Source organism: Streptomyces sp. NPDC021115, from assembly GCF_044333065.1.
Classification (GTDB): Bacteria; Actinomycetota; Actinomycetes; order Streptomycetales; family Streptomycetaceae; genus Streptomyces.
The window spans coordinates 105,995-146,571 of the sequence record NZ_JBIRQF010000022.1 but is presented as its reverse complement, the minus strand read 5'-3'; the positions used below and the strand labels follow the sequence as shown (position 1 = coordinate 146,571).

38 protein-coding genes and 1 tRNA gene (1 of these 39 cut by a window edge) are annotated in these 40,577 nt (G+C 71.8%); 24 read left to right on the top strand and 15 right to left on the bottom strand.

Translation table 11 applies throughout. From position 1 onward, the window contains the following. Both ACH4TL_RS39780 and ACH4TL_RS39775 read left to right on the top strand, forming a co-directional pair. Nucleotides 1–873: NADP-dependent malic enzyme (locus tag ACH4TL_RS39780; RefSeq protein ID WP_398328125.1), on the top strand; the 873-nt coding region annotated here is incomplete at its 5' end. Nucleotides 874–1,127: 254 nt separating this feature from the next. Then, entirely contained in the window at nucleotides 1,128–1,409 is a 282-nt protein-coding gene (locus tag ACH4TL_RS39775; protein ID WP_009717479.1) for an HU family DNA-binding protein, read from the top strand. Between the two features lie 400 nt (nucleotides 1,410–1,809). Here ACH4TL_RS39775 and murA read toward each other — a convergent pair whose 3' ends face one another. After that, nucleotides 1,810–3,153, bottom strand: coding sequence for a UDP-N-acetylglucosamine 1-carboxyvinyltransferase (gene murA, locus ACH4TL_RS39770; RefSeq protein WP_398328128.1), 1,344 nt, complete (start codon nucleotides 3,151–3,153; stop codon nucleotides 1,810–1,812). Nucleotides 3,154–3,393: 240 nt separating this feature from the next. On the opposite strand from murA, the gene ACH4TL_RS39765 reads away from it, so the two are divergent. Then, a complete protein-coding gene (locus tag ACH4TL_RS39765) occupies nucleotides 3,394–3,984 on the top strand; it encodes a YqgE/AlgH family protein (protein ID WP_398328131.1) in 591 nt (196 codons plus the stop codon). Between the two features lie 12 nt (nucleotides 3,985–3,996). On the opposite strand, the gene ACH4TL_RS39760 is transcribed toward ACH4TL_RS39765, so the two are convergent. Then, on the bottom strand, nucleotides 3,997–4,896 hold the full coding sequence (locus ACH4TL_RS39760; protein ID WP_398328134.1) for a LysR family transcriptional regulator: 900 nt from the start codon (nucleotides 4,894–4,896) through the stop codon (nucleotides 3,997–3,999). A gap of 99 nt (nucleotides 4,897–4,995) precedes the next feature. On the opposite strand from ACH4TL_RS39760, the gene ACH4TL_RS39755 reads away from it, so the two are divergent. The 11 genes from ACH4TL_RS39755 (at nucleotide 4,996) to ACH4TL_RS39705 (ending at nucleotide 18,159) form a co-directional block, all read left to right on the top strand. Then, the gene (locus ACH4TL_RS39755; protein ID WP_398328138.1) at nucleotides 4,996–6,174 is read left to right on the top strand and encodes an MFS transporter; all 1,179 of its coding nucleotides are present in this window, start codon (nucleotides 4,996–4,998) and stop codon (nucleotides 6,172–6,174) included. Nucleotides 6,175–6,189: 15 nt separating this feature from the next. Continuing rightward, nucleotides 6,190–6,486 (top strand): DUF3039 domain-containing protein, encoded by a 297-nt coding sequence (locus ACH4TL_RS39750; protein WP_079152402.1) that lies wholly within the window; start codon nucleotides 6,190–6,192, stop codon nucleotides 6,484–6,486. A gap of 150 nt (nucleotides 6,487–6,636) precedes the next feature. Continuing rightward, on the top strand, nucleotides 6,637–7,074 hold the full coding sequence (locus ACH4TL_RS39745) for a hypothetical protein (protein WP_398328141.1): 438 nt from the start codon (nucleotides 6,637–6,639) through the stop codon (nucleotides 7,072–7,074). A gap of 135 nt (nucleotides 7,075–7,209) precedes the next feature. Next, the gene (locus ACH4TL_RS39740; protein WP_398328144.1) at nucleotides 7,210–8,538 is read left to right on the top strand and encodes an extracellular solute-binding protein; all 1,329 of its coding nucleotides are present in this window, start codon (nucleotides 7,210–7,212) and stop codon (nucleotides 8,536–8,538) included. After that, a complete protein-coding gene (locus tag ACH4TL_RS39735; RefSeq protein WP_398328147.1) occupies nucleotides 8,535–9,512 on the top strand; it encodes a carbohydrate ABC transporter permease in 978 nt (325 codons plus the stop codon). The genes ACH4TL_RS39740 and ACH4TL_RS39735 overlap by 4 nt, the downstream gene beginning before the upstream one ends. Beyond that, nucleotides 9,509–10,405, top strand: coding sequence for a carbohydrate ABC transporter permease (locus ACH4TL_RS39730; protein ID WP_398328150.1), 897 nt, complete (start codon nucleotides 9,509–9,511; stop codon nucleotides 10,403–10,405). The genes ACH4TL_RS39735 and ACH4TL_RS39730 overlap by 4 nt, the downstream gene beginning before the upstream one ends. 4 nt (nucleotides 10,406–10,409) lie before the next feature. Beyond that, the gene (locus ACH4TL_RS39725) at nucleotides 10,410–12,077 is read left to right on the top strand and encodes a beta-N-acetylhexosaminidase (RefSeq protein ID WP_398328153.1); all 1,668 of its coding nucleotides are present in this window, start codon (nucleotides 10,410–10,412) and stop codon (nucleotides 12,075–12,077) included. A gap of 275 nt (nucleotides 12,078–12,352) precedes the next feature. Next, nucleotides 12,353–13,252 carry an FAD binding domain-containing protein gene (locus tag ACH4TL_RS39720; protein ID WP_398328156.1) on the top strand — a complete coding sequence of 300 codons (900 nt, stop codon included), beginning with the start codon at nucleotides 12,353–12,355 and terminating at the stop codon, nucleotides 13,250–13,252. Continuing rightward, nucleotides 13,249–15,360, top strand: coding sequence for a 2Fe-2S iron-sulfur cluster-binding protein (locus ACH4TL_RS39715; protein ID WP_398328159.1), 2,112 nt, complete (start codon nucleotides 13,249–13,251; stop codon nucleotides 15,358–15,360). The genes ACH4TL_RS39720 and ACH4TL_RS39715 overlap by 4 nt, the downstream gene beginning before the upstream one ends. Continuing rightward, the gene (locus tag ACH4TL_RS39710) at nucleotides 15,357–17,678 is read left to right on the top strand and encodes a xanthine dehydrogenase family protein molybdopterin-binding subunit (RefSeq protein WP_398328162.1); all 2,322 of its coding nucleotides are present in this window, start codon (nucleotides 15,357–15,359) and stop codon (nucleotides 17,676–17,678) included. Before ACH4TL_RS39715 ends, ACH4TL_RS39710 begins: the two co-directional genes overlap by 4 nt. A gap of 91 nt (nucleotides 17,679–17,769) precedes the next feature. Beyond that, a complete protein-coding gene (locus tag ACH4TL_RS39705) occupies nucleotides 17,770–18,159 on the top strand; it encodes a DUF3592 domain-containing protein (RefSeq protein WP_398328165.1) in 390 nt (129 codons plus the stop codon). A 16-nt stretch (nucleotides 18,160–18,175) separates the two neighbouring features. Here ACH4TL_RS39705 and ACH4TL_RS39700 read toward each other — a convergent pair whose 3' ends face one another. After that, a complete protein-coding gene (locus ACH4TL_RS39700; protein ID WP_398328168.1) occupies nucleotides 18,176–18,832 on the bottom strand; it encodes a DUF4232 domain-containing protein in 657 nt (218 codons plus the stop codon). 170 nt (nucleotides 18,833–19,002) lie between these two features. Between ACH4TL_RS39700 and ACH4TL_RS39695 the strand changes: the two genes are divergently transcribed. After that, entirely contained in the window at nucleotides 19,003–19,764 is a 762-nt protein-coding gene (locus ACH4TL_RS39695; RefSeq protein WP_398328171.1) for an SDR family NAD(P)-dependent oxidoreductase, read from the top strand. A gap of 1 nt (nucleotide 19,765) precedes the next feature. On the opposite strand, the gene ACH4TL_RS39690 is transcribed toward ACH4TL_RS39695, so the two are convergent. The 4 genes from ACH4TL_RS39690 to ACH4TL_RS39675 all read right to left on the bottom strand — a co-directional run bounded on the left by ACH4TL_RS39690 (nucleotide 19,766) and on the right by ACH4TL_RS39675 (nucleotide 26,037). Beyond that, complete coding sequence (locus ACH4TL_RS39690; protein ID WP_398328174.1) at nucleotides 19,766–20,533, bottom strand: sulfite exporter TauE/SafE family protein; 768 nt, start codon at nucleotides 20,531–20,533, stop codon at nucleotides 19,766–19,768. A gap of 121 nt (nucleotides 20,534–20,654) precedes the next feature. Next, the gene (locus tag ACH4TL_RS39685; RefSeq protein WP_398328177.1) at nucleotides 20,655–24,653 is read right to left on the bottom strand and encodes an amino acid adenylation domain-containing protein; all 3,999 of its coding nucleotides are present in this window, start codon (nucleotides 24,651–24,653) and stop codon (nucleotides 20,655–20,657) included. Nucleotides 24,654–24,972: 319 nt separating this feature from the next. Then, a tRNA-Cys gene (locus tag ACH4TL_RS39680) sits at nucleotides 24,973–25,047 on the bottom strand. Between the two features lie 105 nt (nucleotides 25,048–25,152). Next, entirely contained in the window at nucleotides 25,153–26,037 is an 885-nt protein-coding gene (locus ACH4TL_RS39675) for an alpha/beta fold hydrolase (RefSeq protein ID WP_398328180.1), read from the bottom strand. A 157-nt stretch (nucleotides 26,038–26,194) separates the two neighbouring features. On the opposite strand from ACH4TL_RS39675, the gene ACH4TL_RS39670 reads away from it, so the two are divergent. The 6 genes from ACH4TL_RS39670 to ACH4TL_RS39645 all read left to right on the top strand — a co-directional run bounded on the left by ACH4TL_RS39670 (nucleotide 26,195) and on the right by ACH4TL_RS39645 (nucleotide 32,641). Further along, a complete protein-coding gene (locus tag ACH4TL_RS39670; protein WP_398328183.1) occupies nucleotides 26,195–27,100 on the top strand; it encodes a LysR family transcriptional regulator in 906 nt (301 codons plus the stop codon). 116 nt (nucleotides 27,101–27,216) lie between these two features. Then, nucleotides 27,217–27,777 carry a cysteine dioxygenase gene (locus ACH4TL_RS39665; protein WP_398328186.1) on the top strand — a complete coding sequence of 187 codons (561 nt, stop codon included), beginning with the start codon at nucleotides 27,217–27,219 and terminating at the stop codon, nucleotides 27,775–27,777. Between the two features lie 34 nt (nucleotides 27,778–27,811). After that, nucleotides 27,812–28,903: a YeiH family protein gene (locus ACH4TL_RS39660; RefSeq protein WP_398328189.1), complete on the top strand. Its 1,092-nt coding sequence runs from the start codon at nucleotides 27,812–27,814 to the stop codon at nucleotides 28,901–28,903. A 142-nt stretch (nucleotides 28,904–29,045) separates the two neighbouring features. Next, nucleotides 29,046–30,842: a DEAD/DEAH box helicase gene (locus ACH4TL_RS39655; RefSeq protein WP_398328192.1), complete on the top strand. Its 1,797-nt coding sequence runs from the start codon at nucleotides 29,046–29,048 to the stop codon at nucleotides 30,840–30,842. Between the two features lie 255 nt (nucleotides 30,843–31,097). Next, nucleotides 31,098–31,739, top strand: coding sequence for a helix-turn-helix domain-containing protein (locus ACH4TL_RS39650; RefSeq protein WP_361487424.1), 642 nt, complete (start codon nucleotides 31,098–31,100; stop codon nucleotides 31,737–31,739). Nucleotides 31,740–31,840: 101 nt separating this feature from the next. After that, nucleotides 31,841–32,641: a S16 family serine protease gene (locus ACH4TL_RS39645; RefSeq protein WP_398328196.1), complete on the top strand. Its 801-nt coding sequence runs from the start codon at nucleotides 31,841–31,843 to the stop codon at nucleotides 32,639–32,641. A 31-nt stretch (nucleotides 32,642–32,672) separates the two neighbouring features. On the opposite strand, the gene ACH4TL_RS39640 is transcribed toward ACH4TL_RS39645, so the two are convergent. From ACH4TL_RS39640 to ACH4TL_RS39630, 3 genes are read right to left on the bottom strand one after another with little or no spacing between them, the layout of a single operon-like run. After that, nucleotides 32,673–33,821 (bottom strand): methyltransferase domain-containing protein, encoded by a 1,149-nt coding sequence (locus ACH4TL_RS39640; RefSeq protein ID WP_398328199.1) that lies wholly within the window; start codon nucleotides 33,819–33,821, stop codon nucleotides 32,673–32,675. A gap of 27 nt (nucleotides 33,822–33,848) precedes the next feature. Further along, nucleotides 33,849–34,253, bottom strand: a complete 405-nt coding sequence (locus ACH4TL_RS39635) for a hypothetical protein (protein WP_398328202.1) — start codon at nucleotides 34,251–34,253, stop codon at nucleotides 33,849–33,851. Then, nucleotides 34,250–34,486 carry a hypothetical protein gene (locus tag ACH4TL_RS39630; protein ID WP_358633160.1) on the bottom strand — a complete coding sequence of 79 codons (237 nt, stop codon included), beginning with the start codon at nucleotides 34,484–34,486 and terminating at the stop codon, nucleotides 34,250–34,252. The genes ACH4TL_RS39635 and ACH4TL_RS39630 overlap by 4 nt, the downstream gene beginning before the upstream one ends. 114 nt (nucleotides 34,487–34,600) lie before the next feature. Between ACH4TL_RS39630 and ACH4TL_RS39625 the strand changes: the two genes are divergently transcribed. Beyond that, the gene (locus tag ACH4TL_RS39625) at nucleotides 34,601–35,428 is read left to right on the top strand and encodes a helix-turn-helix domain-containing protein (protein WP_398328205.1); all 828 of its coding nucleotides are present in this window, start codon (nucleotides 34,601–34,603) and stop codon (nucleotides 35,426–35,428) included. Continuing rightward, entirely contained in the window at nucleotides 35,425–35,634 is a 210-nt protein-coding gene (locus tag ACH4TL_RS39620; RefSeq protein WP_398328208.1) for a DUF397 domain-containing protein, read from the top strand. The genes ACH4TL_RS39625 and ACH4TL_RS39620 overlap by 4 nt, the downstream gene beginning before the upstream one ends. A gap of 51 nt (nucleotides 35,635–35,685) precedes the next feature. Here ACH4TL_RS39620 and ACH4TL_RS39615 read toward each other — a convergent pair whose 3' ends face one another. The 4 genes from ACH4TL_RS39615 to ACH4TL_RS39600 all read right to left on the bottom strand — a co-directional run bounded on the left by ACH4TL_RS39615 (nucleotide 35,686) and on the right by ACH4TL_RS39600 (nucleotide 39,145). Continuing rightward, a complete protein-coding gene (locus ACH4TL_RS39615) occupies nucleotides 35,686–37,638 on the bottom strand; it encodes a right-handed parallel beta-helix repeat-containing protein (protein ID WP_398328211.1) in 1,953 nt (650 codons plus the stop codon). A gap of 169 nt (nucleotides 37,639–37,807) precedes the next feature. Further along, the gene (locus ACH4TL_RS39610) at nucleotides 37,808–37,987 is read right to left on the bottom strand and encodes a hypothetical protein (RefSeq protein WP_398328214.1); all 180 of its coding nucleotides are present in this window, start codon (nucleotides 37,985–37,987) and stop codon (nucleotides 37,808–37,810) included. A 23-nt stretch (nucleotides 37,988–38,010) separates the two neighbouring features. Then, nucleotides 38,011–38,607, bottom strand: coding sequence for an ArsR/SmtB family transcription factor (locus ACH4TL_RS39605; protein WP_398328217.1), 597 nt, complete (start codon nucleotides 38,605–38,607; stop codon nucleotides 38,011–38,013). 70 nt (nucleotides 38,608–38,677) lie between these two features. Next, on the bottom strand, nucleotides 38,678–39,145 hold the full coding sequence (locus tag ACH4TL_RS39600; protein WP_398328536.1) for an Lrp/AsnC family transcriptional regulator: 468 nt from the start codon (nucleotides 39,143–39,145) through the stop codon (nucleotides 38,678–38,680). A gap of 146 nt (nucleotides 39,146–39,291) precedes the next feature. Between ACH4TL_RS39600 and hppD the strand changes: the two genes are divergently transcribed. Further along, a complete protein-coding gene (gene hppD, locus ACH4TL_RS39595; RefSeq protein WP_398328220.1) occupies nucleotides 39,292–40,437 on the top strand; it encodes a 4-hydroxyphenylpyruvate dioxygenase in 1,146 nt (381 codons plus the stop codon). 35 nt (nucleotides 40,438–40,472) lie between these two features. Here hppD and ACH4TL_RS39590 read toward each other — a convergent pair whose 3' ends face one another. Continuing rightward, a protein-coding gene (locus ACH4TL_RS39590; RefSeq protein ID WP_398328223.1) for a mannosyltransferase family protein crosses the window boundary here: on the bottom strand, nucleotides 40,473–40,577 show its 3' end. Its footprint extends 1,122 nt past the window's final position; only the last 105 of its 1,227 coding nucleotides appear in the window; its start codon lies off the right edge, out of view — the gene reads right to left on this strand; it ends in the stop codon at nucleotides 40,473–40,475.

Sequence of the window (40,577 nt, the reverse complement as noted above, 5' to 3'; positions counted from 1 at the left end):
ATCTGCCTGGACACCCAGGACAGTGACGCGATCGTGGAGATCGTCAAGGCGATCGCGCCGGGGTTCGCGGGCATCAACCTGGAGGACATCTCCGCCCCCCGGTGCTTCGAGATCGAGGCGCGGCTGCGGGAGGCGGTGGACATTCCGGTCTTCCACGACGACCAGCACGGCACGGCGATCGTGGTGCTGGCGGCGCTGACCAATGCGCTGCGGGTGGTGGGTAAGAAGATCGAGGATGTGCGGGTGGTGATGTCCGGTGCGGGTGCCGCCGGTACCGCGATCCTGAAGCTGCTGATGGCGGCGGGTGTGCGGCACGCGGTGGTCGCGGACATTCACGGTGTGGTGCATTCGGGTCGTGAGGACCTGGTGTCCGCGGATCCGGATTCGCCGCTGCGGTGGATCGCGGACAACACCAACCCGGAGGGGGCCACGGGCACCCTGCGCGAGGCTGTGCGGGGCGCGGACGTCTTCATCGGGGTCTCGGCCCCGAACGTCCTGTCCGGGGAGGATGTGGCGGCGATGGCGGACGGCGCGATCGTCTTCGCGCTGGCCAACCCGGACCCCGAGGTGGACCCGGCGATCGCCCGGCAGACCGCCGCGGTGGTGGCCACCGGCCGGTCGGACTTCCCGAACCAGATCAACAACGTACTGGTCTTCCCGGGTGTCTTCCGTGGCCTCCTGGACGCCCAGTCCCGTACGGTGAACACCGACATGATGCTGGCCGCGGCGGGTGCGCTCGCGGATGTCGTCCACGACGACGAACTGAATGCCAACTACATCATTCCGAGCGTCTTCAACGACAAGGTCGCTGGAGCGGTCGCCGGAGCCGTGCGTGAGGCGGCTAAGCCTGTGACCGGGACCACTGCGGTCTGAGTCCGGCACGGCGCGTCGCGGCCCTGGGGCTACCTGGGGCGGCCATAGGGTGGCGGGCAGGAAAACGACCGCCACGGCGCTTTTCGTGTGACTCTCCGGGGTTCCGGATTGGCTTTCCCGCCACAGGTGGGGGCAGGATGCGTTCCGGGCGCGAGGGTCTGAACAGCAGACCCGGGTCCGGGGACTGTCCGAGGGCCCTGGCAGCATCGGCTTCGATCTCACGCCTACTGGCAAGATGAACACGGGAGTACAACATGAACCGCAGTGAGCTGGTGGCCGCTCTGTCCGAGCGCGCCGAGGTGACCCGCAAGGACGCCGACGCCGTTCTGGCGGCCCTGGCCGAGGTGACCGGTGAGGTCGTCGCCAAGGGCGACGAGAAGGTCACCATCCCCGGCTTCCTGACCTTCGAGCGCACCCACCGTGCCGCTCGCACCGCGCGCAACCCGCAGACCGGTGAGCCGATCGAGATCCCGGCCGGCTACAGCGTCAAGGTCTCCGCGGGCTCCAAGCTGAAGGAAGCCGCCAAGGGCAAGTAAGCGCCCGGCGACAATCGCCTGGCGAAAGTAGGGGCGGCCACCCGGTGCGGGTGGCCGCCCTTCGCCGTCCCGGGCCCCGTACGCGGCCGCCGCGGCAGGGCTGGGGCCGGGGAGAAGCCCCCCGGCCCGCCTCGGTTCTGCCGTGGCGGCTATGGCGCCATGGGGTGCCTTGGCGCGGGGGCCTGCGGGGCGTCTTTCCCTGTTCGGGGCCGGGTGCTGCGGTCGGGGCGCCCTGCAGGCCGCCCGCGCGGCGGGGCCTCGGCGCGGGCCTGCGGCGGCGGTGCCGGGGCCCGGGGTACCCCCGGGTTTCGGGAAGGGGCGCGGTGGGGGAGAAGCCCCCGGCCCCGCCCTCGCGGCGGCTGCGGAGCCCAAGGGGCCCGGGGACTGGCGAGAGCGTCCGCTACATCGCTTCCGCGCCGCCGGGGAGCTCCACCTTGGCGCCCAGTTCCACGAGCTTGTGCATGAAGTTCTCGTAGCCACGGTTGATCAGGTCGATGCCGTGGACCCGGGACGTGCCCTGGGCGGCGAGGGCGGCGATCAGGTAGGAGAAGCCGCCGCGCAGGTCGGGGATGACCAGGTCGGAGCCCTGGAGGCGGGTGGGTCCTGACACGACCGCCGAGTGGAGGAAGTTCCGCTGGCCGAAGCGGCACGCGGAGCCGCCCAGGCACTCGCGGTAGAGCTGGATGTGCGCGCCCATCTGGTTCAGCGCGGAGGTGAAGCCCAGCCGGGACTCGTAGACCGTCTCGTGGACGATGGAGAGCCCCGAGGCCTGGGTCAGGGCCACGACCAGCGGCTGCTGCCAGTCGGTCTGGAAGCCGGGGTGGACGTCGGTCTCCAGGGCGATGGCGTTGAGCTTGCCGCCCGGGTGCCAGAACCGTATGCCCTCGTCGCCGATGTCGAAGGCGCCACCGACCTTGCGGAAGGTGTTCAGGAAGGTCATCATCTCGCGCTGGCGGGCGCCGCGTACGTAGACGCTGCCCTCGGTCGCCAGGGCGGCGCTCGCCCAGGAGGCGGCCTCCAGGCGGTCCGGGAGGGCGCGGTGGTTGTAGCCGCCGAGTTTGTCGACACCGGTGATCCGGATGGTCCGGTCGGTGTCCATGGAGATGATGGCGCCCATCTTCTGGAGCACACAGATGAGGTCTTCGATCTCCGGTTCGACGGCCGCGTTGGAGAGTTCCGTCACACCCTCGGCGAGCACGGCCGTGAGCAGCACCTGCTCGGTGGAGCCCACCGACGGGTACGGCAGCCGGATCTTCGTACCGCGCAGCCGGTGCGGAGCCTCCAGGTACTGGCCGTCCGCGCGCTTCTCGATCGTCGCGCCGAACTGCCGCAGCACGTCGAAGTGGAAGTCGATCGGCCGGCCGCCGATGTCGCAGCCGCCGAGGCCGGGGATGAAGGCGTGGCCGAGGCGGTGCAGCAGCGGGCCGCAGAAGAGGATCGGGATGCGCGAGGAGCCGGCGTGCGCGTCGATGTCGGCGACGTTGGCGCTCTCCACATGCGTGGGGTCCATCACCAGCTCACCGGACTCGTCGCCGGGGCGCACCGTCACACCGTGCAGCTGGAGCAGCCCGCGCACCACCCGCACATCGCGGATGTCGGGTACGTTGCGCAGCCGACTCGGCGCACTGCCCAGCAGGGCGGCGACCATGGCCTTCGGCACGAGGTTCTTCGCGCCGCGGACATTGATCTCGCCCTCCAGCGGGGTGCCGCCGTGGACGAGCAGGACATCGTTCGAGCGGGTCATCTGGTCTCGCGTTCCTGGGACGGGCAAGGGGCCAAAGGGCAAGAGTAATGCGCGTGGAGGCCGCCCCCGTAAGGCTGTTGCACCCTCGAAATGGATCGGAATGTGTCGCACCACCCTCCGTTCCGCTCCGGGAACCGACCGTCACGTGCGCCGCTCCTGCTGTCGTACGCCCCGACCTGCTCTCATACGGGTCTGGCCTTCCACTCCCCGTCCGGACCGGATATGCGGGATCATGTGGCCATGACCGAGGTGTCCTCCCTCACAGGACGGTTGCTTGTCGCGACACCGGCGCTTGCCGACCCGAATTTCGACCGCGCGGTGGTGCTGCTCCTCGACCACGACGAGGAGGGCTCCCTCGGCGTGGTCCTGAACCGGCCGACCCCGGTGGGCGTCGGGGACATCCTGGAGTCCTGGGCCGAGCTGGCGGGTGAGCCCGGGGTGGTCTTCCAGGGCGGTCCGGTGTCGCTGGACTCGGCGCTGGGCGTGGCCGTGGTGCCGGGGGAGGCGGGCCGGTCCCCGGCGCGCGGCGAGGACGTCGGGCCACTCGGCTGGCGCAGGGTGCACGGGGCGATCGGCCTGGTGGACCTGGAGGCTCCGCCGGAGCTGCTGGCGGCCGCCGTGGGGTCGCTGCGGATCTTCGCGGGGTACGCGGGCTGGGGCCCGGGGCAGCTGGAGGACGAGCTGTCGGACGGCGCGTGGTACGTGGTGGAGTCGGAGCCGGGGGACGTGTCGTCGCCGTCCCCTGAGCGGCTGTGGCGGGCGGTGCTGCGCCGTCAGCGCAGCGAGCTGGCGATGGTCGCGACGTACCCGGACGATCCCTCGCTCAACTAGTTCCCCCGGGCGTTACGCTGTCGGCGCCATCGCGAGGAAACGCTCCGCCAAGGGGTGCGGGCCGCGGGCCGGGACGGCCAGCCGTACGGTGACCGGCGGCGCGTTCTTCAGCCGCAGGAACCGGATGCCGGGGTGGCTGTGGCGCTGTGCCGCGGCCTCCGAGACGACGCCGATGCCATGGCCCGCCGCGACGGCCTCCAGCCACTCGTCGAAGTTGTCAGCGGTGCACGCCAGTTGCGGCCGGTGGTGCTCTGGCCACAGCTCGGGGCGGGTGGTGCCGCTGACCGTGTTCACCACCAGCGGGAACCGGGCCAGTTCGGCCCAGTCCAGCACCCGCCTGCGGGCTACGGCGCCCAGCGTCCCGTCCGCCGCCGTACGGGCCACCGCGGCGACCCGCGCCTCGCGCAGCAGCACCCGGGCGCGTACCTCGTCGCCGAGCGGTGCCTCGCCCCGTACGACCGCGACGTCGCACGCCCCGGCAGCCAGCCCGGCCAGCGGCGCGTCGCGGCGCACCAGGCGCACCCCGGTGCCGGTGGCGGCCTCGAAGGCGCTGGTGAGCGCGGCGCAGCGGTCGGGCAGCAGCGAGGTGAAGCCGAGCCGCAGCACGGCCCGGCCGCCCACCGCGCGCAGCGCGTCGTCCATCCGGGTGAGCAGCGGGCCGAGGTCCGCGTACAGGGCCCTGCCCTCCTCGGTGAGGGCGACGCGGCGGGTGGTGCGCTCCAGCAGCCGCGCGCCGACGGTCTCCTCCAGCGCCCGGACGGTACGGGTCAGCGCGGGCTGGCCGATGCCGAGGCGGTCGGCGGCGTGGGTGAAGTTGCGCTCCTCGGCGACCGCGAGGAAGGCGCGCAGCTGACGCAGCCGGATGGCGCCGATGTCCCGTTCACCGTCTTGTCCACGGCTCCGCTCACTCATGTCGACCGAGCATAGATCGGTTCCGGACGGCATTTCCCCGGCGATCCGGAGAGTGCCTACGTTTCCGGCGTCAGTGTGGTTGAGCAGGGGAGTTGAGCTGTGCGCAAGGTCTGGCTGCTGGCCCTGGGGTCGTTCACCCTGGGCCTCGACGCCTATGTGATGGCGGGGCTGCTGCCCGTCGTCGCGGACGACATCGGGACGACGGTGTCCCTGGCCGGGCAGATGGTGACCGTCTTCACGCTCGCCTACGCGATCTGCGCGCCCCTGGTCGCGGGGCTGCTGCGCGGCGGTCGGCCGCGGCTGGTGCTGCTGGTGGCGCTCGCCGTCTTCACCGCGGGCAACGCGCTGACCGCCCTCGCGCCGTCGCTGGGCGCGCTGCTGGGCGCGCGGGCGGTCGCGGGCGCCGGGGCGGGGGTGTACTCGGCTATGTCCACCGCCGCCGCCTCCGCGCTGGTCCCCGGTGAGCGGCGGGGCAGGGCGCTGGCCGTGGTGATGGGCGGCATGAGTTCGGGCACGGTCCTCGGGGTGCCGCTGGGCGTCCTGCTGGCCGAGCACACCGGGTGGCGGGCCACGATGTGGCTGGTCACCGGCCTCGGCGCGGTGTCGCTGACCGGGCTCGCGGTGCTGCTGCCCGCCGTCCCGGCCGCGCCCGCGGTGTCGTTGCGGGCACGCCTGGGAGCCGTCACCGACCGGGCGGTGGCGCCCGTCGTCCAGGTGTCGTTCCTCGCGGCGGTCGCGAGCCTGGGCCTGTACACGTATCTCGCCCCGGTGCTGGCGTCGGCGGGCGGAGCGCACGAGGTGGCGCCGTACCTGTGGGTCTGGGGCCTCGGCGGGGTGGCGGGCAGCCTGCTGATCGGGCGGCTCGTCGACGCCGCCGAGAAGGCGGGCCGGGTGGCGGCGCTGGTCGGCGTGATCATGGCCGTCATCGCGGCCGCCGAGGCGGCGCTGCCCGTCCTCGCCCCCGTACCGCAGCTCGCCGCGGTGGCGCTGGTGGTGTGGGGCGCCGCGGGCTGGGCGCTCCAGGTCCCGCAGCAGCACCGGCTGCTGGCGGTGAAGGAGCGCGGCACCGTCGCGCCGGCCCTCAACAACTCGGCGCTGTACCTGGGCAGCGCGGTCGGCTCGGCGCTGGGCGGCGCCGCGCTCTCGGCGGGGCTGTCCGGGGCCGTGCTGCCCTGGGCGGCGGCCGGGGTCGCGGCGCTGGGTCTGGCCAGGCATATGGCGGCGGTCCGGCCCCGGCGGGCCGCCGGGGCGCACACCGGCTGCACGTCGCGGGCATGAGTACCCTAGGGCTGTATGAGCACTCTTGAGCCCGAGCGCGGGGCAGGCACGGGGACCCTCGTTGAGCCGACACCTCAGGTGTCGCACGGTGACGGCGACCACGAGCGCTATGCCCACTATGTACAGAAGGAAAAGATCATGGAGAGCGCGCTCTCCGGATCTCCCGTCGTCGCACTGTGCGGCAAGGTCTGGGTCCCGGGCCGTGACCCGAAGAAGTACCCGGTGTGTCCCATGTGCAAGGAGATCTTCGAGGGCATGGGCGCCGGTGGCGACAAGGACAAGGACGGCAAGGGCGGCGACGGCAAGAAGTAGTCCGCCCGCCTGCCCGGCCGCGCCGGAGCTTCGCGTGGACGGCACGTCCGACCCGCGGCCCGCGATGGGGCCGCGGGTCGGACGTGCCGTGCTGTCCGGCTCCGTTCGGCCCCGTGTCGCGCGGCGGGTGATCCCAGTAGGGTCGCCCCCATGAGCGGGCGTACGGAGAACGGGTTAGGGGACGCGGCCGGGGACGAAGGGGCGCCGCGGGCGGCGTATCTGGTGTTCGGCGCGCGCGAGGTCGACGAGCCGGACGCGGAAGGCGCCGGGCTCTACTGCCAGTTCGAGAAGGACTGGGACGCCCAGCTGGAGCAGTGCGGGCGGTTGGCCGGGGAGCGCGGCTACCGGCCCGCGGGCAGCTGTGTGGTGTCGGCCGCGCAGCCGGGTCTGCCGCGGCTGCTGGAGTGGGCGGACGACCCCGGCTGCGAGATCGTCCTCGCGCCGAGTGCCCGCATTCTGGGGCGTATCGAGAAGACCTGGCCGGACTGGGACCAGGTGGTGGAGCGGTTAGCGGCGGCGGGGGCCCGGGTGGAGGCCGTGCCGTATCCCGAGCCCGCCTATCCGGGTGAGAAGCTGACGCATTCGTAACGGGACCCGGGGCCGGGCCAAAGATTGGTCGAGACCTCTTGTCCGGGCTCGAAACGTTCCTTAGCCTGCCGCATATTGTGCTGTGCGAAACACGCGTTGCATGATGTGCAACGCCCTCCCCAAGGGTGCGTTTCCATGAAGCTCTCCAGTCCCCTCCCTCTCTCCCGTCGCGTCGCCTTCCCCGCCGTAGCGCTCGTACTCGCCGGGCTCACCGCCACCGCCTGCGCCCCCTCCACCTCCGACAACAGCGCCACGGAAGACGACAAGAGCGGTAACTTGCGCGTCTGGCTCTTCCAGGAGGTCGACAACAAGCCGAAGCAGCGGGTCGTCGATGACGTCGTGTCCGCCTTCGAGAAGAAGCACGACGGGGTGAAGGTGGACGTCACCTACATACCCGTCGACACCCGGGCGCAGAAGATCAAGGCGGCCTTCAACGACCCCAAGAGCGCTCCCGACGTCATCGAGTACGGGAACACCGACACGGCGGGCTACGTGGAGGACGGCGGACTCGCCAACATCAGCAAGGAGTTCGGCGCCTGGGACGAGACGGTGAACATCGACTCCACCGCCAAGAACTCGGTGACCGTGGGCGGCAAGGTGTACGGCGTGCCGCTTTTCGTCGGCGTACGGGCGCTGTACTACCGCACCGACGTCTTCAAGGACCTCGACCTCAAGCCGCCCACCACCCAGAAGGAACTCATCGCGACCGCGAAGGAGATCCGCCAGCGGCGCCCCGATCTCTACGGCATCTCGGTCGGCGGCGCCTACACCTACGGCGCGCTGCCCTTCGTCTGGGCCAACGGCGGCGAGCTGGCCACCGAGAAGGGCCAGTTCGGCTCCAACGAGTACGAGGCGGCCATCGACGGCGCCGACGCCAAGAAGGGCATCAAGAGCTACACCTCGCTCATCACCGACGCCAACTGCCCGCCCGCCAAGTGCGCCCAGTGGGGCGGCAACGACAGCGTCGCCGCCTTCGCCGCCGGCAAGGCGGGCATGACGATCGGCGGAGACTTCAACCACCAGGCGATCGAGGCGGGGTCGGTCAAGGGCAAGTACGCGGTCGTGCCGCTGCCCGGCGTCAAGGAGGGCAGCATCGCCCCGGCGTTCGCGGGCGGGAACAACCTCGGCGTCCTCAAGAGCAGCACCCACCGCTCGCTCGCCGTCGGCCTGCTGGAGCAGCTGGGCGGGAAGAAGACCCAGGCGAAGCTCTACGACGCGATGGGCTTCCTGCCCACCTTCACCGATGTGCGCGGGGACATCGCCCGGAAGGACCCGTTCGTCAAGCCGTTCGTGAAGACGCTCGACACCAGCTCCACCTTCGTGCCCACCTCGCCCGGCTGGTCGGCCATCGACTCCCAGATGGTGCTGCCGACCATGTTCCAGCAGGTCATCAGCGGCCGTAAGAGCGTCGACGACGCGGCGTCGGAGGCGGCGAAGAAGATGGACGAGGCATTCGGCAAGTGAGCTCGGGGACCATCACCCAGCAGGCCGGGCCGGAAGCGGCCCGGAAGCAAGACCCCGCGCGCGGGACCCGGCGGCGGGCCGGGCGGGGGAGCCGGACGCCCTGGCTCTACCTCGCCCCGGCCCTCGTCGTCCTCGGCGGGCTGCTGATCTATCCCATCTATCAGCTCGGCCTCATCTCGTTCCTGGAGTACACCCAGGCGCAGGTGAGCGGCGGCAAGCCGACCAGCTTCCAGGGCTTCGCCAACTACGCGGAGCTGTTCCGCGACGCCGAGTTCTGGAGCGTCACCCTCACCACCGTCGTCTTCGCCGCCGTCTGCGTCGTCTCCACCCTCGCGGTGGGCTGCGCGCTCGCGGTGCTGCTCACCCGGGTCCGGGCGGTTCCGCGGCTGGCGCTGATGCTGGCCGCGCTCGGCGCCTGGGCCACCCCGGCGGTCACCGGTTCCACGGTCTGGCTGTTCCTGTTCGACCCCGACTACGGGCCCGTCGACCGGGTCCTGACCTGGGTCGGGCTCTCCGGCTTCGATGACTACTCCTGGACGTACGGGCGCTACAGCGCCTTCGCCCTGGTGCTGTTCGAGATCGTCTGGTGTTCGTTCCCGTTCGTGATGGTCACCGTGTACGCGGGCATCAAGGCCATCCCGGCGGAGGTGCTGGAGGCCGCCGCGCTCGACGGCGCCTCCGCCTGGCGGATCTGGCGCCGGATCATGGCCCCGATGCTGCGGCCGATCCTCGTCGTGGTGACGATCCAGTCCATCATCTGGGACTTCAAGGTCTTCACCCAGATCTACGTCATGACGGGCGGTGGCGGCACCGCGGGCCAGAACATGGTGCTCAACGTCTACGCCTATCAGGAGGCGTTCGCGTCCTCGGAGTACGGCCTCGGCTCGGCGATCGGCGTGGTGATGCTGCTGATCCTGCTCGCCGTCACCCTGGTCTATCTGCGGCTGCTGCGGCGGCAGGGAGAAGAACTGTGACCCACCCCAGCGCCGTCACCAGCGCCGTCGCGCCGCGCCGCGCGCGCCTCATCCGCCGCCCCTGGCGGCTCGCAGCCGAGGTCACCGCCCTGGCGGTCGCCGTCGTCGTCGCCTTCCCGCTCTACTGGATGGTGCTGTCGGCCTTCAAACCGGCCGGGGAGATCCGGTCCGCCCACCCCCGGCCGTGGACCTCCGCGCCCTCGCTGGACTCCTTCCGGCGCGTCTTCGAACAGCACGACTTCGGCCGCTACTTCCTCAACAGCCTGCTGGTAGCCGGGGCGGTGGTGATCGCCTCGGGGGTCATCGCCTTCCTCGCCGCGACCGCCGTCACCCGTTTCCGCTTCAAGTTCCGCACCACGCTGCTGGTGATGTTCCTGATCGCCCAGATGGTCCCCGTCGAGGCGCTGACCATCCCGATGTTCTTCCTGATGCGGGACCTGGGCGACGCCGTGCCGGGGGTCGGGCTCAACACCCTGGGCTCGCTGATCCTTCCGCACATCGCCTTCTCGCTGCCGTTCGCCATCTGGATGCTGCGCGGCTTCGTGAAGGCCGTACCCGAATCGCTGGAGGAGGCGGCCTATCTGGACGGCGCCAGCCGCTCCCGCTTCCTGTGGCAGATCCTGTTCCCGCTGGTCCTCCCCGGGCTCGTCGCCACCAGCGTCTTCTCCTTCATCTCCGCCTGGAACGACTTCCTGTTCGCCAAGTCGTTCATCATCAGCGCGACCGAGAACTCCACCCTCCCGATGGCGCTCCTCGTCTTCTTCAAGGACGAGGGCAACGACTGGGGCGGCATCATGGCGGCGTCCACCGTCATGACCATCCCGGTGCTGATCTTCTTCGTACTCGTACAGCGCCGCCTGGTCTCCGGCCTCGGCGGAGCGGTAAAGGACTGACGCGATGCCACAGCAGCCCGTCACCGGCCTCCTGCCCGCCCCGCTGCGGGCCACCCCGACCCCCGGCGGCGGCGAGGGCTACGTACTGACCGAGGACAGCCGGATCGACGCCCGGCCCGGCACCGAGCGCGTCGCCCGCTGGCTGCGCGCCACCGTCGGGGCCGCCACCGGGCTGCCGCTGGCCCCGGACACCGGCGGCGGCAACCACATCGTGCTGGAGCTGGACCCCGCGCTGGGGGAGCGGCTCGGGCCCGAGGGGTACCGCCTCGTCGTCGACGGCCTCGCGGTGGTCCTGCGGGGCGGCGGCGAGCCGGGGCTGTTCTGGGGCGCCCAGACGCTGCGCCAGCTGCTCGGTCCGGACGCCTTCCGGCGCGCGCCGATCGACCCGGAGCGGCGCGAATGGTCGCTGCCCGCGCTCGACGTCGAGGACGCGCCGCGTTTCGCGTGGCGCGGAATGATGCTGGACGTGGCCCGCCACTTCCTCCCCAAGGACGGCGTCCTCGCCTATGTCGACCTGCTGGCCGCCCACAAGCTCAACGTGCTCCATCTCCATCTGACGGACGACCAGGGCTGGCGCCTGGAGGTCCGCCGCTACCCGGAGCTGACCGCGACCGGCGCCTGGCGGACGCGCACCAAGCTCGGCCACCGCGCCTCCCCGCTGTGGGACGAACGCCCGCACGGCGGCTACTACACCCAGGACGACATCCGCGAGATCGTCGCCTACGCGGCGGAACGGCACATCACCGTCGTCCCGGAGATCGACATCCCCGGGCACAGCCAGGCCGCCATCGCCGCCTACCCGGAACTGGGCAACACGGACGTCATCGACACCGCCTCCCTCGGAGTCTGGACCACCTGGGGCATCAACCCGAACGTACTCTCCCCCACCGACACCACGCTCCGCTTCTTCGAGAACGTGCTGGAAGAAGTGCTGGAGTTGTTCCCCGGGAGGTTCGTCCACCTCGGCGGCGACGAATGCCCCAAGGAGCAGTGGAAGGCGTCCCCGGCCGCCCAGGAGCGCATCCGCGAGCTGGGGCTCGCGGACGAGGACCAGCTCCAGAGCTGGTTCATCCGGCACTTCGGCCACTGGCTCGGCGCCCGCGGACGGCGGCTGATCGGCTGGGACGAGATCCTGGAGGGCGGCGCCCCGCACGCCCCGCTGCCCGAAGGCGCCGCCGTCTCCTCCTGGCGCGGCTACGCGGGCGGCATCACCGCGGCCCGGGCCGGTCACGACGTCGTCATGTGCCCCGAACAGCAGGTCTACTTCGACCATCGGCAGGACCCGGGGGCGGACGAGCCGGTCCCCATCGGCTACGTCCGCACGCTGGAGGACGTCTATCGCTTCGAGCCGGTTCCCCCGCAGCTCGACCGGGCCGAGGCGGAGCGCGTGCTGGGCGCGCAGGCCAACGTCTGGACCGAGGTGATGGAGGACCGGCGGCGGGTCGACTACCAGACCTTCCCCCGTCTCGCCGCCTTCGCCGAAGTCGTATGGTCCGCCCTTCCACCGCCGCCCGAGCGGGACTTCGCGGAATTCGAGGGGCGCATGGAAGCACACTACGCCCGTCTGGACGCGCTGGGCGTGAGCTACCGCCCGCCCTCAGGGCCGCGCCCCTGGCAGCGTCGCCCCGGTCTGCTCGGACGTCCGATCGAGGGGGCGCCCCCGATCGTGTGAGCCCACGGCAAGGTGCCCGCCCCCGCGCCCCGCCCCTGGGACGGTGGACGTCCGGCCGTTACGCAAGTTCGTACAAGGGTCCCTGAAACGTGGCAATCCACACCCGACGGAGACGTCACCAGAAACCCGTACCATCCCCCAGGTCAGGGACGGAACCGCGCTTCCTGGACCCTCGCGACGGCGGGCGTGCGAGATGTGCCAGAGTTGCCACGTCCGGGCTGTGAGCACGTACCGTACGGCGCAACAGCCGGGATACCGGGGAAGGGGCAGCTGGCTTGACCACGCACGCACCGCAGGCGGCGCACACGGTGACGTTGCCGGGCTCGCTCGATGAGGCCGTGGCGGCGCTGGCCGCCATGCCCGCCGCCGTGCCCGTCGCCGGCGGCACCGATCTGATGGCCGCGGTCAACTCCGGCCTGCTGCGGCCCGCCGCGCTCGTCGGGCTCGGCCGGATCAGCGAAATCCGCGGCTGGCGCTACCTGGACGGACACGCCCTGCTCGGCGCCGGACTCACCCACGCCCGGATGGGCCGCCCCGACTTCGCGGCGCTCATCCCGGCCCTGGCCGCCGCCGCGCGCGCCGCAGGACCCCCGCAGATCCGCAACGCCGGAACGCTCGGCGGCAACATCGTCAGCGCCGCCCCCACCGGCGACGCGCTGCCCGTGCTCGCCGCCCTGGAGGCCACCCTCGTCATCGCCGGGCCCGAGGGCGCGCGCCGCGAGATCCCGGTCAGCCATCTGCTCGCCGGGGTCGAGATGCTGAGCCCCGGTGAACTCGTCGGATTCGTCCGGGTTCCGCTGCTGCACGCCCCGCAGGCCTTCCTCAAGGCCACCGGGCGCACCGGCCCCGGCCGGGCCACCGCGTCCGTCGCCATCGTCCTCGACCCGGCGCGCCGCGGGGTGCGCTGCGCGGTGGGGGCGGTCGCGCCGATGCCGCTGCGCCCCCTGGAGGCCGAGCGCTGGGTCGCCTCGCTCATCGACTGGGACGGCGACCGCGGCCATCTCGATCCGCAGGTCACCACGGCCTTCGGCGAGTACGTGGCCGCCGCCTGCATCCCCGACCCGCCGCCGCCGGAGGACGGCTCCGAGGCGGCGGCCCTGCCGCCCGCGGCGATCCATCTGAGGCGTACGGTGGCAGCCCTGGCCCGCCGAGCATTGGGGAGGGCACTCGCGTGAGTGACGAACAGCAGCCGCACCGGCCGGACCCGGGGAGCGGGTGGCAGCCGATGCCGCACGGTCCGGAGTACGACGCCGAGTCGACGGCTTTCGTCCAGCTTCCGCCCGACTTCCAGTTCCCGGAACCGGGCGATCCGGCGGCCACCGGCTGGGACCCGCTCGCCGCGCCCGGCACGGGCTACACCCCGCCGCCGGTGCCCGGCGCTCCGTCGCAGGGCGGGCAGTGGCAGCCCACGCAGCCGGGGGGCCACGGCAGCCCGTACGACCACGCGGGGCACTCGGGTCACTCCGGCACCGGGCACTGGACCATGCCCTCCACGGACACCGACGGCTCCGGCGGCTACGCGTACGGCGGCCACCAGGACCCGCACGGCACCCCCCAGTGGCCCGCGCCCGCCGAGGACGCCTCGGGCCACACCGGACATGTGCCGCACACCGGTCACTGGCCGGTGCGCACCGAGGAGCCGATCGACGACTGGCCGCTGCCCGAGGGGCAGTCCCACGGCGAGGGCACTCCGGTGCACACCAGCCAGTGGACGATCCCGGTTGCGGGCGACGACGGTGTGGACGAGACCGGCGAGTACCGGGTCGACGACCACCCCGGCCCGGCGGCCCCGCCGTACGGTGCCCAGCCGGGCCCCGGCGACCCGGCCGACCTCGGCGATCCGCAGGAGACCGCGCAGCTGCGGCTGCCGTTCGGCCGCAACGGGCAGCGGCAGCAGGCCGCCCCGTACCAGCCGCACGCCGATCAGGTCCATACCGACCAGATGGGACACAGCGGTCAGTGGTCCGTCCCGGCCGCCGACGAGACCGGGGAGGACTCCGGCGAGTACGTGGTCGAGGGCCACCCCGGCCCGGCAGCCAGGCCCGGCGCTCCGGCGCGCCGCCCGCTGCGTATCCCCGACGACGACGCGCCGCGCGAGCACTCCGCCCCGGCGACTCCGCCGCACGGCACGCCGCCGCAGGGCACCCCGGCCCACGGCACGCCCGCCCACGGCACGGACGTCCACGGCACCCCGCCGCACGGCACGGACGGCCACGGCTGGCACGGTGCGGCGGCCGGGGACTCCGGTGCGTTCGTCACGGACCGGGAGCTGGACCGGGAGCCCGGCGCCCGGCCCGAAGAGGCCGCCTGGCAGGGCGGGTTCACCGACTCCGGCGAGTTCGCGGTGGACGCCCCGCACCCCGGCGCGCACACCCCGCCGCACGGCACGCCGCCCCACGGCACCCCGCCGCACGGCACCACGGCCCCCGACGGGCCCGAGGCCGACGCCCCCGGCGCGCCCGAGCCCGAGGCCCCGGCCGACGCGCCCGCCGAGGCCGAACGGCCCGCGGCCGAGGACGGGTTCACAGACGCCCCGGAGCAGTCCGCCCCGCCCCAGGCCCCGGCGGACGCCCCCGAGGCCGCTGACGCCCCCGCCGAGCCCCTTCCCGCCCCCACGGACGAGACGGGGACCGCCGGCCAGGACCTGCTGGACCCGGCGCACAGCGAGCACCCCCAGGCGTCGTACGTGCTGCACGTCAACGGCGCCGACCGGCCCGTCACCGACTCCTGGATCGGCGAGTCGCTGCTGTACGTGCTGCGCGAGCGGCTCGGCCTCGCGGGCGCCAAGGACGGCTGCTCGCAGGGCGAGTGTGGCGCGTGCTCGGTCCAGGTCGACGGGCGGCTCGTCGCCTCCTGCCTGGTGCCCGCCGCGACCGCCGCGGGCTCGGAGGTCCGTACGGTCGAGGGCCTCGGCCAGGACGGCCAGCCCTCCGACGTGCAGCGCGCGCTGGCCGAGTGCGGCGCGGTCCAGTGCGGCTTCTGCGTGCCAGGGCTCGCGATGACCGTCCACGACCTGCTGGAGGGCAACCACGCCCCCACCGAGCGGGAGACCCGCCAGGCGATCTGCGGCAACCTGTGCCGCTGCTCCGGCTACCGCGGAGTCGTCGACGCCGTGCGCGAGGTCGTGGCGGGCCGTGAGGCGGCCGACGAGGCGGCGCAGGCGGCGGAGGCCGCCGAGGACGAGGCGGCGGCGCACGACCCGGCCCGCATCCCGCGCCAGGCGGGCCCGCCCGGCACCGGGAATGGCGGCAACGGCAGCGGTATGGGAAGGGCATCGGCATGACCGGAATCGCGGACGGCGCGGGAGCCGTCACCGCAACCCCCTCCGCCGGAACGCCCGTACCCCCGCCGCCCCACATGGGGCTCGGTGTGTCGCTCCAGCCCGCCGACGTGACGGCCAAGGCGTCCGGCACCTTCCCGTACGCGGCCGACCTGTGGGCCGAGGGGCTGCTGTGGGCCGCCGTGCTGCGCTCGCCGCATCCGCACGCCCGCATCGTCTCCATCGACACCTCCCCGGCGGCCGGGATGCCCGGCGTGCACGCCGTGGTGACCCACGCCGACGTCCCCGGGGACGCCTCGCACGGCCGCCGGGTCGCCGACCGGCCGGTGTTCGCCAAGGACCTGGTGCGCCACCACGGCGAGCCGATCGCCGCGGTCGCCGCCGACCACCCGGACACCGCGCGGCTGGCCGCGGCCGCCATCGCCGTCGAGTACGAGGTGCTGGAGCCGGTCACCGACCCCGAGCAGGCGTTCTCCGCCGAACCGCTGCACCCGGACGGCAACCTGGTCCGGCACATCCCGCTGTCCTTCGGCGACCCGGAGGTCATCGGCGAGGTCATCGTCGAGGGCCTGTACCGGATCGGCCGCCAGGACCCCGCGCCCATCGGCGCCGAGGCGGGCCTCGCCGTCCCGCGCCCGGACGGCGGCGTGGAGATCTACACGGCCTCCACCGACCCGCACGCCGACCGCGATCTGGCCGCCGCCTGCTTCGGCCTCGAACCGGAGCGCGTCAAGGTCGTCGTCACCGGCGTCCCCGGCGCCATGGGCGAGCGCGAGGACCCCGGCATGCAGCTGCCGCTCGGGCTGCTCGCGCTGCGCACCGGCCACCCGGTCAAGCTCGCCGCCACCCGCGAGGAGTCGTTCCTCGGCCACGCCCACCGCCACCCCACCCTGCTGCGCTACCGCCACCACGCGGACGCGCAGGGCAAGCTGGTGAAGGTCGAGGCGCAGATCCTGCTGGACGCGGGCGCCTACGCGGACTCCTCGTACGACACCCTGGCCGCCGCCGTGTCCTTCGCCTGCGGCCCGTACGTCGTCCCGCACGCCTTCATCGAGGGCTGGGCGGTCCGCACCAACAACCCGCCGTCGGGCCATGTCCGCGGCGAGGGCGCGATGCAGGTGTGCGCCGCGTACGAGGGCCAGATGGACAAGCTCGCGGCCAAGCTCGGCCTCGACCCGGTCGACCTCCGCATGCGCAACGCCATGGCCACCGGCGATCTGCTGCCCACCGGGCAGACCGTCACCTGCCCGGCGCCGGTCGCCGAGGTGCTCCAGGCCGTCCGCGACGCACCGCTGCCCGACCTCCCCGCCGACGAACCCGAGGAGGACTGGCTGCTGCCCGGCGGCCCCGAGGGCGCGGGCGACCCCGCCGCGGTGCGGCGCGGCGTCGGCTACGCGCTCGGCATGGTGCACATGCTGGGCGCCGAGGGCGCCGACGAGGTGTCCACCGCAACCGTCAAGGTCACAGGGCCGGTCGCCACCGTCATCTGCGCGGCCGTCGAGACCGGCCAGGGCTTCACCACCCTGGCCCGCCAGATCGTGCAGGACGTCCTCGGCATCGAGGAGGTCCACGTCGCCCCCGTCGACACCGACCAGCCCCCGGCCGGACCCGCCTCGCGCGGCCGCCACACCTGGGTCTCGGGCGGTGCGGTCGAGCGCGCCGCCAAGATGGTCCGCACCCAGCTGCTCCAGCCGCTGGCGCACAAGTTCGGCATGTCCACCGAGCTGCTGACCATCGCCGACGGCAAGATCACCTCGTACGACGGCGTCCTCAGCACCACCGTCGAGGAAGCCCTCGAGGGCAAGGAGCTGTGGGCCACCGCCCAGTGCCGCCCCCACCCCACCGAACCGCTCGACGAGACCGGCCAGGGCGACGCCTTCGTCGGCCTCGCCTTCTGCGCGGTACGGGCCGTGGTGGACGTCGACATCGAGATCGGCGCGGTCCGCGTCGTGGAGATGACCGTCGCCCAGGACGTGGGCCGGGTCCTCAACCCGCGCCAGCTCAAGACCCGCATCGAGTCCGGCATCGCCCAGGGCATCGGCGCCGCCCTCACCGAGAACCTGCGCACCTCCCGCGGCGTCATCCGCCACCCCGACCTGACCGGCTACGCCCTCCCGACCGCCGTGGACGTCCCCGACATCCGCATCGTCAAACTGGTCGAGGAGCGCGACGTGGTGGCCCCCTTCGGCGCGAAGGCCGCCAGCGCGATCCCGGTCGTCACCTCCCCGGCCGCGGTGGCCGCCGCCGTACGGGCCGCCACCGGCCGCCCGGTCAACCGCCTCCCCATCCGCCCCCAGGCGGCGGTGGTCAACCGGGCGTAGCGGTTCGCCTGCGACACGAGCAACTGATGGGCCAAGGGGGCGCGTCCTTCACGGTGATCCCCTTGGCCGCGGTTTCGGAAGGTGTCGGCTCGTGCCCCTCCTGCTCATGTCGATCAGCACGGTCTTCCTCCTGGCCATCGCGCTCTGGACCCCCGCCCGGGCGTACTGGCTGAAGCGGACCGGTCGGCAGGCGGAGGCGCGGGTGACCGGGCGGCGGGTGATCGACCGCGGGGAGGACCACCACACCGAACTGACGCTGTCGTTCACCGACCACGACGGGCGCGACCGCGAGTTCGAGACCCGGATGCTGACCACGCGGGCCGCCCCGCCCGTCGGCGCCAGCGTCCCCGTCGGCTATCCCGCCGACCGTCCGGAGGAGGCGCGGATGCTGGCGTACACGTGGCGCGCGACCCGGTCGTATCTGGCGTTCCTGCTGCTGGGCGTGATGTGGATGACGGCGCTGGTGCCGTACGTCCAGTAGCCGTCCCCTCCCGGGCCTACTCCGGCGAGTTGACCGGGCCGACGGAGGTCCCCGGGCGGCTCGCGCCCGACTGGTCCAGCAGCTCGCCGCCGTACGGCCAGTCCAGCGCGAGGTTCCGCTTCTCGTCCGGCGGGGTGATGAGCACCTGGGTCGGCTTGAACTTCCTGTCGTCCTCGCGGGTCGACGCGAGGAACGTGATGTCGAAGGTGGCCCGACCGCCGTCCGCGTCGAGCCGGATGGTCCCCGACTTGTCGTCGGTGCGCTCCAGGTGCCACGTCTCGCCGGTGGCGGCCTTGAATTCGACGCCCGGGAAACCGGCCATGGTGCAGTCGGCCGAGCCGGTGTTCTTCAGCACCACCCGGGCGGTCTGCTGCTCGTCGTACTCCATGTCCGGGCCGCCCTCGAAGGTCGACCACGCGGCCTTCAACTGATCGCCGGCGCACCTGCTCGCCGATGTGGAGCCGCCGGATGCGCCCGTCCTGGCCTCGACGTCCTGGCCGGAGCCGCCCGCCGAGCCGGAGCCGCCGGACGCGCCCTTCGCGGCGGCCGACGGCGTGCTCGCCCTCGCGCCGGTGCCGTCGCCCTGGCAGGCGGTGAGCGAGAGCGCGGCAGTGGCGACCAGCGAGGTGACGGCGACGGTGCGGGCGCGGCGGAGAGCGGTCGTGCGCGACATGGAATCCCCTGGGGTGGTCGAAGCGTGTCCGGGACGCGGAGCGTTCCGCGTCCCGGACAACAACCCTGTCCACCGCCGCTGTTGATCGACTAACCAACCACTAACACCTCAGCCGGCGCGCTTGATTAATCGGTTCCGTCCCGCGGCGCTCGTTTGCTAGTCCTTTCCGTATGCGGGAGACGTTGCACACGGACCATGTCGCGATCGTGACCGGAGCGAACCACGGCATCGGCGCGGCCACCGCCGGAGCGCTCGCCGCGCGCGGCGTCGCGGTGCTCTGCGCCTACCTCGGGCCGGGTGGCGAGGAGGTGGCGGAGGAGATCCGCCGCGCGGGCGGGCGCGCCGAGGCCGTAGAGGCGGACCTGCGGGACCCCGCCGCGCCCGTAACCCTCTTCGATGTCGCCGAGGAACGCCTCGGCCCGGTCGACATCCTGATCAACAACGCCTCGGGATGGGTCCAGGACACCTTCACCCCGGAGGCGGCCGACCACTTCGGGAGGCCGCTCCAGCCCGTCACCGCGGAGACCTGGTCGCGGCAGTTCGCGGTGGACGCGATGGCCCCGGCCCTGCTGATCGGTGAGCTGGCCCGCCGCCACCGGGCGCGGGGCGCCGGGTGGGGACGGATCGTCGGGCTGACCTCCGGCGGGGACCTCGGCTTCCCCAGTGAGGTCTCGTACGGCGCCGCGAAGGCAGCCCAGGTCAACTACACGATGTCCGCCGCCGTGGAACTGGCCGACCTCGGCATCACGGCCAACGTGGTGCATCCGCCGGTGACCGACACCGGCTGGGTGACGGACGAGGTACGGCAGTTCGTCGCGTCGAGCGGCACCCACTTCCACGTCGCGGAACCGGCCGAGGTCGCGGAGACCATCGTCTTCCTGACGTCCGACGCGGCCGCGCTCGTCACCGGCAACACGATCACCCTGCGGTGATTCACCGCAGCACCAGCTGCACGATCGCCGCCGTCCCGACCGTCACGATCAGGGCCCGCAGCGCGGCCGGGCTGAAGCGGCGCCCCACCGCGGCCCCGGTCATCCCGCCGAGGGCGGAGCCGACCGCGATGAGGACGACGGCCGTCCAGTCGAAGTGCGCGGCGAAGAGGAAGAACAGCGCGGCGACCGAGTTCACCACGGCGGCGAGGACGTTCTTGATGCCGTTGAGGCGCTGCATCGGCTCGTCCAGGAGCATGCCCATGAGCGACATGTAGATGATCCCCTGGGCGGCCGCGAAGTACCCGCCGTAGACGCTGGCGAGCGTCAGCCCGAGCAGCAGCAACGGCCCCACGTCCCGCCGGGCCGAACCCTGCGCCGCTTCACGGCGGGCGCGCATCTTCTTCGAGATCAGCGGCTGGAGCACGACCAGGACGAGCGCCAGCCCCACCAGCGTCGGGACGATCCGCTCGAACGCCGTGCTGGGCAGCGTCAACAGCAGTGTCGCACCCCCGAGCCCCCCGACCAGCGCCCCGGCGCTCAGCTTCAGCACCCGCCGCCCCTGCCCCTGGAGCTCCTTGCGGTAGCCGATGGCCCCGCTGATGGAGCCGGGTATGAGGCCGAGCGCGTTGGACACCGTGGCGGTGACGGGCGGCAGCCCGGTGGCGAGCAGCACGGGGAACGTGATCAGCGTCCCGGACCCGACCACGGAGTTGATCCCCCCGGCCCCCACACCCGCCGCGAAGACGGCCACCATCTCCCACGGCGTCACGCCGCCACCTCCTGCTCGCTGCCTGATGGAAGTCTCATGGGCCCGACGCTAGACGGTGATCGCTTCGGTGTCCGCCGAAGCCGGGCCGGGGCGCCCGCCGGGGGCGCCCCGCCCAGGGCGGTCAGGTGTCGAGGGCCCGGGCCACCGTTGGGCCGATCAGGGTCAGGGCCTCCTCGTGGAGCAGGTGGTAGTGGTGGGCCGGGACGCCGTGGGTCTTGACCTCACCGGTGACGTACGGCTGCCAGGCGGCGGGGATGTGCAGGGCGTCGCGCTGGTAGCCGGGTATCTCCTCGTCGGCGGTGAAGAGGAGCAGGTCGCCCTCGAAGCGCGCGGGGGCGAACTTGCGCATCAGCTCCTGGTCGTTGAGGAAGATGTCGAGCAGCGGGAAGGTGTGCTCGCCCTCCAGGAGCCGCTTCGGGAGGCCGGTTTCGCGGCTGAGGTCGTCGATCAGCTGGTCGCCGTCGTCGAGGCCGTCGGGGTGGGCCTCCAGCCAGCCGGGGGCGAAGATGTCGCCGCCGCCGATGTTGTCCAGCAGGACGCCGAGCCACTGGCGCTTGCCCAGGTCGGGGAGGTCGGGCAGGGCCAGGTCGTTGTCGGGGTAGGCGTCGATGACGGTGAGGGTGGCGACCTCTTCGCCCTCGCTCTGGAGCCGGGTGGCCATGGCGTGCGCGATGAGTCCGCCGAAGGACCAGCCGAGCAGGTGGTACGGGCCGCTGGGCTGGACGGTGCGGATCTGGTCCAGGTAGTCGGCGGCCATCTCCTGGACGTTGGCGGGCAGGATGTCGGGCTCGGTCAGGCCGCGCGCCTGGAGGGCGTAGACGGGCTGGTCGGGCGCGAGGTGGCGCAGCAGGCCGGTGTACGACCAGCCGAGGCCGCCGCCGGGGTGGACGCAGAACAGCGGCGGGCGGCCGCCCTCGCCGCGCAGCGGCAGCAGGGTGTCCAGCGGGTGCAGCTGGGACGCGTCGGCGGAGGCGGTGGTGTCGAGGCGGGCCACCAGGCGGGCGACGGTCGGGGCCTCGAACAGGTCCCGCATCGACAGCTCGGTGTCCAGGGCGGTACGGGCCTGGCTGGCCAGCTTGGAGGCGAGCAGGGAGTGGCCGCCGAGCAGGAAGAAGTCGTCGTCGATGGTGACGTCGGGGACGCCCAGCACCTCGCCGAAGAGCGCGCACAGCGTCTCCTCGCGGGGGGTGCGGGGCGCGCGGCCGCCGCGGGCGGCCTCGTGGGAGGGCACGGGCAGCGCGGCCCGGTCCAGCTTGCCGTTGGGGCTCAGCGGCAGCGCGTCGAGCACCATGAACGCGGTGGGCACCATGTGCTCGGGCAGATCGCGGTGCAGCATCTCGCGGGCAGTGGCGACGCACGGCGCGGTCTCGCCCTCGGCGGTCAGGTAGGCCACCAGGCGCTGGTCGCCCGGCTGGTCCTCGCGGACGATCGCCGCGGCCTCCGCGACGTCCGGCAGGGCGCGCAGGGCGGTCTCGACCTCGCCGGTCTCGATGCGGAAGCCGCGCAGCTTGACCTGGTCGTCGGAGCGGCCGAGGTAGGCGACGCCGCCGTCCGGCAGCCGCCGGGCCAGGTCGCCGGTGCGGTACATGCGGGCGCCGGGCGCGCCGAAGAGGTGGCCGTACGGGTCGGGCACGAAGCGTTCGGCGGTCATCGACGAACGGTCGTGGTAGCCGCGGGCGAGCTGCGGCCCGGCGAGGTAGACCTCGCCGACGGCCCCGGCGGGGGCGTGCCGCAGGGCGGAGTCGAGGACGTACAGCCGGGTGTTCCACACCGGCGTGCCGATCGGGACGGGCCCGGTGGCGCCGGGCTCGCAGGTGTGGGCGCTGATGTCGACGGTGGCCTCGGTGGGCCCGTACACGTTGTGCAGCGGTATGCCGGGCAGCAGGGCGTGGAAGCGGTCGGCGGTCGCGCGCGGCAGCGCCTCGCCGCCGCAGAACACCTGGCGCAGGCTGCCCGCGCACTTCTCGGTGACGTCCGGCTCGGCGAGGAACGCGCGGAGCATCGACGGGACGAACTGGAGCGTGGTGATGCGCTCTTCGCGGACGGTGCGCACGAGGTACGCGGGGTCCTTGTGGCCGCCGGGCTGGGCGAGCACCAGGGTGGCGCCGCTGACCAGCGGCCAGAAGAACTCCGCGACCGAGGCGTCGAATCCGGCCGGGGTCTTCTGGAGCAGCCGGTCCTCGGAGGTGAGGGGGTGGCTGCCCTGCATCCATTCCAGGCAGTTGACGATGGCGCGGTGGGGGACCAGGACACCCTTGGGGCGGCCGGTGGAGCCGGAGGTGTAGATGACGTACGCGGGGTGCTCGGGGTCGAGCGTGACCCGCGGCGCGTCGGTGACCTCATCCGAGGTGTCGTCCAGCAGCAGCCGCTCCACCCCATCCGGCCCCTCCGCCGCGGGCAGCTGGTCGGCGTGCTCGGCACGGGTGACGAGGAGCGCGGGCGCGGCGTCGTCGAGCATGAACGCCAGCCGGTCGGCCGGGTAGTCCAGCTCCAGCGGCAGATACGCGGCGCCCGACTTGAGCACCGCCAGCAGGGCGATCACCAGCTCGGGGGAGCGGGGCAGCGCGACGGCGACGGTGCGCTCGGGCCCCGCGCCCCGCGCGGTCAGGCGGCGGGCCAGCCGGTCGGCGGCGCGGTCCAGTTCGGCGTAGCTCAGCCGGGTGCCGTCGAAGACCACGGCCTCGGCGTCCGGCGTGCGGGCGGCCTGCGCCGCGAACAGCGCGGGCAGGGTGGCGCCCGAGGTGGCGTGCGCGGTGTCGTTCCACTCCTCGGCCGCGCGCCGCCGCTCCTCGGCGGTCAGCAGTTCGAGGGCGCCGACGGTGCGCTCCTTGTCGGAGGTGTCGGCGAGGGTGCGCAGGAGTTCCAGATACCGCGAGCGGTGGGCGGCGAGACCGTCGGCGGTGTAGAGGTTGGAGTTCGCGTTGAGGTCGATGCGGATACCACTGCCGTCGGAGCGGTCGTATCCCATGATCGAGAGGTCTTCGACGGTTCCGTTGGACAGGTTGTGCCCGACGACGCGATGGCCGGCGAAGTCGAAATCGTAGTCGTACGTCATGATGTTGACGTGCGGGCCGAGGAAGCCGTTTCCGCCGTCCGGGAGGTGGAGATCCCTGGCCAGGTCGATATGGCGGTAGCGCTGATGGCGCAGTGCCTGCCGGACTTCCCGTGAGACCTGCCGCACCAGATCCCGTATCCGCATATCCGGACGCACCTGGATGCGCAGCGGCACCACATTGGCGAACATCCCCGGAATCCCGCGCAGTGTGGCATCGGTCCGAGCGGTGACCGGCAGCGTCAGAATGATGTCGGATTTACCGGTCAATCGATGCAGATAGGTGGCGGTCGCCGTGATAATCATCGCCGACCAGTGGGTCGCGTATTTCCGCGCGGCGGCCCGCAGCTCGACCGCTTCTTCCTCGGTGAGGTACGCGGTCTCCCGCAGCACGCTGGACAGCTCGTCGCCGGGGCGGCCAGAAAGCCGGGCCGGTTCCGGGGAATCCGCGAAGTGTTCCGTCCAGTACGCGCGGTCCTTGGTGAAATCCTCCGACGCCCGGTATTCCGCGTCCCGGTCGAGCAGTGTCCGAAGTGAACCGAAGGCGTTTTCCCCGGCCGGGGCGGTGCCCTCGATGAGCGCGGTGTAGAGCTCGGCGGTGCGACGGCCCAGCAGGGCGGCGCTGCCCGCGTCCGACACGATGTGGTGGCTGCCCTGGTACCACAGGAAGCATTCGTCGTTCAGCTTCAGCAGGGCGAACGAGAAGAGCGGGTGGTCGTCCAGCTCCAGCTTGGTGGACAGGTCGTGCTTCATCCAGCGGACCGCGGCGGCGTGCGGGTCGGACTCGCCGCTCAGGTCGAGGAACGGGAAGTCCCAGTCGGTCACCGGGTCGAGGACCTGCCAGGGCACCCCGTCGTCCTCGCCGACCCGGACGTTGTACGGCTCGGCTTCCGCGACCGCCTGACGCACGGCCCGCTCGAATATCGCGGTGTCTATCGGGCCTTGGATCTCAAGGTATTCACCGACCTTGAACGTCGTGCTCTCCGGCGGCTCCAGCTGCTGAATGAACCAGATCTCACTCTGGCCGGTCGACAGCGGCAGACGGGTGGCCGGTACGGCGGGCTGCACATTTCCCCCAGACGGAACACAGGATCGCAGGTCGAAACAAAGGGTGCCTGTTCAGTCACGGCGGGTTCTCCGCCATAGGACTGCAGGCACCACGGTGACTCTATGCGCCGAAAACGCGCTCACTGGGGGGAGTCGGAGACCATTCAGTGGGGAGAATGTGAAAAAGGTCAGGTGACCACTTGTGTGAACGCTGTTCGCGAATCTGAGCATGCGCCTCGTAAGGCCCCTGTGTCCAGAGGGTTTCCGGCAGTTCACCAGGAGGAATATCGGGCAACATGGATGAACGGCCCGTAAGAAGACGCGAGCGCACGGGGCGCTGTGGAGGCCGTGGCGGGATTCGAACCCACGTAACTCGCTTTGCAGGCGAGCCCCTGAACCACTCGGGCACACGGCCAATGTCGTGCTCGTACTGACGACCATACGGAGCGGTTCAGGGGGCATCAACGGTTCGGCGGGCGCTGCCATATGACTGACATACGCCGTTCACAGTCGCCGGTCGTCAGGGGCGGCCTGGGGCGTGGGGGTGCTCCAGGAAGTCCTCCACCACCGGGCGGAACAGCTCCGGTTCGTCCACCCAGGGGTAGTGCCCCACGCCGTGCAGCGGCCGGGCGCGGCCGGCCGGGAACGACTCCGCGACCAGCTCACCGGCCCGCACTCCGGTCACCGCGTCCAGGTCGCCGGTGATCACCAGCACCGGGCACGGCACCTCGCGCAGCCGCGCCAGCACCGCGCGGCGGCCCGCCTCGTCGACGCCCTGCCAGAACCCGGCGCGCGGCACCGGGCCCAGCTGCTCGCCCTCGCTCGCCGCGTGCGCCTGCTGCGGTTCCTCCCAGCGGCCGTACGCCATCGGGGCGGCCCGCAGCAGCAGCTCCCGCACCTCGGCGAGGTCGGTGGTGTCCGGCAGCATCTGGATCGCCACGTACGCCTCCTGCCACCACGGCTCGTCGGCGCGCGACTCGAAGATCTCCCGGGCGTCCTCGGGCAGTTCGCCCTGCATGCGCGCGCCCGGGCAGACGAGGATCAGCTGGGTGAGGCGTTCCGGGTGGGCCGCCGCGTACGCCTGCGCCGTGGCCGCAGCCGCGTCGTGGGCGAGCAGCGCGAAGCGGGTGAGCCCGAGGTGGTGGCGCAGCGCCTCCAGGTCCTCGGCAAGACCCGGGAACGCGTACTGGCTCGGGTCGGCGGCGGGCGGGGAGTCCCCGGTGCCGCGGCTGTCGGGGATGACCAGGGTGCGCTGGGCGTCGAGGCCGCCGAGGTCGCCCAGGTACGCGGCGTTCCGTCCCGGCCCGCCCGCGAGGCAGATGAGCGGCGGCCGCGCGGACCCGTCGCGGGCCTCCAGGACGCGGTAGGCCAGCTCCGTTTGGTCGTACGACGTGTAGTGCGGCATGGGGCCAGCCTGCCTGATCAGAGGCGCGTCGGCGATGTGACCGCGGATATCGCGTGCGGCGGGTGGGCCGGGTGGGTCCTGATGACTCAAAAGCGTCGGGAGGGGTGATGTTCCATTCCCCCAAAACGCGCTTATGTTTTCCGACTATGATGCCCGTGTGTTCGATTCCCGGCACATCAAGACGTTCCACGAGGTGGTGCGCGCCGGTTCCTACTCGGCCGCCGCCCGGGTGCTCGGCTATACGCAGCCCGCCATAACGCAGCAGATGAAGGCGCTCGAACGCGCCGTCGGCAGCCCGCTGTTCATCCGCGTCGGCCGTGGCATGCGGCTCACCGAGGCGGGCGAGACGCTCGCCCGGCACGCCGACACCATCCTCTCCTCCATCTCCACCGCCCAGGCGCAGATGAACGCCATCACCCGGCTGCGCGCCGGGCGGGTGCGGGTGTGCGCCTTCCCCAGCGCCAACGCCACCCTCATCCCCGAGACCATGGCCCGCCTCGCCGCCGCCCACCCCGGGGTGCGGGTCGACCTGCTGGAGGGCGAGCCGCCGGACTCGCTCGACCGCGTCGTACGCGGCGAATGCGACATCACCCTCGCCTTCACCTATCCCGGGCTGCGCGAGGAGACGCCCCCCGAGCTGGTCGAGATCCCGCTGATGGAGGACCAGCTGACCGTGCTGCTGCCGTCCGGGCATCCGCTGGCCAGGCGGCGCGCCGTCAAGCTCGCCGAGCTGAGCGAGGAGCGGTGGATCGCGGGCTGTCTGCGCTGCCGCGCCAACTTCCTGCACGAATGCGCCGAGCAGGGGTTCGCGCCGGACATCGCCTTCACCACCGACGACAACCTGGTGGTGCAGAGCATGGTCGCCTCCGGGCTCGGCGTCGCGATGATGCCGGGCCTTGTGCTGTCCTTCCTGTGCCACCAGAGGGTCACCGGGCGCGCCCTCGACCCGGCGTCGCGGCGCCATGTGTCCGCGTACGTCCTGCGGGAGCACCTGGAGATCCCGGCGACGGCGCGGGTGCTGGAGGAGCTGAAGACGGTGGCGGGGAACCGGGTGGGCTGCTGACGGCGGGGTGCCTCCCCGTGACGGGCGATGCGACGGGCCATATATAAGCGCACGTTGACCCCCGCCCAACAATCTGTCGTTGGACGTGATGGACGGTCCGTCCGCACGCTGCCGATATGACCACCGCGTATCCGTCCTCTCGTGTCACGGCCCCCATCGGCGCCTTCGTCGACGGCGTCCGCGAGGCCGTCGGACGCGGCCTGCCGCCCGATGTGACCGCCTATCTGGTGGGCGAACGCCTCGCCCCCTACCTCGGCGCGCCCGATCTGCTCACCCCCGCCCAGCGCGAGGGCGACCCCGACGGCTACCGGCAGCACGTGCTGCACGCCGAGCCCGACGGCAGCTTCTCCGTCGTCGCCCTCGTGTGGCTGCCCGGTCAGCGCACCGGCGTCCACGACCATGTGTCCTGGTGCGTCACCGGCGTCCACGAGGGCGAGGAGCACGAGCGCCGCTACCGCCTCGTGCCCGACGGCACGGCCTCCCGGCTGGTCGCCGTGGAGGACGTGATCAACCCACGGGGCGCGGTCTGCGGCTTCGCGCCACCCGGAGATATCCACAGGGTGTGGAACGCCTGCGGCACGAAGGCGATCTCGATCCATGTCTACGGCGCGGACATCGTGCGGCTGGGCAGCAGCGTACGGCGGGTGTACGAGGCCCCCGCGGTGGACGACCTGTGACCGGGCCGGGGCGCCGCGCCGCGGAGGTGACGGCATGGCGGTGATCAGCGCGTGGGTGGCGCCGAGCGGGACGACGGTTTCTCCCCGGCGCCGGATTCCGGCCACCGCGTACGGGCTCGGGCTGGCCGCCTGCGGCGTCGTGGCCGCGTGGGCGGTGCACCGGGCGGTGCCCGCCGTACCCCTGCTCACCGCCGCCGTCGTGCTCGGCATCGGCGCCGCGCATCTGCCCGGCGCCCGGGGGCTCGTACGCGGCCGCTGCCGAGCCGGGCTCTCCCTCGCCGGGAAGAGGCTGATGCGGCTCGGCATCGTGCTGCTCGGCCTGAAGCTCAGCCTGGACGATGTCCTCGGCCTCGGCTGGGCCACCGTCGGCATGGTGTTCTGCGTGGTCGCCGCCACCTTCGGCGGCACCTGGTGGCTGGGGCGCCGGATGGGGCTGCGCGGCGACCAGCCGCTGCTGATCGCGACCGGCTACTCGATCTGCGGCGCGTCCGCGATCGGCGCGGTCAGCGAGGTGTCCGACAGCGACGAACGGGACGTGGCCACCTCCGTCGCGCTGGTCACGCTGTGCGGCACGCTCGCCATCGCCGTCCTGCCCCTGCTCCAGCAGCCCCTGGGCCTCGGCGACGCGCAGTTCGGCCGCTGGGTGGGCGCGAGCGTGCACGACGTGGGCCAGGTCGTGGCGGCCGCGCAGACCGCGGGGCCCGCCGCGCTGAAGGAAGCGGTGCTGGTCAAGCTGATGCGGGTGGCGCTGCTGGCCCCGCTCGTCGCCGCGCTCGCCGTCTCCGTACGCGCCCGCGCCACGGCCCGGCGCACCGCCACCGAGGCGGACCCGGAGGCCGAGCCCCAGCCCACCCCCGCGACCCGGCGGCCCCCGCTGGTGCCGCTCTTCGTGGCCGGATTCCTCTGCATGGTCGCGCTGCGCAGCACCGGCCTGCCGTCCGCCGCCGCGCTGGACGCCGCCGCCACCGGCCAGGAACTCCTCCTCGCCGCCGCCCTCTTCGGCCTCGGCAGCGCGGTCCACCTCCCCTCCCTCGCCCGCACCGGCGCCCGGGTCGCGGCGCTGGGCCTGTGCGCCTGGGGAGTGATCGCGGGGGTCTCGTACGCGGGTGTGCTGCTCACGACCTGACGGCGCGCGTGGCTCAGCGGTGAGATGTGAGCCTGATCCCACCCGTGGGTGGGATCGGGACGTACCCCCGGAGCATGAAGCGCGGCACCGGTAGGCTGACGCGGTTCCCGATCGACCCCGCCGAGCCAGCCTGACGGAGACCGTGAGTACTACTGCCGCCTCCACCAGCCATCACCTCTCGCCCGCCTTTCCCGGCCGGGCGCCCTGGGGTACCGCGAGCAAGCTGCGCGCCTGGCAGCAGGGCGCGTTGGACAAGTACATCGAGGAGCAGCCGCGGGACTTCCTCGCTGTGGCGACTCCCGGCGCCGGGAAGACGACGTTCGCGCTGACGCTCGCCTCGTGGCTGATGCATCACCACGTGGTCCAGCAGATCACCGTGGTCGCGCCCACCGAGCATCTGAAGAAGCAGTGGGCCGAGGCCGCGGCCCGTATCGGCATCAAGCTGGACCCGGAGTACAGCGCGGGGCCGCTGAGCCGGGAGTACCACGGCATCGCCATCACCTACGCGGGCGTCGGCGTACGGCCCATGCTGCACCGCAACCGGATCGAGCAGCGCAAGACGCTCGTCATCCTCGACGAGATCCACCACGCCGGTGACTCCCGCTCGTGGGGCGAGGCGTGCCTGGAGGCGTTCGAGCCCGCGACCCGGCGGCTCGCGCTCACCGGTACGCCCTTCCGGTCCGACACCAACCCCATCCCCTTCGTCACCTACGAAGAGGGCAACGACGGCATCCGCCGCTCCTCCGCCGACTACACCTACGGCTACGGCAACGCCCTGAACGACGGCGTCGTGCGGCCGGTCATCTTCCTCTCGTACAGCGGCAACATGCGCTGGCGCACCAAGGCGGGCGACGAGATCGCGGCGCGGCTCGGCGAGCCGATGACCAAGGACGCGGTCTCCCAGGCGTGGCGCACCGCGCTCGACCCGCGCGGCGACTGGATGCCGAACGTGCTGCGCGCCGCCGACAACCGGCTGTCCGAGGTCCGCAAGGCCATCCCGGACGCGGGCGCCCTCGTCATCGCCTCCGACCAGGACTCGGCGCGCGCGTACGCCAAGCTGCTCCGCGAGATCACCGGGACCAAGGCCACCCTGGTGCTGTCCGACGAGGACGCCGCCTCGCAGCGCATCGAGGACTTCAGCCACTCCGACGACCGCTGGATGGTCGCGGTCCGCATGGTGTCGGAGGGCGTGGACGTGCCGCGCCTCGCGGTCGGGGTGTACGCGACGACGATCTCCACGCCGCTGTTCTTCGCCCAGGCCGTGGGCCGCTTCGTACGGTCGCGGCGGCGCGGCGAGACCGCGTCCGTCTTCCTGCCCACCATCCCGATGCTGCTCGGCTTCGCCAACGAGATGGAGGTCGAGCGCGACCACGTGCTCGACAAGCCGAAGAAGGAGGGCGAGGAGGAGAACCCGTACGCGGAGGAGGAGAAGCTCCTCGAAGAGGCCGAGAAGCAGCAGGACGAGGACACCGGCGACCAGGACCAGCTGCCGTTCGAGGCGCTGGAGTCGGACGCGGTCTTCGACCGGGTGCTCTACGACGGCGCCGAGTTCGGCATGCAGGCGCATCCGGGCAGCGACGAGGAGCAGGACTACCTCGGCATCCCCGGGCTCCTCGAACCCGACCAGGTGCAGATGCTGCTCCAGAAGCGGCAGGCCAAGCAGATCGCGCACAGCCGCAAGAAGCCGGACGCGGAGGCGGATCTGCTGGAGATGCCCGCCGAGCGCCGTCCTGTGGTCACCCACAAGGAGCTGCTGGAGCTGCGGAAGGAGCTGAACACGCTGGTGGGGGCGTACGTCCACCAGAGCGGCAAACCGCACGGCGTGATCCACACCGAGCTGCGCCGGGTCTGCGGCGGCCCGCCGAGCGCGGAGGCGACGGCGGGGCAGATCCGCGAGCGCATCAAGAAGGTGCGGGAGTGGGCCACCCGGATGCGGTGACGCGGTGATGCGGTGACGCGGTGACGCGGGATGTGCTGACGCACATCGCGGCAGCGCATGCCGTGTTGTGTGCGGTGAGCGAGGGATCTGCTCGGATTCTGGACAACTACTTCCGCTGAGCGGACCCGCTCGCTACGGTTCGTGCACGCACACGCCCCGTGGCAGCGTCGCCGCGGAGTGCAGCCGGTGCGTACCACCGCGACCGGCGGAGCAACCTTCGCGGGAGCCGCCACTCATCACCGAGGAGGGGGCGTCGTGACCGCGGAGACCTCACAGACGCTCGACCGGGGACTGCGTGTCCTGAAACTGCTCGCCGACACCGACCACGGGCTGACCGTGACCGAGCTGTCCACCAAGCTCGGCGTCAACCGGACCGTCGTCTACCGGCTGCTGGCCACCCTCGAACAGCACTCCCTGGTGCGCCGGGACATCGGCGGGCGGGCCCGGGTCGGGCTCGGGGTGCTCCAGCTCGGCCGCCAGGTGCATCCGCTGGTACGGGAGGCGGCGCTGCCCGCGCTGCGTTCCCTGGCCGAGGACATCGGCGCGACCGCCCATCTCACCCTGGTCGACGGCACCGAGGCGCTGGCCGTCGCGGTCGTCGAGCCGACCTGGACCGACTACCACGTCGCCTACCGGCCCGGTTTCCGGCATCCGCTGGACCGGGGCGCCGCGGGCCGGGCGATCCTCGCCGCCCGCGCTGGCCGCCCCGACGACCCGGGGTACGCGCTCACCCACGGTGAGCTGGAGGCGGGCGCGAGCGGCGCGGCCGCCCCGCTGGTCGGGGTGACCGGGATAGAGGGCAGCGTGGGCGTGGTGATGCTGTGCGACGCGGTGCCGGAGCGGGTCGGCCCGCGGGTGGTGGACGCGGCGCGCGAGGTCGCGGACGCCCTGCGGTGACGGTCAGCCCTGGGGCGGCGCGGTGACGGTCGGCTCACCATCGGCCGGGGTTGACCAGGGCGGCGCGTCATCGGCCGCGCCGGTCAACTAAATTCGCTTCTATGCCTGCCGTCTCCCTCCGCGCTCTGTCCCCCCGCGCCCGCATCCTCACCGTGTGCGCCGCGCTCGTGGTCGCGCTGCTCGCGGTCGCCGCGCTCGCGCCCCTGCCGTTCACCGTGGCCCAGCCGGGTACCACCGTGAACGTGCTCGGTGCGGACGGCGGCAAGCAGGTGATCACCATCTCGGGGAGCGACACCCGTAAGACCAAGGGCCAGCTGCGGATGACGACGATCGCGGCGACCGGACCGGAGGCCACGGTCCGGCTCGCGGACGTGGTCAGCGGCTGGTTCCGCACCGATCGCGCCGTGCTGCCGCGCGAGGCGGTGTACGTGGGCGACACGACGAAGGAGATCGAGCGGCACAACGCCGACCAGATGCGGAAGTCGCAGAACACGGCCACCAGCGCCGCCCTCGGCTACCTGAACAAGTCGCCCGGCGACATCAAGGTGAAGCTGCGCCTCGCGGACGTGGGCGGCCCCAGCGCGGGGCTGCTGTTCTCCCTCGGCATCGTCGACAAGCTGGACGGCGACGGCCGCGGCGGCGACCTCACCGGCGGCCGCACGATCGCGGGCACCGGCACGATCGACGCCCGTGGCAAGGTCGGCGCGGTGGGCGGCGTCCCGCTCAAGACCCAGGCCGCCAAGCGGGACGGCGCGACGGTATTCCTGGTCCCCAAGGCCGAGTGCGGGGACGCCGGGGCCGAGCAGCCGAAGGGGCTGCGGCTGGTGCCCGTCACCACCCTCGACGGCGCGGTGACGGCCCTGCGCAACCTCCAGTCGGGCGGCGCGGTCCCGCACTGCTGAAGCCCGTGAACGGTGCCGCTTCGGGAATCCGTCACGCGCCCATCGACGCGCGCCACTGCCCGCGGAACAGATGGCACACCCCGTCCGGGGTGATCCGGACATGTGCGCCGAGCAGCGGCAGCCCGCCGTCGGCGTTGAGCCGGTCCCGGACGCGCTCCAGGGCGTCCCAGAGGCGCCGCGGGCCGCTCTGGTGGACGGCCGGGCGGCCGGTGCCCTCGGCGGAGGCGCGGGCCCAGGACCCGTCGGGGTGCACCAGGTACGCCGTTCTCGTCCGCCCGTCGGTCCCGTAGTCGGGTGCGACGCCCGGTGTGGTCACCTCCAGCGCGGACCGCACCTCCCAGGCGTTCGTCACGTCCACCACCGGATAGCGCCCGGTGCCGATCGCCTCGCCGTCCGTCTCGCGGGCGAGGGCGAACAGCTCGGCGAGGACAGGCGGGTGGCCGGTGCCGGTGCCGGACCGGGTGGGCATGAAGCTCGCCATGTCCCGCTGCACGTGCCCCACCACGTCCCCGTTGCGGTGCTTCCACCCGGTGACGATCAGGGACGTACGGGCGAGGGTCGTCGCGATCCGCCCGCCGGGCGCGAGCGCGCCGACCACCGCCCGCAGCCCCGGACCGGGGGTGAGCGCGACCGTGGACACGATGCGGTCGTACGAGCCGGGCACGCTCTGCGTGGCGTCGGCCACGAGCATCGTCGGGTGGTGGCCCATGGCCGCGAGCCGTTCCGCCGCCGCGCTGACGACGTACGGGTCCACGTCCAGGCTCGTCACCCGCCGGTCCCCGAGCCGCAGACAGGCGTACGCGGTGAGCCCGCCCGCCCCGGTGCCCAGGTCCAGCAGGGACAGCCCGTCGCCGAGCCGACCGTGCCGCAGCATCCGTACGATGAGGCCGGGCGGGTCGGCGGACGACGTCGGCTGCCCTTCGGGCCGCTCCCCGGGTTCGGCGTGGTCCGCGTGGAGCGCGCCGACTCTCGTGACCAGAGAACGGTCGGCGTACGCGACGTCCGCCCACACCTCCGGGTTGTCCGGGCCGTCGCGGAGCACCCACGCTCCCGCCTCGTCGCGGTCCCACCACCGGGGAACCAGTTCGTGCCGGGGCACCCGCGCCACGGGAGCGAGCCATCGGGAGTCCGGGTCGGCCACCTCGTCGGCGAGCCGTTCCGCGAATCGCACCCAGTCCATGGTGTTCGGCCTTTCTGCCATTGCCGGTTATTCGGGGGATACGGGCGCCCGGAGCGGCCATGCGGAGAGCGTGTACCGGCAGCCGATGTCGGGGACGGTGACCGACAGCGGCTCACCGCCCTCGATCCGCGCCCGCGCGGCGCGCTGTGCGCCGGGCTCCTTGATTTCCTCGGCCCACACGCGGAGTTCGGCGGGACAGTCGGGGACGGGGACGGACACGAGCCGCATCGTCCCGTGCACCCACGTGGAGCGCGCCGGATCGGGATCGAGCCGCTCCGCGATGTGCAGCGCCGCGACGCGGAGCCACCGCAGGGCGAAGTCGGAGGATTCGGTCCGGCAGGTCCCGAGGACGTGCGGCACCTCGCGACCGGTGCCGCACACCAGCCCCACGGCGAGCGCCTGGCACCAGTAGTCCCCGGGCGCCGCCGTCACAACAGCTCACCCCGGCTCCGCGCGTTCCGGCGGGCGTTCTCGGCGCGCAGGCGCTGTTCGGGGTTGGCGGGCCGGGTGTCCCCGGGAACGACGGTCCACTCCGTCCCGCCCGTCACGGGCCGCAGGTACCACAGCCCGAACCACTCGCCCCGGAACTCACCGACCCGGTCCTGTAAGACGTCCACCAAGAGCGTGCCGAGGGCGGGGACGGATGGGGGTTCCTGCCGTTTCACGACCACGTCCACTCCTCTCTGTAGCGATTTCGCTACCAGGGGGAGTCAGCGTGGCCTAGAGTCAGAACGTCCTTCAACGTGTCAGGACAGGACGAAAGGTCGGTGTCGGCCCCTTTGAACATCAAGGAGTTGCACCCGGACAGCTCTCCGCAAGCTGCCTTTGGGGCGCGTCTGCGCAAATTACGTGCTGAGCGCGGCTGGACGCAGGACGAGTTGGGTGACCGGATGGGGTATTCGAGTACGCACATATCGTCGGTGGAAACTGGTCGTAAAATGCCAACCTTGCGTCTCGCGCGGCGCGCGGACCAGGCGCTGGGGAGCGGCGACACGTTCGAACGCGAGTGGCGCGAGATCCGGCACGGTGCACTGCTGGAAGGCTTCCCCGAGTACATCGAGTATGAGAGCTACGCGGCGGAAGTCCGGCTGTACGAAGTCGGCGTGATGCCCGGTCTGCTCCAGACGCCGGAGTATGCGGCGGTCTTGACAGAGAGCACTTTGAGGCGGGGGGCGATCACGCCCGAGCAAGCAGATGAGCGGAACGCGCTCGTGACTGAGCGTCAAACCGCATTAGTCCGGACGCCTCCACCACTGATCTTTGTGGTGCTGGACGAAAGCTGCATCCGTCGGCCAGTTGGCGAGCCTTCCGTGATGGACGCCCAGTTGGAACGACTGATCGATTTCGCCGAACTGCCGCACACCGTGTTCCAGATCGCCCCGTTCGCCATGGGGGCTCGGCGACCGCTCACCTTGCCTATCACCGTGCTCACGCTGCCGGATCGCTCGCTCATGTCGTACGCCGAATCCGCTCAACGGGGGCATCTGGAGCGGGAAAGTACTTCCGTAGTGCCCATACTGGCGGCATACCATCAGCTACAGGCAGAAGCGCTCTCCCAGGCGGAGTCTGTGGCCATGATCAGCCAGTTGCGAAAGGGCACCCCGTGACGACCGAATCCCTCCGTTGGTTCACGTCTTCGTACAGTGAGAACGGCGGCCAGTGTGTCGAGGTTGCCGCCAACCTTGCCGCTTCGCGCGGTGTGGTTCCCGTCCGTGACTCGAAGAACCCGGGCGGTCCGGTGCTGGCGTTTCCGGCCGGGGCGTTCTCGTCGTTCGTGGCGAGCGTCAAGGCCGGAGACCTCGGCACCGTCTGAGCACGCGGCACGCGCTCGGCCGGGGCCGTTCCCCGGCCGAGCGCGTGGATGTCAGACCGGTTGCCAGTCGAGGATCGACTTGTACGACGACTCGATACCGGCCGCCGCGATGAGGGACGGCGGGACCTGGTCCGGGTCGGTGATGTTGTGGTTCTTCTGGATCAGGACGCCCTTGTTGTCGTAGTCGGCCGGGCCGTTCGGCCAGTAGTTGCCCTCGATGTCCGTCGGGTCGTACGTCCCGTCGTTCGCGGTGTAGTTCCCGTGCTTGCTGCCCCACGGTGTGACGTTCACGTTCCACACCGCGTTGCCGAGGATGGACACATACGTGGCGCCGTTGTCGGTGTACAGGACGTGGCCGCCCGAGGTGTTGAGCTGGTCGTGGACGACGTTTCCGGTGACGTGCTCGCCGGTCGCCATCGACGTGCCGGTGATGCCGTTGGTGTAGACGGCGCCGCCGTCGTCGAGCAGGGACATGTGCTGGTAGATCAGGTTGTTCGAGATGGTGTTGTTGTTGGAGTAGTTCGGCTGCGCGGGGAGTTTCACCTTGTCGGGCCAGCCGCCCCAGCCGATGGAGATCGCCGTGTAGGGCACGTGGTCGATCTGGTTGTGGGTGATGGTCGACGTCTCGATGTACCCGGCGTCGATCGCGACCCCGCCGTGGTACTCGGCGGCGATGTCGTAGAAGTGGCTGTCCTTCACGGTGATGCCGCTGGTGCGCTGCGCCGTGCTGCTGGGCTGGGGGATGTCGACGCCGCCGAGGTCGAGACCGTTGCCGGAGACGTCGGTGAACACGCACGCGGTGACGGTGGCGTTCTGCGAGCCGTTGCCCAGGTCCAGCCCGGCCGCGCCGAGGTGGACGAAGTAGTCGTGATCGAAGTGGATGTTCCGGGCGTAGGTGAAGCGCACCGCCGCGGGCATCTTCGTCCAGCTGCCGTACGGGCAGGTGCCGCCCGCCACGAAGTCGCACAGCCCCTGGGTGGCGTAACCCTTCGCCCCCGTGACCTGGTACGTGGCCTGGATCTCGGAGAAGCCGGTGCCGGTGTTGGTGGTCGTGTAGTTGGCGTAGCTGAACTGGATGCCCTGGAAGCCGATACGGCTCGGCACGTCGGACGCCTTGCCCGAACTCGCCATCAGGGTGTCCAGCGACGGGGCCTCGACATCGGCCGTGGTCAGGTCCTCGCCGGAGCGCGGGAGGTAGTAGAACCGGTGCTCGGACTTGTCCAGGTAGAACTCACCGGCCTTGTCCAGCAGTTCGTACGCGTTCTCCACGGCCGTGGGCGCCTCCGTGATCGACTTGCGGCCGACCAGGTTGACGGTGCGGCCGGAGTCGTCGGTGCGCATGACCCGCTGGGTGGAGTTGTTCCAGCAGGGCTGGGCCATGGTGATGGTGGAACTGGCGACGGAGGCGACCGGGCAGCGCGGCTCGGTCCACGCCCCGAGGCCGCCCCGGTAGACGAACTCGATCGCCGACGGATTGCGCCATCCGGCCATGGGGTCGCCGGACGCCGTCGTGTATCCCGTCGCCGTCTGGGTGACCTTGACGGGGAGCGCACCGGTCGCCCGCTGGGCCCGTGCGCCGTTGACGTACAGCTGCCGGGTGTCCAGGTCGGCCGGGGCCGGGGCGGACCAGACCTTGCCGCCGCCGCTCTGGGTCCATCCGGTGATCCGGACGCCACCGCTGATGACCGGAGACTGGCCGGACGCCGCCTTCCACCAGACGGTTCCGGCCGAGCCGCCGCCGGAATCGGCGGCGGTGAAGGTCAGCGTCTTGGCGAGCCGGTAGACACCGCCCGCCAAGGTCACGGTGACCGGGCCGGAGGTCGACTTGTCGACGGCCCGGACCGCGGTCTGCGCCTTGGTGAGCGAACGGAACGGTTCGGCGGCGCTGGTGCCCGCGTTGCTGTCGCTGCCGGTGGGCGAGACGAAGTACGTGACGGCGGCCGCCGCGCGCGCCGGTCCCGCCAGCCCTCCGACGGGCAGGAGCACGCATACGAGGGCTGCCATCACCCACCAAGGTCGGATGACTAATCGCCTCGATCTTGGACCTTCCATGAGGTACGCCCCTTGCTGTGTGGGAAACATGCACGGAAAGTAGGGGTGAGCGCGTGAAGGGGCAACAGCCGTGAAAGCAAATAGGTCGGATCAATGAGGGCGTGGTGGCTCTATAGACCCGCTAGTCGAACCGCGGCAGCCTGGGCACACGCGGCGTCGCCAGCCGCAGCCCGACCTCCACGAGCCGCCAGCCGAGCCGGGTCCGCAGCAGATACGTGTGCTGCGGTCTGTGCGGGGCCTCCCGCCGCAGCTGCTCGGCGCGCAGGCGGTGCAGTAAGTGGTGGACATGGTCGTCGTACATTCGCTCTCCCCTCAGGGATCGGGTCAGTCCTCGTCGCGCGGGAAGCCGTGCAGATGGACGCGGTACCGGGCGGAGTGCGCGGTGTCCTGATCCACCTCCTGCTCGCGATAGCTGTTGATCACTTCGTGCACTTTGTCGAGCATTTCCCGCGCGAGTTCGGGCGTGAGGCGCAGGGTGAAGTCGCTGATGTCCCAGCCGCGGCGCCACCCCCCGGGCCATTCGTGCAGGGTGCCGAGCCAGGTGGACAGCTGCTGGCCGTGGGTGGTCGCCACCTCGTGCATCATGGTGTTCATCGCGCCGCGCACGGACGGGTCGGGGTGGTGCAGCAGCTCGTCGGTGCCCCACCGCATGCGGGGGTGCGCCGCCTTCCACCACCGCTCGCGCCCCTTGCCGCGCTCCGGGTCGTCCGTGACGAAGCCGTAGGCGGCCAGCTGCCGCAGGTGGTAGCTGGTGGCGCCGCTGGACTCGCCCAGCCGGTCGGCCAGTTGGGAGGCGGTGGCGGGCCCGTACTCGCGCAGCGCGCCGAGCAGCCGCATCCGCAGGGGGTGGGCGAGCCCGCGCAGGGAGCGGGGGTCGAGCACCCGTACGTCGTCGTCCACGTCGTCGTCGCTCTGGGACATGCGGAGCAGCGTAAGGGTGCAAAGATTCCTTTGCAACGGGTTTTTTGCACGTAACCTGGCGTCGGACCGGTCAGTCCTGGGCCGCCTGCTGCACCAGGGGGATGATCCGCAGGGGGACCGGGTTCTCCATCACGATCGCCGTCGAGGCCCGGACGATGCCCTCGATGCCCACGACGCGGTCGATCACCCGCTGGAGGTCGGCGTTCGAGCGGGCGACCAGGCGGCAGAGCATGTCGCCCTCGCCGGTCGTGGTGTGCAGCTCCAGCACCTCGGGGACGCCCGCCAGATGGGTCCGTACGTCCTGCCCCTGGCCCTGTTTGATCTCCAGCGTCGCGAAGGCGGTGACCGGGTAGCCCAGGGCCGCCGGGTCCACGTCCGGGCCGAAGCCGCGGATCACGCCCTGGGCGCGCAGCCTGTCCAGCCGCGCCTGTGCCGTACCCCGGGCGACGCCGAGGCGGCGGGATGCCTCCAGGACGCCGATGCGCGGCTCATGGGCGAGCAGTTCGATCAGGCGGGCGTCGAGCGCGTCGATTCCCATGGGGCCTCCGGGGTGGTCTGTGACGGTGGCTGTGATGGTGGTCACTCTGCACAGAATGCTGCCCATTTCCCAGTCATCGCTATGCACTCTGTGCAGCGATTTCGCCAACTGTTGCGCACCCTGAGCCGCGGGGAGACGCTGCCCATATGACTGAGATCCTGAACCCCACCCCGACCACCGCGCGGCAGGCAGACCCCTTCCCGGTGAAGGGTATGGACGCGGTCGTCTTCGCCGTCGGCAACGCCAAGCAGGCCGCCCACTTCTACGCGACCGCCTTCGGCATGAAACTCGTCGCCTACTCCGGACCGGAGAACGGCAGCCGGGAGACCGCCAGTTATGTCCTCGTCTCGGGCAGCGCCCGCTTCGTGTTCACCTCCGTCATCAAGCCGTCGGGCCCCTGGGGGCGGTTCCTCGCGGACCACGTGGCCGAGCACGGCGACGGCGTGATCGACCTCGCCGTCGAGGTCCCGGACGCGCGGGCCGCGTACGCGTACGCGGTCGAGCACGGCGCCACCGGGATCGAGGAGCCGCACGACGTCAAGGACGAGCACGGGACGGTGGTGCTCGCCTCGATCCGCACCTACGGCGACACCCGCCACACGTTCGTGGAGCGCTCCGGCTACGACGGCCCGTATCTGCCCGGCTATGTCGCCGCCACCCCGATCGTCGCGGCGCCCGAGAAAAGGTTCTTCCAGGCCATCGACCACTGCGTCGGCAATGTCGAGCTGGGTCACATGGACGAGTGGGTGGCCTTCTACAACCGGGTCATGGGCTTCACCAACATGAAGGAGTTCGTCGGCGACGACATCGCCACCGAGTACTCCGCCCTGATGTCGAAGGTCGTCGCGGACGGCACCCGGAAGGTCAAGTTCCCCCTGAACGAGCCCGCGGTGGGGAAGAAGAAGTCGCAGATCGACGAGTACCTGGAGTTCTACGGCGGCCCGGGCGTCCAGCACATCGCCCTCGCCACGAACGACATCGTCGCGACGGTCCGCGCGATGCGCGCCGCGGGCGTCCAGTTCCTGGACACGCCCGACTCGTACTACGACACGCTGGGGGACTGGGTCGGGGACACCCGGGTCCCGATCGAGACCCTGCGGGAGCTGAAGATCCTCGCCGACCGGGACGAGGACGGATACCTGTTGCAGATCTTCACCAAGCCGGTGCAGGACCGGCCGACGGTCTTCTTCGAGATGATCGAGCGGCACGGCTCGATGGGCTTCGGCAAGGGGAACTTCAAGGCGCTGTTCCAGGCGATCGAGCGCGAGCAGGCCAAGCGCGGCAACCTCTGATCATCTCTGCCGGGGCCTTCCGGGCCCCGGCGGGTTCAGCCCGCCCACCGTCCCGACAGGAACGCGACGGTGAAGACGGTGCTCACGGGCGCGACGAGGCAGTAGTAGGCGGTCCTGACCCGCGGCCTGCGCAGGCTCCA

What these genes read in the sequence shown, in the direction of transcription:
- ACH4TL_RS39665 (WP_398328186.1), top strand. Translation starts at nt 27,217, where the DNA reads ATGACCACCGCGTATCCGTCCTCTCGTGTCACGGCCCCCATCGGCGCC.
- ACH4TL_RS39750 (WP_079152402.1), top strand. Translation starts at nt 6,190, where the DNA reads ATGAGCACTCTTGAGCCCGAGCGCGGGGCAGGCACGGGGACCCTCGTT.
- hppD (WP_398328220.1), top strand. Translation starts at nt 39,292, where the DNA reads ATGACTGAGATCCTGAACCCCACCCCGACCACCGCGCGGCAGGCAGAC.
- ACH4TL_RS39640 (WP_398328199.1), bottom strand. Translation starts at nt 33,821, where the DNA reads ATGGACTGGGTGCGATTCGCGGAACGGCTCGCCGACGAGGTGGCCGAC.
- ACH4TL_RS39600 (WP_398328536.1), bottom strand. Translation starts at nt 39,145, where the DNA reads ATGGGAATCGACGCGCTCGACGCCCGCCTGATCGAACTGCTCGCCCAT.
- ACH4TL_RS39725 (WP_398328153.1), top strand. Translation starts at nt 10,410, where the DNA reads ATGCCACAGCAGCCCGTCACCGGCCTCCTGCCCGCCCCGCTGCGGGCC.
- ACH4TL_RS39675 (WP_398328180.1), bottom strand. Translation starts at nt 26,037, where the DNA reads ATGCCGCACTACACGTCGTACGACCAAACGGAGCTGGCCTACCGCGTC.
- ACH4TL_RS39760 (WP_398328134.1), bottom strand. Translation starts at nt 4,896, where the DNA reads ATGAGTGAGCGGAGCCGTGGACAAGACGGTGAACGGGACATCGGCGCC.
- ACH4TL_RS39765 (WP_398328131.1), top strand. Translation starts at nt 3,394, where the DNA reads ATGACCGAGGTGTCCTCCCTCACAGGACGGTTGCTTGTCGCGACACCG.
- ACH4TL_RS39740 (WP_398328144.1), top strand. Translation starts at nt 7,210, where the DNA reads ATGAAGCTCTCCAGTCCCCTCCCTCTCTCCCGTCGCGTCGCCTTCCCC.
- ACH4TL_RS39645 (WP_398328196.1), top strand. Translation starts at nt 31,841, where the DNA reads ATGCCTGCCGTCTCCCTCCGCGCTCTGTCCCCCCGCGCCCGCATCCTC.
- ACH4TL_RS39695 (WP_398328171.1), top strand. Translation starts at nt 19,003, where the DNA reads ATGCGGGAGACGTTGCACACGGACCATGTCGCGATCGTGACCGGAGCG.
- ACH4TL_RS39745 (WP_398328141.1), top strand. Translation starts at nt 6,637, where the DNA reads ATGAGCGGGCGTACGGAGAACGGGTTAGGGGACGCGGCCGGGGACGAA.
- ACH4TL_RS39660 (WP_398328189.1), top strand. Translation starts at nt 27,812, where the DNA reads ATGGCGGTGATCAGCGCGTGGGTGGCGCCGAGCGGGACGACGGTTTCT.
- murA (WP_398328128.1), bottom strand. Translation starts at nt 3,153, where the DNA reads ATGACCCGCTCGAACGATGTCCTGCTCGTCCACGGCGGCACCCCGCTG.
- ACH4TL_RS39775 (WP_009717479.1), top strand. Translation starts at nt 1,128, where the DNA reads ATGAACCGCAGTGAGCTGGTGGCCGCTCTGTCCGAGCGCGCCGAGGTG.
- ACH4TL_RS39700 (WP_398328168.1), bottom strand. Translation starts at nt 18,832, where the DNA reads ATGTCGCGCACGACCGCTCTCCGCCGCGCCCGCACCGTCGCCGTCACC.
- ACH4TL_RS39615 (WP_398328211.1), bottom strand. Translation starts at nt 37,638, where the DNA reads ATGGCAGCCCTCGTATGCGTGCTCCTGCCCGTCGGAGGGCTGGCGGGA.
- ACH4TL_RS39710 (WP_398328162.1), top strand. Translation starts at nt 15,357, where the DNA reads ATGACCGGAATCGCGGACGGCGCGGGAGCCGTCACCGCAACCCCCTCC.
- ACH4TL_RS39605 (WP_398328217.1), bottom strand. Translation starts at nt 38,607, where the DNA reads ATGTCCCAGAGCGACGACGACGTGGACGACGACGTACGGGTGCTCGAC.
- ACH4TL_RS39610 (WP_398328214.1), bottom strand. Translation starts at nt 37,987, where the DNA reads ATGTACGACGACCATGTCCACCACTTACTGCACCGCCTGCGCGCCGAG.